This is a genomic window from Citrobacter sp. Cpo030, from assembly GCF_030333005.1.
GTDB classification, from domain to species: Bacteria; Pseudomonadota; Gammaproteobacteria; order Enterobacterales; family Enterobacteriaceae; genus Citrobacter; species Citrobacter portucalensis.
In genome coordinates, this window is record NZ_JAOWGT010000043.1 from 115,344 (window position 1) to 173,014 (window position 57,671).

The following is a 57,671-nucleotide window of genomic DNA, read 5'->3' on the forward strand; positions in this document are numbered from 1 at the left end:
TGGTTTATGCGCTACTGGCGCGACAACTTTTCCGCCGCCTATGATTTAAATCGAGTGTTCCTGATCGGCAGCGACAACCTCTGTATGGCCAATTTCGGTTTGCGTGATATGCCCGTTGAACGTGACGAGGCCCTGAAGGCGCTGCATGAGCGCATTATTAAGTATCGTAATGCTACGCAAGACGAAAATGGCAACAACTTGTTCTGGATCAGCCAGGGGCCACGTCCGGGAGTAGGGTATTTCTATGCGCTGACGCCGGTTTACCTCGCCAATCGCCTCCAGGCACTGTTGGGCGTAGAGCAGCCAATTCGCATGGAGAATTTCTTCACGCCGGGCAGTTTACCGATGGGCGTGACCATCCTCGACGAAAATGGGCATGCGCTAATTTCTCTCACTGGCCCTGAAGGGAATATTAAGGCTGAGCCCCACTGGATGCAGGAACGCTCCTGGTTTGGTTACACACCGGGTTTCCGCGAGCTGGTATTGAAGAAGAATCTGCCTCCGTCCTCCCTGAGCATCGTGTACTCCGTACCGGTCGATCTGGTGCTGGAGCGGATCCGCATGATGATCCTGAACGCTATCTTGTTGAACGTGCTGGTCGGGGCGGCATTGTTTATGCTCACGCGCATGTATGAACGGCGCATTTTTATTCCAGCGGAAAGCGATGCTCAGCGTCTGGAAGAACATGAGCAGTTTAACCGTAAAATCGTAGCTTCTGCGCCGGTGGGTATTTGTATTCTGCGCACGATGGATGGCATTAACATCCTGAGTAACGAACTGGCGCACACCTATCTGAACATGCTGACGCATGAAGACCGTCAGCGGTTAACGCAAATTATTTGCGGCCAACAGGTCAATTTTGTTGATGTGCTGACCAGCAACAATACCAATCTGCAAATCAGCTTTGTGCACTCGCGCTATCGCAATGAAAACGTGGCAATTTGTGTCCTGGTTGATGTCAGTGCGCGCGTTAAAATGGAAGAGTCGTTGCAGGAGATGGCGCAGGCGGCGGAACAGGCCAGCCAGTCCAAATCGATGTTCCTTGCGACGGTGAGCCATGAGCTACGTACACCTCTATATGGCATTATCGGTAACCTTGATTTGTTGCAAACCAAAGAGTTACCGAGTGGGGTGGATCGTCTGGTAACGGCGATGAATAACTCTTCCAGTCTGCTGCTGAAAATTATCAGCGATATTCTCGACTTCTCAAAAATTGAATCTGAACAGCTGAAGATTGAGCCGCGAGAGTTTTCACCGCGTGAAGTCATGAACCATATTACGGCTAACTATTTGCCGCTGGTGGTCCGCAAGCAGTTGGGGTTGTACTGCTTTATCGACCCGGATGTGCCTGTGGCGCTGAATGGCGATCCGATGCGTTTACAACAAGTGATTTCTAATCTGCTGAGTAACGCAATCAAGTTTACCGATACCGGTTGTATTGTGCTGCACGTGCAGTGCAGCGGCGACTACCTGAGCATTCGAGTGCGTGATACCGGTGTAGGGATCCCTGCCAAAGAGGTGGTTCGGTTGTTCGATCCTTTCTTCCAGGTGGGGACTGGCGTACAGCGTAATTTCCAGGGAACGGGACTCGGTTTGGCGATTTGTGAAAAACTGATCAGCATGATGGATGGGGATATTTCCGTCGATTCCGAGCCGGGAATGGGGAGTCAGTTTACGCTGCGTATTCCGCTTTATGGCGCACAGTATCCGCTGAAAAAGGGTGTAGAAGGATTGGCCGGTACGCGTTGCTGGCTGGCAGTACGCAATGCGTCACTGTACCAATTTCTCGAATCCAGCCTGACGCGTAACGGGATGACGGTGCTGCGATATGAGGGACAACAGCCCGATGCGGATGACCTGCTGGTGGCTGACGATGTGCTGGAACAGGCGTGGCAGGGACGGGCTGCGGTGATTTTCTGCCGCCGCCATATTGGCATTCCGCTGGAAAGAGAGCCTGGAGAATGGGTACACAGCGTGGCGTCACCGCACGAACTGCCTGCGCTGTTGGCGCATATATACAGTGTAGAGCTGGGGAGTGAAGATCTCTCCACGGCGCTGCCAGCCCCGGATAAAGCCGGTGCGACGAACGATGACATGATGATCCTGGTTGTTGACGATCACCCTATCAACCGGCGCTTACTGGCCGATCAGCTGGGATCGTTGGGATATCAGTGTAAAACGGCGAATGACGGTGTGGATGCGCTCAATGTACTCAGCAAAAACCATATCGACATTGTGCTGAGTGACGTCAACATGCCAAATATGGATGGTTATCGCCTGACGCAGCGTATCCGCCAGCTAGGGTTAACGCTGCCTGTTGTGGGGGTAACGGCAAACGCGCTTGCCGAAGAGAAGCAGCGTTGTCTGGAATCAGGTATGGATAGCTGTCTGTCCAAGCCGGTGACCTTAGACGTATTGAAGCAAACGCTGGCGGTCTATGCGGAAAGAGTGAGAAAAACGCGGGGATAGGGAATAAAAGAGCCGGATGGCGGCGTTAGTCTTATCCGGCCTACGAAACGTGCATGATGCTGTGTGTTCGTAGGCCTGATAAACGCAGCGCCATCAGGCATTTTGACGTGATAAAGAATTATTCTTTGTCTGACGGACTCAGCGTCACGGAGGAGAGGTAATTCAGCAGTGCGATATCGTTTTCCACACCGAGCTTCATCATTGCCGATTTTTTCTGGCTACTGATGGTTTTAATGCTGCGGTTGAGCTTTTTGGCGATCTCAGTAACCAGGAAACCTTCGGCAAACAAGCGCAGAACTTCACTCTCTTTCGGTGACAGACGTTTGTCGCCATAGCCGCTGGCGCTGATTTTCTCCAGCAGACGAGACACGCTTTCCGGGGTAAATTTCTTACCTTTCTGCAGCGCGGCCAGCGCTTTTGGCAGGTCGGTTGGCGCACCTTGCTTCAGTACGATCCCTTCAATATCGAGATCCAGTACCGCGCTCAGGATAGCCGGATTGTTGTTCATGGTCAGAACGATAATCGACAGGCTCGGGAAATGACGCTTGATATATTTAATTAACGTGATCCCATCACCGTATTTATCTCCCGGCATGGAGAGGTCGGTAATCAACACATGCGCATCCAACTTAGGCAAATTGTTGATCAGTGCAGTGGAGTCTTCAAATTCGCCGACAACATTTACCCACTCGATTTGCTCAAGTGATTTACGAATACCGAACAGTACAATCGGGTGGTCATCGGCAATAATTACGTTCATAGTGTTCATGTATTGGGCTACCTTGCTACAGCAAGCTCTTGACGTAAACGTCAATGTCGCTGATGTATTTTTCTATACCTGGAGCATCTTTCTCTTGAATAAGATGTTCCAGCGCTTCACATAACTGCTTGCCGGGTACCAGATTAAGCATGGCAAACACGCCTTTCAGGCGATGGGCCGTTTGGGCTAATGCAGCGAAATCGCTGATAGCCGCCTCAGTATACAACCTCTTAACATCATCCGGTACTGTGTCTACAAAGAGTGCGTAGTAACCACTGGCATGAAGTTCGGCGTTTTCATCTCCGCCGAGGGGGAGTTCCTGGAACTCTTCTTGTGCCAGCTGCTCTTCAATCAGCTCAAGGACAGCTTCCTGCATAGCATTGCTCATATTAAAGTTGACGCGCAGCTGACCGGGGCCAATTTTCCGTACGCCAGACTCATCATCGCTTAAAAGCAAGCCCGAGGCAGTAAGATTAGACGGATTATCTGTTAAAAAGAGATCATATTCTTGACTATTCAACCGTTCATCGGGCGTGATGCAGGTTGCCCCCCAGTTTTCCAGCTGACGTAATACAATGCTACGTACGTCATTTGAGGTGACATCAACCATTACGCAGACGTCATCCAACAGGCGCTCTTCACTATCAGCATGTTGATCGTGCAGCGGCATTTTAACATGGACGATATAACGTGTTCCAAGTTCTTCCCGCGCTTTAATATTCAGGTGTCCACCCAGCTTGCGGGCGAGCTGATCGCACAACCAGAACGTCAGCGGGTTGGCTTTGCCATACCGATCGCCCTGCGTGTCATTAATGAATGGGAAATGGAGATTATCAACTTCATTTAATGTGACGCCTTCCCCGGTATCCAGAATGCGGAAGGTCAGGCGTTCGGCCTCCGACTCATCCTGGTCGACTTCCAGCGTGATTTTACCTATCTGCGTGGTGGTTACCGCATATTGGATCAACAGCAGCAAAATACGGCGCAAGGCATCGCGATCGCCACGGCGTTCGTCATGGGCGCTTAGGTGATTTTTAATCAGTAGCTGCAGCCCTTTACGCTTAATGGCCGGCAGAACTTCCGGAACCACGTCGTCAATTAATGCCTGCACGGAAAACAGTGTGGATTCACCTTTCCAGGCATCGTTCTCCAGCAGGTTGGCTAGCTGGATTTCGTCCACCATCCGCACCAGAACGTCGGCCTGATTGGCCAGTTTCTGGCTGTCTGGTGTATTGAGCGCGGCGGCATTAGCAGCCAGCGTTTTCGCGGGGTCTTTCAGCGCGCTGCCAATATTCTGCATAAAGGCCGCTCGGGCCTGCTGGTTTTTCTCATACAGCCGCTGCGCTTGTTTCAGCTTCTTATTGACCAGCACCTCGCGGTCCTGGTCACGAATGATAAAGATCTGCGTTCTCGGGGAGATCTGGCTGCGAAACAGTCTGATTTCATACAGTTCATTATTGATGGTGGCCTGAATCACTCCCTGATGCTGCTCTGCCATATTGGTAATATTTTGCAGATTTAAATGCGGCAGCAGGTGGTCGGCAATTTTATTGCTGATAACCGTGCGGTTTGCTTCCTGATCGTGTACCAGTAATCCCAGCGGCAAAAGGGATACAATCTCTTCATTGATTGCGCGCAGAACACGCAACTCATTATTTGCCGCAAGATTTGGCGCCACCTGGGTGGAACGGGCAGGGAGGTGGCGAAAGGTGGTATAGCCAAACAGCGCCAGAGCCAGTAACGCAATGTTCAGCAAAAGCGGTAGCAGAATGCTTTGCAATGTGTCGAGTAGCAATGAGCCAAACGGAACCTGCCACACCAGCCGCATATCCGTTGAGTTTAGCGCCGAAGAGATCTCAATTTTACTGTTGTTGAAATTAATGCTGACGCTGTCAGGCGACTCTTTTTCATTCAGGTGCTCGGTCGTTGAGGTGGCATCAGGTTCCAGATGGAAACTGTCCAGCGGCATACCGGGCGGGATCAAGTCATTAATCGGCAGGTCAAAGGCGACAACCGTTGCCAGATGTCCTGGCTGATTAAAGGTCGTGCGTAGCGTGAAGTAATGCCCATTCTGCCAGGCCAGACGGCGCAGTGAAGAGAAGCTTTCACGTTCATCTAGCGCATTAGCCTGTTGCAGCATCTCAGCGCGCCGGGAATCGACAATATTCCCAATCGTCGATTCTTTAAAACCAGAGGTCAGATCTTTCAGCGGTAACGTTGAGATTAGGATCAGGCTGTTGTCCTGGCCATTCAGGTAATACATTGACCATGGGACATTCTCCGCGCCCCACAACGTGTCCAGATACGTTGAAATGCGCTGGGTCATTTCCAATGTAGAACTGTCATGCGAGCCGAAAATCAGCGCCTCAGTCTTTCTGCGCGGCTTCTCAAGATAATAGACGTCTTGTTTCAGACGTGTTTCCTGCAGCCCTTCTGCACCCGGCGAACTGGTTGAGGCGGCAATATTGTCATAGATTTGCCAGGTCACGTATCGCCAGGTATCGACCCTTTTATGAATGGCATGGGTAATATCAACAATCTGATAGCTCTTATCTTTTAACCAGGTGTTGACGGCGCTCTGGACCATAACACCCATCATCACCAACAGCACAACGATCAGTAATAAGAAGAAACGGGTAATACTTCCTGGTAACAGGGAGAATCGGGTGGAAACCGTTGTGTCAGACTGACTCATTCGTGTTTATGACCTGTTAAACGACGCGAAAGATGAAAGGGCAGTATAAAGGGTAATGTATGAATTACCACACTTACACCACGCCGCCTGGCCTGCATTCTTTGCGCCTGATTTTGTTACAGCCATTACGATGCAAAGGTGTACAGAAGATAAAGGCGGGTACAAATATTCGTACGGAATGTATACATTTAGCATTAAATAACAAGAAATTATTTATCAAACTTATATCTGATCGTGACGCCCGAGATAGTTAATAGTCGTTATAGTTTTGCATCGGTAGCACGGAAAGGTAAGTTTTGTGTAAAGAAGGGTAAAAAAAAACCGAACGCAGAGCATTCGGCTGAAATAGGGGTAAACAGACATTCATAAATGAATGACGGTAATAAATAAAGTTAATGATGATAGCGGGTCTATTTTAGTTGCGAGTGAAGATTTTGTTTTGTCATTCAGTGCTATAAGATTTTTTTGTGTAATGCATTGATTTTAAAGATCATTAAAATGATTCTTGATTATTTGTGCTTATTTTGTCTGTTTTTTGATTTTAAAAAAGTTCCCTCATATTAATATTTTGAAACATCTATACCGATAAATGAAACACCTTAAAAGTTTTAGTATCATATTCGTGTTGGATTATTCTGTGTTTTTGCGGAGAATGAAGTTGCCGACTGGTTAATGACCTTAATCAGTATGCAGTGGCATAAAAAAGCAATAAAGGCATATAACAGAGGGTTAATAACATGAAAGTTAAAGTACTGTCCCTCCTGGTACCAGCACTGCTGGTAGCAGGCGCAGCGAATGCGGCTGAAATTTATAACAAAGACGGCAACAAATTAGATCTGTACGGTAAAGTCGACGGTCTGCACTATTTCTCTGATGACTCTTCTAAAGATGGTGATCAGACCTATATGCGTATCGGCTTCAAAGGCGAAACTCAGGTTAACGACCAACTGACCGGTTACGGCCAGTGGGAATACCAGATTCAGGGTAACGCGCCTGAATCTGAGAACAACTCCTGGACGCGTGTGGCGTTTGCGGGTCTGAAATTCGCTGACGTAGGTTCTTTCGACTACGGTCGTAACTACGGCGTAGTTTACGACGTAACGTCCTGGACCGACGTTCTGCCGGAGTTCGGCGGTGACACCTACGGTTCTGACAACTTCATGCAGCAGCGTGGTAACGGCTTCGCGACCTACCGTAACACCGACTTCTTCGGTCTGGTTGATGGCCTGAACTTTGCCCTGCAGTACCAGGGTAAAAACGGTAGCCCGGAAGGCGAAGGTATGACTGGTGTGACCGGCAACGGTCGTGATGCACTGCGTCAGAATGGCGACGGCGTTGGTGGATCCATCACTTATGATATCGGTGAAGGCTTCGCGCTGGGTACTGCAGTCACCAGCTCTAAACGTACTGACGAGCAGAACAAGCTGAACTTCGGTACCGGCGACCGTGCTGAAACCTACACTGGTGGTCTGAAATACGACGCGAACAACGTGTACCTGGCAGCACAGTACACCCAGACCTACAACGCAACGCGTGCGGGCTCCCTGGGCTGGGCTAACAAAGCACAGAACTTTGAAGCTGTTGCACAGTACCAGTTCGACTTCGGTCTGCGTCCGTCCGTGGCTTACCTGCAGTCCAAAGGCAAAGACCTGAACAATGGCCTCACCAACTACGGCGACCAGGATATCCTGAAATATGTTGATGTTGGCGCAACCTACTACTTCAACAAAAACATGTCCACCTATGTTGATTACAAAATCAACCTGCTGGATGACAACCAGTTCACTCGTGATGCTGGCATCAGCACCGATGACATCGTAGCACTGGGTCTGGTTTACCAGTTCTAATCTGCGCTCATGTCGTTAAAAGGCCCTGCGGGGCCTTTTTTAATGTCGTTTTTCCGCCGTACAAACAACGATTTTTGGTGTACTCTTGCGCCCGTTCGCATGAGGATAATTACGTATGGAAATGAATTTTTATCGCGCAGCACTGCTGGCTGTGACCATCTTTTTTGTCGGGTGCGATGAGGCCTCGAAACCTGCTCAGACCACAATTCCTGCCACGGTTCTGGAAGGTAAAACGATGGGCACTTTCTGGCGGGTCAGTATGGTAGGCGTAGATGCCAAACGCGCAAGGGAACTGCAGGCCAAGATCCAGACTCAGCTTGATGCCGATGATCAACTGCTCTCCACCTATAAAAACGATTCTGCGTTAATGCGCTTTAACCTGTCGAAAAGTCTGTCGCCGTGGCCGGTTAATGACGCCATGGCGGATATCGTGACTTCGGCGCTACGCATTGGTGCAAAAACCGATGGGGCCATGGATATCACCGTGGGGCCGTTAGTCAACCTGTGGGGCTTTGGCCCGGATCAGCAGCCGTTGCATATTCCCACCCAGGGGCAAATTGACGCTGCAAAAGCGCAAACAGGGCTTTCTCATCTGAAAGTCGTGAATGAAGCGCATCAGAACTACCTGCAAAAAGACTTGCCGGATCTGTATGTTGATCTCTCAACCGTTGGCGAAGGGTACGCCGCCGATCATCTGGCTCGATTGATGGAGCAAGAGGGGATCGCCCGTTATCTGGTTTCCGTTGGTGGTGCGCTGAACAGCAGGGGAATGAATGCTGAAGGGCATCCGTGGCGAGTGGCAATCCAGAAACCCACCGATCGTGAAAACGCGGTGCAGGCGATTGTCGACATTAATGGGCATGGCATTAGCACCTCCGGCAGCTACCGGAACTATTATGAGCTGGACGGTAAGCGCCTTTCCCATGTTATCGACCCGCAAACCGGTCGCCCGATCGAACATAATCTGGTATCCGTAACGGTGATTGCGCCAACGGCGCTGGAAGCCGATGGCTGGGATACAGGATTGATGGTGCTCGGCCCGGAAAAGGCCAAAGAAGTCGTGCGTCGTGAAGGGCTGGCGGTCTATATGATTGTGAAAGAGGGTGAGGGGTTTAAAACCTGGATGTCGCCGCAGTTTAATAGCTTTCTGGTCAGCGAAAATAATTAAAAAGCAAGATTGCGGGTTTTTATGCCCGACGATGGGGACACACTGAGGCTAAGCGCTATGCTTAACAAAGGAGTCCGAAATGAAAAATCGTTTACGCATCACTGACGATGACCGTTGGCAGTCCGTTGTGGATCGCGACGTTGACGCCGATGGTCAGTTTGTTTTTGCCGTCCAGACTACCGGTATTTTCTGCCGTCCGTCCTGTCGGGCAAAACATGCGCTGCGCAAAAATGTCCGTTTTTTCGCCGATGCCCAGCAGGCACAGGATGCCGGGTTTCGCCCCTGTAAGCGCTGCCAGCCGGATAAAGACAGCGCGCAACAGCATCGGCTGGATAAAATTGCCCGCGCCTGTCAGTTGTTGGAGCAAGAGTCACCTCTTACGTTGGACGAGCTGGCACAGCAGGTGGCAATGAGCCCGTATCACTTGCATCGTCTGTTCAAAGCCACGACGGGCATGACCCCGAAAGTGTGGCAACAATCATGGCGTGCTCGCCGTCTGCGTGATGCCCTGGCGAAAGGTGTTCCGGTTACACAGGCGATTCTCAATGCCGGATTCCCCGACAGCAGCAGCTACTACCGCAAAGCCGATCAAGCATTAGGCATGACGGCAAAGCAATTTCGTAAAGGTGGCGACAACGTTTCTGTACGCTATACCCTCGCAGATTGCGCTCTGGGCCGTTGTCTGGTGGCGGAAAGCGAGCGGGGTATCTGCGCGATCTTGCTTGGCGATGATGACGCTACGTTGGTTGCGGATCTTCATGCGCTGTTTCCCGCTGCGCAGGATGTTCCTGCAGAGGCCAATTTTCAGCAGCGCGTGCGCGAAGTGATCGTTGCGATCAACTCGCGTGACGCGTCGCTATCGCTACCCCTGGATATCCGGGGCACCGCATTTCAGCAGCAGGTGTGGCAGGCGCTGCGCACAATTCCGTGCGGCGAAACAGTGAGCTACCAACAGCTGGCCAGCGCCATCGGCAAACCGAAGGCGGTGCGCGCGGTGGCCAGTGCCTGTGGGGCCAACAAACTGGCGATTGTTATTCCGTGTCACCGGGTGATCCGTGGCGATGGCGCACTTTCGGGCTACCGATGGGGTATTGCGCGCAAGGCGCAGTTACTGCAACGGGAAACTACTGGCGAGGAAACATAATGCTCGATCTCTTTGCGGATGCGAAACCCTGGCAGGAGCCGCTGGCGTCAGGTGCGGTTATTCTGCGACGTTTCGCTTTTGACTCTGCGCCCTCTTTACTGCAGGCGATAGCGGCTGTCGCCAGACAGTCGCCGTTTCGCCAGATGGTGACGCCCGGCGGCTATACAATGTCGGTGGCGATGACCAACTGCGGCCATCTGGGCTGGACGACGGATCAGCATGGCTATCTTTATTCTCCGTTTGATCCACTCACCGGCACGCACTGGCCGCCGCTGCCGGATGCGTTCGCTGATCTGTGCCAACAGGCGGCGACGGCGGCGGGCTATGCTGATTTTCAACCCGATGCCTGCCTGATTAACCGCTACACGCCAGGGGCAAAACTGTCCTTACATCAGGATAAAGACGAGCCCGACCTGCGGGCGCCGATTGTCTCTGTATCGCTGGGGCTACCAGCCATCTTTCAATTTGGCGGCTTGCGCCGTAATGACCCTTTAAAGCGTTTACTGCTGGAACACGGCGATGTCGTGGTGTGGGGCGGTAATTCGCGGCTGTTTTATCATGGGATCCAGCCGCTTAAAACAGGGTATCACCCATTAACCGGAGACTGTCGTTACAACCTGACGTTTCGTCTGGCGGGTAAAAAAGAATAAAAATAAGAATTATTATTGCTGTCAGCGAAGAGATGTTTAAACTGCGGGCTGTTATTACTTGTCCGGGTTGTGTGCATGGAACTTTTACTTCTTGTCTGGCGGCAGTATCGCTGGCCATTTATCAGCGTGATGGCGCTCAGCCTCGCCAGCGCCGCGTTGGGGATTGGGCTGATTGCGTTTATCAACCAGCGCTTGATCGAAACGGTCGACACCACGCTGATGGTGCTACCGGAGTTTCTTGGCCTGCTGCTGTTGTTGATGGTTGTCACCCTCGGTTCTCAGCTGGCGTTGACCACGCTGGGTCACCACTTTGTCTACCGCCTGCGTAGCGAATTTATCAAACGAATTCTGGATACTCACGTCGAGCGTATTGAACAGCTTGGCAGCGCCTCGTTGCTGGCCGGTTTAACCAGTGATATCCGCAACATCACCATCGCCTTTGTTCGTCTGCCTGAACTGGTACAGGGGATTATCCTGACCATCGGATCGGCGGCGTATCTGGCGATGCTGTCGACCAAAATGCTGCTGGTAACGGCAATCTGGATGGCAATCACCATCTGGGGCGGATTTGTGCTGGTGGCGCGGGTGTATAAACACATGGCCACCTTGCGCGAAACTGAAGACAAGTTGTACAACGATTATCAGACGGTGCTGGAAGGGCGCAAAGAGCTGACGCTTAACCGCGAGCGCGCCGAGCATATCTTTAATCAGATGTACGTCCCGGATGCCAAAGAGTATCGCCACCATATTATCCGTGCCGATACCTTCCACCTGAGCGCGGTTAACTGGTCGAACATTATGATGCTGGGTGCCATTGGCCTGGTGTTCTGGATGGCTAACAGTCTGGGATGGGCTGATACCGCCGTGGCAGCGACCTATTCTCTGACGCTGTTATTCCTGCGAACGCCGCTGCTCTCTGCCGTTGGCGCGCTGCCGACGCTGCTTACCGCGCAGGTGGCGTTCAACAAACTGAATAAATTCGCACTAGCACCTTTTAAGGCCGAATTCCCACGCCCAACCGCGTTTCCCAACTGGCAAACGCTGGAGCTGCGCAACGTGGTTTTCCACTATCAGGATAATGCGTTTTCCGTAGGACCGGTGAATCTGACGATTCATCGCGGTGAACTAATCTTCTTGATTGGCGGCAACGGTAGCGGGAAATCTACGCTGGCGATGTTACTGACCGGTCTATACCAGCCGCAGTCAGGCGAAATATTGCTTGATGGTAAGGCCGTTGCCGTTGAAAAACCGGAAGACTACCGCAAGCTATTCTCTGCCGTATTTACCGACGTCTGGCTGTTCGACAAACTGCTGGGGCCGGAAGGTAAAGAGGCTAATCCGCAGCTGGTCGCGAAGTGGCTGGAACATCTGAAGATGGGTCATAAGCTGGAGCTGAGCGATGGTCGTATCCTCAATCTGAAGCTGTCGAAAGGGCAGAAGAAACGCGTGGCGCTGCTGCTGGCCCTGGCGGAGGAGCGCGACATCATTCTGCTGGATGAATGGGCTGCCGATCAGGACCCCCATTTCCGCCGGGAGTTCTATCAGGTGCTATTGCCTTTGATGCAGGAAATGGGGAAAACCATTTTCGCCATCAGCCACGACGATCACTATTTTATTCACGCCGATCGTCTGCTGGAAATGCGTAACGGACAGTTGAGTGAACTGTTGGGCGATGAACGTGACGCCGCCTCGCGCGACGCGGTGGCTCGCACAGCCTGAACCTTCGTGCCGCCGGTTTTTTAGCCACCCGGCGGCACTGTTTATTGTTATTTACATAAATCGGCATCATGATTAATGATATTTCATATCATGGATTTATGATTAATGTCCGTAATAAACAAAAACAGCGCCAGACTGCGTGATGAAGAGCGTGCGCGCCTCATCTGGCTGCTGACCACTGATAAAGCCATTATTTCAACGCTGTTGGGCAAGCTTACCCTGGCTGAGCAATATGACGTCGGTACGTTAGCCGACGATATTGCTGAGGTAGGGGCGCTGGTGGCTCACCTGCCACCGCCTGACCTTGCCGATACCCTCGAAGCTTTGCCCTCAGAAGAGCGCCACGCCCTGTGGCGACTGGTCGAAAATGAAAAGCGCGGTAACGTCTTGCTTGAGGCGTCTGAAAACGTCTGGGACGACCTGATCGATGAGATGAGCGACCGCGAGCTGCTGGATGCGCTGCAATACCTCGATATCGATGAACAGATTTACCTTGTTCAACATTTGCCTCGTAACCTTACCGGTCGTCTGCTGGCGACGTTACCGGCAGAGGAGAGGACGCGCGTCCGCCAGGTGCTGCACTATGAGAAGAATAGCGTCGGCGCGATCATGGAGTTCGAAGTCATCACCGTGCGTCCGGACGTGACGCTGGAAGTGGTGCAACGCTACCTGCGGCGGCTGGGGAAAATGCCGGAGAACACCGATAAACTTTTCGTGACCGATCGCAATAAAGTGCTGGTTGGCGAACTGACGCTAACCTGCATTTTGCTCAATGATGTGCAGCGAAAAGTCAGCGAGGTGATGGAAAATGACCCGCTCACCTTTTCTCCTGAAGATATCGCCGAAAACGCTGCGCGTACCTTCGAACGCGACAACCTGGTTAGTGCCGCGGTGGTTGACCCTTCCGGTAAACTGATGGGCCGTTTAACCATCGATGAAATCGTCGATGTAGTCTATGAAGAAACCGACACCGATCTGCGTCGAATGGGGGGCTTAAGCGCCGAAGAGGACGTTTTTGCGCCTGTTACCAAAGCGGTAAAAACCCGCTGGGCGTGGTTGGCCGTTAACCTCTGTACCGCCTTTATTGCCTCGCGGGTGATCGACGGTTTTGAACATACGATTTCGCAACTGGTGGCGCTGGCCTCGTTGATGCCGATTGTGGCGGGTATCGGCGGCAATACCGGGAATCAAACTATCACTATGATCGTCCGCGCGCTGGCGCTGCAAAATATTCAGCCGGGGAACCTGACGTTTCTCATCCTGCGCGAGATGGGCGTGGCGCTAATCAATGGCCTCGTGTGGGGCGGGATTATGGGCGGCATTACCTGGTGGCTGTACGATGATATGGCGCTCGGTGGTGTGATGACTCTGGCGATGATGCTCAATCTGCTGATGGCGGCGTTGATGGGGGTTATCATTCCGATGACGATGGTGAAGCTCGGGCGCGACCCGGCGGTCGGCTCGAGCGTCATGATAACCGCTATCACTGATACTGGTGGTTTCTTTATTTTTCTCGGTCTGGCAACGCTGTTTCTGATGTAGTCGCCCGTTTGCGTCTGACGATACGCGGCAGAATGAGCATCGTCATCACCCCGGCAACCACGCCAATCGCCAGGTTGCCGGTTGAGACCGTGGCAGCGACGGTCACCAGCATCACCAGCGTTTCAGTGACGGGGAGATTCCTCAGCGTAGCGGGCTGGATGCTGTGCCAACTGAAGGTTTTTACCGCCACAATCACCATAATACCTGCCAGCACCGACATGGGTATTTCTGCCATCACTTCGCTTAACCCAGTGACTAACAGGAGCAATACCAGTCCGGCGGCAACCGTCGAGACGCGGCTGCGTCCTTTGCCCATCTCGACGTTAACGATGGTTTGACCAATCATCGCGCACCCGGCGATGCCGCCATAAAATCCGGCCAGAATATTGGCTATCCCCAGCCCGGCACTCTCGCGATTCTTATTCGACGACGTCATCGTCAGGTCATCCACCAGACGGGCGGTTAACAGCGACTCCATCAAACCAACAAAAGCGATACTCAGCGCGCAGGGCCAGATAATCGCCAGCGTTTGCAGGTTGAGCGGAACCAACAACTCGGTGAAACCCGGCAGGCCGCCGCTCATTGAACCTTCATCACCGACGGTCGGTAACAGTTGCCCGCTGGTGACAGTGAACACGGTTAGCAGCACGATGGCGATAAGCGGTGCGGGAATTGCTTTAATAAACCGCGGAACCCACAGCACAATCAGCAGCGTCAGGACAAACAGCCCCCAGATGAGCGGGCTTTTGCCCCAGAAATGCGGGACCTGGGCAAAGAAAATCAATATACCCAGCGCGTTAACAAAGCCGGTCATCACGGCCGTAGGGATGAATCGCATCAGACGTGCCATTCCCAATACACCAAACAGGATCTGAATCATCCCGGCCAGCACCACTGCAGGCAGGATGTATTGCACGCCGTGTTGATGCACCATCGGACCAATCACCAGCGCGACCGATCCTGCAGCGGCGGTAACCATTGCTGGACGACCGCCTAAAAAAGACATCGCCAGGCACAGTACGACGGAGGCGATCAGACTGACTTTAGGATCAACGCCTGCGATCACGGAAAACGAGATCACTTCCGGGATCAGCGCCAGGGCGGTTACCACACCGGCCAGCGTTTCGCGAACCAGCAGACGGGGTTGGCGGAGCACGGCACGGGTCGCGTGTTCAGCGACTGCGGCAGAAGAATGTTGAGTTGCAGACATAGTTACACTCAGGTCAAAAATGGCCTGATACAGCAGACCGACAGGCATCCGTGCGGTGAATAGCAAAGCGCAGCATAGTACCCGTCAGATGGACCGGTTTCCAGAAATGATTGTCAATAACCGCATAAACTATCAACGTATTAATAACATTTTTAAAAATTAAATATAATTTATAAACTTTATTTAATTATTTTTACTTAAGTGTTACCGTTGGTGCCGCTCGATTTTCACCTGCATTAAAAGCAAAAAAGCGATACTAAAAGTAAGGCATTAACATTATGAAAAAAGTGACTGCCATGCTCTTCACCATGGCCGTTGGGCTGAATGTTGTCTCAATGGCGGCAAAAGCGAAAGCGGCGGAAGAGCAGGAAACGGATGTACTGTTAATTGGCGGCGGCATCATGAGCGCCACGCTGGGAACCTATTTACAGGAGCTGGAGCCGCAATGGTCAATGACCATGGTTGAGCGACTGGATGGTGTAGCGCAGGAAAGCTCAAACGGCTGGAATAACGCCGGAACCGGCCACTCCGCACTGATGGAGCTGAACTACACGCCTAAAAAGGCCGACGGTAGCATCAGCATTGAAAAGGCAGTCGAAATTAACGAAGCCTTCCAGATTTCCCGCCAGTTTTGGGCCTATCAGGTCAATAATGGCGTAATGCATGAACCACGCTCGTTTATCACCACCGTTCCGCACATGAGTTTTGTCTGGGGTGACGAGAACGTGAACTTCCTGCGTGCCCGTTACACCGCACTGCAGCAGAGCACGCTGTTCCGTGGTATGCGCTATTCCGAAGACCACGCGCAGATCAAAGAGTGGGCGCCGCTGGTCATGGAAGGTCGCGATCCACAGCAGAAAGTCGCAGCAACGCGTACCGAGATTGGTACTGACGTGAACTACGGCGAAATCACCCGCCAACTGATTACCTCATTGCAGAAAAAGCCCAACTTTGCACTGCAGTTGAGCACCGAAGTGCGTGGCTTTAAGCGTAATGCCGACAATAGCTGGACTGTCACAGTCGCCGATCTGAAAAATAACGAAGCGGAACATGATATCAAGGCGAAGTTTGTCTTTATCGGTGCCGGTGGCGCTGCGCTGAAGCTGTTGCAGGAAACCGACATTCCGGAAGCGAAAGGCTATGCCGGATTCCCGGTTGGCGGGCAGTTCCTGGTTGCAGAAAACCCGGATGTGGTCAATCGCCACCTGGCAAAAGTGTACGGCCAGGCCTCCGTTGGCGCGCCGCCGATGTCTGTACCGCATATTGATACCCGTATCCTTGATGGCAAGCGCGTTGTGCTGTTTGGGCCATTCGCGACATTCTCCACCAAGTTCCTGAAAAACGGTTCATTGTGGGATCTGCTCAGCTCGACCACCACCTCAAACTTTATGCCGATGGTCAACGTGGGTCTGGATAACTTCGATCTGGTGAAATATCTGGTGAGCCAGGTGATGCTCAGCGACGACGACCGTTTTGCTGCGCTGCAAGAGTACTATCCGCAGGCGAAAAAAGAAGACTGGCGTTTATGGCAGGCGGGCCAGCGTGTGCAGATCATCAAAAGCGATGCGGAGAAGGGCGGTGTGCTGCGTCTGGGCACTGAAGTCGTTAGCGATAAAGAAGGCACGATTGCTGCGCTGCTGGGAGCTTCTCCGGGCGCATCTACCGCGGCACCGATCATGCTGCATCTGATGGAAAAAGTGTTTAAAGATAAAGTAGCCAGCCCCGAGTGGCAGGCGAAGCTGAAAACCATTATACCGTCTTATGGTACTAAGCTGAACGGTAACGTTGAGGCTACGGAACAAGAGCTGCAGTACACCAGTGAGGTTCTGGGTCTGAAATATGACAAGCCGCAGGTTGCTGATGAAGCGCCGAAACCACAGCTGAAACCTCAGGCACAACCGCAGCCTGAACAGAAAGCCGTCGCGGATATCGCGCTGTAAAATAAAATGCCGGATGGCGCTGCTGCGCTTATCCGGCATGGTTCATGCGTCTGTAGGCCGGATAAGGCGGTATGCCGCCATCCGGCACATTCTCACTTAGCGCGCGACTGCGTCCTGAATTTTATCTTCTGCTTTCCAGATACGGTATTTAACGTCCACGTTTTCCGGGGTATAGACCACAATCGGCAACTTGCTGTTGTAACGCAGCATGCCGTCATCACCCAGATGCGCAGTAATGAATTTCTTCTCTTTCTTACCGTCCGGGCAGGCCATCATGGTTGAAACCGGAGACGTAACTTTGTCAAAGACATAGTAGTCATATCCCCAACCTTCCAGCGTTTTGCTGTCCAGTTCTCCGCCCAGGCGGTGTTGGTTACAGTCAACTTCTAGCGTTTGTCCGATCAGCAGTTCTACTTTCAGAGTAGATTCATCTTTCTCAGGGGTAAGCTGGATAACCTGGCGCTTCATACCCTTTTCCGCCTTAGGATAAGGGGCGACTTTTTCCAGCGGCTGAGCGGCGGTTTCGTTACTGGCAGCCCATGCAGAGGTGCTGGCAAAGGCGGCGAAAAGTACGGCAGGGACAATTGTCTTCATCTTATTGTTCACAGTGTTTCCTTTCTTCTGTCTTATGAACGAGTCTGTAGCAGGTTAACATATTTGGATAATCTATTAATCTGGATTTACTTATATTTAAAGTGTATTAGATAGAGGTTTACTATCAAGGTAGCGATATATTCCAGGAATTATCCTAATATTGAGATCTTTGTCTTTTTAAATAAATCGTTATATACATTGTTATATAACTCATTGAAATGTGAGCAAAAGCGCATTTTTTCCCGCCAACTCAACACTCTTTTGATCCGGCAACAGCATTTACCCCAATTGGGGTATGCACCTCTAACACATCCTGAAATATCTTACGGCTAAAAATAACTACTCATAAATAGTGCAGTTTTTTATGTCGCTCAACCCGCCGAGGGAGGGCGTCATTATGGAAGGACAATGTCATGGTTGATTTATCCCGTCGAGGCATGTTGACAGGCAGTTGGCGAAACGCCAGCGCAGGGATCCGTCCGCCGTGGAGCAAGGAAGACTCTCACTTTCTGGCTCATTGCCTCCGTTGTGACGCCTGCATCCAGGCGTGCGAAACCGACATCCTGCAGCGAGGCCAGGGTGGTTACCCGAGCGTAAATTTCAAACACGGCGAGTGCAGCTTTTGCTATGCCTGCGCAGAAGCCTGTCCCGAATCACTTTTTCTTCCGCGCCACACCAGGGCATGGGATCTGAATTTTACGATTGGGGAAAACTGTCTCGCACATCAGTCCGTTGAATGTCACCGCTGTCAGGATAGCTGTGAGCCCATGGCAATAACCTTTCGCCCCACGCTTTCCGGCATTTATCAGCCGCAGCTCGACAATCAGGACTGTAACGGATGTGGCGCCTGTGTCGCTATCTGCCCGGTATCAGCCATTAACGCGGAGTACAACCATGGACAATAACTGGCAGGTCTGCAGCCTGGTCGTTCAGGCCAAAAGCCAGCATATCAACGATATCGCCACGCAGTTGCGTTCCTTTCCCGGTTGCGAAGTTGCACTCAGCGATGTGGAAAGCGGTCAGCTGATTGTGGTGGTTGAAGCTGAGCAAAGTGAAACGCTAATGAAAACAATTGAGTCAGTGCGCAACGTTGCGGGCGTGCTGGCGGTGTCGCTGGTTTATCACCAGCAGGATGAGCAAGGTGAGGAAACACCATGAAACTCAGTCGTCGTAGCTTTATGAAAGCTAACGCCGTTGCGGCCGCTGCGGCGGCTGCCGGGTTAAGCGTGCCGGGCGTTGCCCGCGCGGTAGTCGGTCAGCAAGAAGCCATCAAATGGGACAAAGCCCCGTGCCGTTTTTGCGGGACGGGCTGTGGCGTATTGGTCGGAACGCAGCAAGGGCGTGTTGTGGCATGCCAGGGCGATCCGGATGCGCCGGTTAACCGTGGGCTTAACTGCATCAAAGGTTACTTCCTGCCGAAAATCATGTACGGAAAAGACCGTTTAACGCAGCCGATGCTGCGCATGAAAGACGGCAAATATCACAAAGAAGGCGAGTTCACCCCGATTAGCTGGGACCAGGCCTTTGACGTGATGGAAGAGAAATTCAAAACGTCGATGAAAGAGAAAGGCCCGGAGTCTATCGGTATGTTCGGCTCTGGTCAGTGGACGATTTGGGAAGGTTATGCCGCTGCCAAATTGTTTAAAGCGGGTTTCCGTTCCAATAACATCGACCCGAACGCACGTCACTGCATGGCGTCAGCGGTAGTCGGCTTTATGCGTACCTTCGGTATGGATGAGCCGATGGGCTGCTACGACGATATTGAGCATGCAGATGCTTTCGTCCTGTGGGGCGCGAATATGGCGGAGATGCACCCGATCCTGTGGTCGCGCATCACCAACCGTCGTCTGTCCGATCCTAATGTTAACGTCGCGGTTCTCTCCACCTTCCAGCACCGCAGCTTTGAGCTGGCGGATAACGGTATGGTCTTCACACCGCAAACCGATCTGGTGATCCTCAACTACATCGCGAACTACATCATTCAAAACAATGCGATTAACCAGGATTTCTTTAGCAAGCACGTTAACCTGCGTAAAGGCGTGACGGACATCGGCTACGGTCTGCGTCCAACCCATCCGCTGGAAAAAGCGGCGAAAAACCCGGGATCCGATGCCTCTGAACCGATGAGTTTTGAGGATTACAAAGCCTTCGTTGCTGAGTACACGCTGGATAAAACGGCCGAAATGACCGGCGTACCGAAAGATCAGCTGGAACAGCTGGCGCAGCTGTATGCCGATCCGAAGAAAAAAGTTATCTCCTACTGGACGATGGGCTTTAACCAGCACACCCGCGGCGTGTGGGCCAACAACCTGGTCTATAACCTGCACCTGCTGACTGGCAAAATCTCCCAGCCAGGCTGCGGCCCGTTCTCTCTGACCGGCCAGCCTTCCGCGTGCGGCACTGCGCGTGAAGTCGGTACGTTCTCTCACCGTCTGCCTGCGGACATGGTGGTGACGAACGAAAAACACCGCGATATCTGCGAGAAGCACTGGAACATTCCGTCAGGGACCATTCCGGCAAAAGTTGGTCTGCACGCCGTGGCGCAAGACCGCGCGCTGAAAGATGGCAAGCTCAATGTCTACTGGGCGATGTGTACCAACAACATGCAAGCTGGTCCGAACATCAACGAAGAGCGTATGCCGGGCTGGCGCGATCCGCGCAACTTCATCATCGTCTCCGATCCGTACCCGACGATCAGCGCCCTGTCGGCTGACCTGATCCTGCCGACCGCGATGTGGGTAGAGAAAGAAGGCGCCTACGGGAACGCGGAACGCCGTACGCAGTTCTGGCGTCAGCAAATTAAAGCGCCGGGCGAATCGAAATCGGATCTGTGGCAACTGGTGCAATTTTCTCGTCGCTTCAAAACAGAAGAAGTGTGGCCGGAAGAGCTGCTGGCACAAAAACCGGAGCTGCGCGGCAAAACGCTGTATGACGTGCTGTTTGCTACGCCAGCAGTGACAAAATTCCCGGTGACTGAACTGGCTGAAGATCAACTGAACGATGAATCCCGCGAGCTGGGCTTTTACCTGCAAAAAGGGTTGTTCGAAGAGTACGCCTGGTTTGGCCGCGGCCACGGGCACGACCTTGCGCCATTTGACGATTACCACAAAGCGCGCGGTTTACGCTGGCCGGTCGTTGAGGGTAAAGAGACCCAGTGGCGCTACAGCGAAGGCAACGACCCTTACGTGAAAGCAGGTGAAAGCTACAAGTTCTACGGTAAACCGGACGGTAAAGCGGTTATCTTCGCGCTGCCATTTGAGCCTGCTGCTGAAGCGCCGGATAAAGAATATGACCTGTGGCTGTCCACCGGACGTGTGCTGGAACACTGGCATACCGGCAGTATGACGCGTCGTGTGCCTGAACTGCACCGTGCTTTCCCGGAAGCCGTGCTGTTTATCCATCCGTTGGATGCAAAAGCTCGTGATCTGCGTCGTGGCGATAAGGTCAAAGTGATTTCCCGTCGTGGCGAAGTGATTTCGATTGTTGAAACACGCGGTCGTAACCGTCCGCCGCAGGGGCTGGTATACATGCCGTTCTTCGACGCCGCACAGCTGGTGAACAACCTGACGCTGGATGCGACGGATCCGCTCTCCAAAGAGACGGATTTCAAGAAGTGCGCCGTGAAACTGGCGAAGGTGTAACGCGTTATGTCCCGGTCAGCAAAACCCCAAAATGGCCGCCGCCGCTTTCTGCGCGATATGGTTCGCGCAGCGGGCGGGCTGGCCGTCGTTGGCGTGGCGCTGGGGTTGCAACAACAAACCGCACGCGCAACCGGCGTGCGGTTGCGCCCGCCAGGTGCACTGAGCGAGGAGGCATTCGCCAGCGCCTGCGTACGTTGCGGTCAGTGCGTTCAGGCGTGTCCGTATGACACGCTGAAACTGGCAACGTTGGCCTCCGGGCTGGCGGCCGGTACGCCATATTTTGTCGCCCGTGATATTCCCTGCGAAATGTGTGAGGACATTCCGTGTGCCAAAGTCTGCCCGAGCGGTGCGTTGGACAGGGAAATTGAATCCATTGACGATTCGCGTATGGGGCTGGCGGTACTGCTGGATCACGAAAACTGCCTCAACTATCAGGGATTACGCTGCGACGTTTGCTATCGCGAGTGCCCGAAAATTGATGAGGCGATCACTCTGGAGCTGGACCGCAACATGCGTACCGGCAAGCATGCGCGGTTTATTCCGACCGTGCACAGCGATGCCTGTACCGGCTGTGGGAAATGCGAAAAAGTCTGCGTACTGGAACAGCCAGCAATAAAAGTGCTGCCGCTGTCGCTGGCGAAAGGGGAGTTAGGACACCATTACCGCTTCGGTTGGCTGGAGGGGAACAATGGCAAATCGTAAACGTGATGCCGGGCGTGAAGCGCAGGCAAAAAAAGGATGGTGGAAGAGTCATCGCTGGCTGCTGCTGCGTCGTTTGAGTCAATTTCTGATACTGGCGATGTTCCTCAGCGGCCCGTGGCTTGGCGTATGGATCCTGCATGGCAACTACAGTAGCAGCCTGTTGCTGGACGCTATCCCGTTCACCGATCCGCTGATTACTCTGCAAAGCCTGGCCAGCGGGCATCTGCCGGCGACGGTGGCATTAACGGGGGCTGCCATCATCACGGTGCTGTATGCCCTGGCCGGTAAGCGACTGTTTTGCAGTTGGGTTTGTCCCATGAACCCGGTTACCGATTTAGCCAGTTGGTTGCGCAGAAGGTTTGACCTGAATCAGTCCGCAACCCTGCCGCGCCATATACGGTACGTCCTGCTGGTGGTTATCCTGGTCGGTTCCGCCCTGACCGGTACGCTGCTGTGGGAGTGGATAAATCCAGTCTCTCTGCTTGGACGGAGCCTGGTAATGGGATTCGGTAGCGGAGCGCTGCTGATCCTCGCGCTGTTTTTATTTGATTTACTGGTCGTTGAGCATGGCTGGTGCGGGCATCTTTGCCCACTGGGTGCGCTGTATAGCGTGGTGGGAAGCAAAGGGGCATTAACCGTTTCGGCAAAAGAACGTAACAGATGTAACCGCTGTATGGATTGTTTTCATGTTTGCCCGGAACCGCATGTGCTACGTGCGCCGGTGCTGGATGAGCAAAGTCCGGTGCAGGTAACCAGCCGCGATTGCATGGCCTGCGGTCGTTGCGTGGATGTCTGTTCTGAGGATGTTTTTACAATAACAACACGATGGAGTTCGGGAGCGAAATCATGAAAAGCCATGACCTGATTAAGACGCTGTGTCAATGGACGGCCCTGCTTGCCCTGGTCGTCAGTGGGGCCGTTTGGGCTGCAAATGGAGTGGATCTGAGCCAGTCACCGGAAGTCTCAGGAACACAGGAAGGGGCGATTCGCATGCCGAAAGAGCAAGAGCGCATGCCGCTGAACTATGTGAATCAGCCGCCGATGGTTCCGCATAGCGTTGAAGGGTATCAGGTGACGACTAACACTAACCGCTGCCTGCAATGCCACGGTGTGGAAAGCTATCGCACCACCGGTGCGCCGCGAATCAGTCCGACGCACTTTATGGACAGCGACGGTAAGGTATTGGCTGAAGTTGCGCCGCGTCGTTATTTCTGCCTGCAATGTCACGTTCCGCAGGCTGACGCCGCGCCGATTGTTGAAAATACCTTCACCCCCTCGAAAGGTTACGGGAAATAAGAGGTCATTATGGAAAATTCTAACCGTAAACCAGGCTGGATTAAGCGCGTCTGGCAATGGTGGCGTCGCCCCAGCCGTCTGGCGCTCGGCACGCTGTTGTTAATCGGCTTTGTGGGCGGCATTATTTTCTGGGGCGGCTTTAATACCGGTATGGAAAAGGCCAATACAGAAGAGTTCTGCATTAGCTGTCACGAAATGCGCAATACGGTATACCAGGAATACATGGAAACCGTACACTACAACAACCGCAGTGGTGTGCGAGCGACTTGCCCTGATTGCCACGTCCCGCATGAGTGGGGCCCGAAAATGATTCGTAAGATCAAGGCCAGTAAAGAGCTGTACGCGAAAGCACTGGGGCTGATAGATACACCGCAGAAATTTGAAGATCATCGTCTGACGATGGCGCAAAATGAGTGGCGGCGTATGAAAGATAATAATTCGCAAGAGTGCCGAAACTGTCACAACTTCGAGTTTATGGATTTAACCGCCCAGAAAGGCGTTGCGGCCAAAATGCACGACCAGGCCGTGAAAGACGGGCAAACCTGTATTGACTGTCATAAAGGGATAGCGCACAAACTGCCTGATATGCGCGAAGTCAAACCGGGCTTTTAACAGGATGTAGATAACCAGGTATGCTTGAAGCCAGAGAATTACTTTGCGAGCGGGATGACAGAATACTGTTCAGCAATCTGTCATTTCGCGTCAACGCAGGGGAATGGGTACAAATTACCGGCAGCAACGGCGCAGGGAAAACTACTCTGCTGCGGTTGCTTACCGGGCTGGCGCGTCCCGATGCAGGGGAGGTTTGCTGGCAAGAGCAGCCGCTGCATCACGTGCGGGACAACTACCATCAGCAACTGCTGTGGATCGGACATCAGCCGGGGATAAAAACCCGGCTTTCGGCGTTGGAGAACCTGCGTTTCTTCCATCATGACGGCGACATTGCACAGTGTCTGGCTGCGCTGGCGCAGGCGGGACTTGCCGGATATGAAGATATCCCGGTGAACCAGCTCTCCGCCGGACAACAGCGGCGTGTGGCGCTGGCCCGTTTGTGGCTGACCCGCGCCCGGCTGTGGATCCTCGATGAACCCTTTACCGCCATTGATGTGAACGGCGTTGAACGACTGACTCAGCGTATGGCGCAGCATACAGAGCAGGGTGGTATTGTTATTCTCACCACCCACCAACCGCTCAATGTCGAAACCGATAAAGTGCGACGTATTGCGCTGACCAGCGAGAGGGTAACGCAATGATGTGGCGAATCTTCCGTTTAGAACTGCGAGTTGCGTTTCGTCATAGTGCGGAAATCGCCAATCCTTTATGGTTCTTCCTGATTGTTATTACGCTGTTCCCCCTGAGCATTGGGCCGGAGCCACAGCTGCTGGCGCGCATTGCGCCGGGCATCATCTGGGTTGCGGCGCTACTGGCGTCATTGCTGGCGCTGGAGCGCCTGTTTCGTGATGATCTGCAGGACGGCAGCCTTGAGCAACTGATGCTGCTGCCGCTGCCGCTGCCGGCCGTGGTGCTGGCAAAAGTGATGGCGCACTGGGTCGTGACCGGCCTGCCGCTGCTGATCCTCTCGCCGCTGGTGGCGCTGCTGCTGGGCATGGATATGTACGGCTGGAAAATTATGGCGCTGACCTTGTTACTTGGTACTCCGACGCTGGGTTTTCTCGGCGCGCCGGGTGTGGGGTTGACGGTGGGATTAAAGCGCGGCGGCGTGCTGTTAAGCGTGCTGGTGCTCCCGCTCACCATACCCTTACTGATTTTTGCGACCGCCGCGATGGATGCGGCTTCCATGCACTTACCGGTTGAAGGGTACATGGCGATTCTGGGCGCGCTGTTGGTCGGTAGCGCTACGTTAAGCCCGTTTGCCACAGCGGCGGCGTTACGGATAAGCGTGCAGTAGCGCAGATGAGATGTGCAGGCCGGGCAAGGTGCTCCGGCATAACGGATTTTAATTTATGGAGTCTGGTGACTGAACTATGTGGAAAACACTTCATCAATTGGCGATGCCCCCTCGGCTCTATCAGATCTGTGGCTGGTTTATCCCGTGGCTGGCGATTGCCAGTGCGGTGGTACTGATAACGGGATGGATCTGGGGCTTTGGTTTCGCGCCTGCGGATTACCAGCAGGGGCAAAGCTATCGCATTATTTATCTGCACGTTCCGGCGGCAATCTGGTCGATGGGCATTTATGCCTCGATGGCTGTTGCCGCGTTTATCGGCCTGGTCTGGCAGATGAAAATGGCCAATCTGGCGCTGGCTGCGATGGCGCCGATTGGTGCAGTGTTTACCTTTATTGCGCTGGTGACCGGCTCCGCATGGGGCAAACCGATGTGGGGAACCTGGTGGGTCTGGGATGCCCGACTCACCTCTGAACTGGTGCTGCTGTTTCTCTACGTTGGCGCCATTGCGCTGTGGCATGCCTTTGACGACCGCCGTCTGGCAGGTCGTGCCGCCGGTATTCTGGTGCTGATTGGCGTAGTCAACTTACCGATTATCCACTACTCGGTTGAGTGGTGGAATACGCTGCATCAGGGGTCTACCCGCATGCAGCAAAGCATCGATCCGGCGATGCGTACGCCGCTGCGTCTGGCGATCGTCGGCTACCTGTTACTGTTTGTCACGCTGGCGCTGATGCGCATGCGTAACCTGATTTTGATGATGGAAAAACGCCGCCCGTGGGTGAGCGAACTGATCTTAAAAAGAGGCCGCCAATGACCCCTGCATTTGCATCATGGAGTGATTTTTTCGCGATGGGCGGCTACGCCTTGTATGTCTGGCTTGCTGTAGCGATGAGCGTAATCCCGCTGGTGGTGCTGGTACTGCATTCCACGTTACAACATCGCGCAATTTTACGCGGTGTGGCGCAGCAGCGGGCGAGAGAAGCGCGTATGCGTGCGGCGCAAGTGCAACGGGAGGCGGCGTGAATATTCGACGTAAAAATCGGTTATGGATAGCCTGTGCGGTACTGGCGGGTCTGGCTTTGACCATTACGCTGGTGCTTTATGCGCTGCGTTCTAATATTGACCTGTTCTATACGCCGGGAGAGATACTCTACGGTAAGCGCGAAACGCAGCAGATGCCCGAAGTCGGTCAGCGCCTGCGCGTGGGCGGAATGGTGATGCCCGGTAGCGTAAAGCGCGATCCGCAGTCGTTGAAGGTGAATTTCAGTATCTATGACGCCGAAGGTGTGGTGGATGTCACCTATGAAGGCATTCTGCCGGATCTGTTCCGCGAAGGGCAGGGCGTCGTTGTTCAGGGCGAGCTGGACGGGGGAAATCATGTGCAGGCTAAAGAAGTGCTTGCTAAACATGATGAGAATTACACCCCGCCGGAAGTCGAAAAAGCGATGCAGGAAAACCACCGTCGCCCGGAAAGTGTTTATAAGGATAAAACGTCATGATGCCTGAAATTGGCAATGCGCTGTTGTGCCTTGCGCTAGGCGTCGCGTTATTGCTGTCGGTCTATCCGCTGTGGGGCGTAGCGCGCGGCGACGTGCGAATGATGGCCTCCGCGCGGCCTTTTGCCTGGGTTCTGTTTATCTGCGTGATGGGGGCGTTCCTGATTCTGGTTAACGCCTTCGTGGTTAATGACTTTACCGTCACCTACGTTGCCAGCAACTCCAATACCCAGCTTCCGGTCTGGTATCGGGTGGCAGCAACCTGGGGGGCCCATGAAGGCTCTCTGCTTCTATGGGTATTGCTGATGAGCGGCTGGACGTTCGCCGTTGCGGCGTTCAGTCAGCGTATGCCGCTGGATATCGTTGCCCGCGTGCTGGCGGTGATGGGGATGGTAAGCGTTGGCTTTCTGCTGTTTATTCTTTTTACCTCCAACCCGTTTGCCCGTACGTTGCCCAACTTCCCTATTGAAGGGCGCGACCTGAACCCGCTGTTGCAGGATCCAGGGCTGATTTTCCATCCGCCGTTGCTGTACATGGGGTATGTCGGCTTCTCGGTAGCCTTCGCGTTTGCGATTGCTGCGCTGATGAGCGGACGACTGGACAGTACTTTCGCCCGTTTTTCGCGTCCGTGGACGCTGGCGGCGTGGGTGTTCCTGACGCTGGGTATTGTGCTCGGTTCGGCATGGGCTTATTACGAGCTGGGCTGGGGCGGTTGGTGGTTCTGGGATCCGGTTGAGAACGCCTCATTTATGCCATGGCTGGTGGGAACGGCGCTGATGCACTCGCTGTCAGTAACCGAACAACGTGCCAGCTTTAAAGCCTGGACGCTGCTGCTGTCAATCTGCGCATTCTCGCTTTGCCTGTTAGGTACTTTCCTGGTGCGCTCCGGCGTACTGGTATCGGTGCATGCTTTCGCCTCCGATCCGTCGCGCGGGATGTTTATTCTGGCCTTTATGGTATTGGTGATTGGCGGCTCCCTGCTGCTGTTTGCCGTGCGTGGTCACAAGGTCCGCTCACGGGTAAACAACGCGCTGTGGTCGCGTGAATCTCTGCTGTTGGGCAACAACGTCCTGCTGATTGCCGCCATGCTGGTGGTGCTCTTGGGCACGCTGCTGCCGCTGGTGCACAAACAGCTGGGGCTGGGCAGCATTTCGATTGGCGAACCATTCTTCAACACCATGTTTACCTGGCTGATGGCGCCGTTCGCATTGCTGCTGGGAATTGGGCCATTAGTGCGCTGGGGCCGTGACCGACCGCGTAAACTGAAAACGTTACTGATTATCGCGTTTGTCACCACGCTTGTTCTGTCGCTGCTGCTGCCGTGGTTGTTTGAGGATCGCATTGCCGCTATGACGGTGGTAGGGCTGGCGATGGCATGCTGGATATTCGTGCTGGCGATGTCCGAAGCATTCCTGCGTGTTTCCCGCGGAACGAAGTTAACACCAAGCTATTGGGGTATGGTGTCGGGCCACGTTGGGCTGGCGATTACTATTGTCGGTATTGCCTTCAGCCAGAACTACAGCGTTGAACGCGATGTCCGCATGAAAGCGGGTGATAGCGTCAGTATCCATAACTATCAGTTCACGTTCCGCGAAGTGAAAGATATTACCGGACCTAACTACCGGGGCGGTGTCGCCATTATTGGCGTTACCAGAGATGGTAAACCGGAAGCCACGCTGCATGCGGAAAAACGCTTCTATAACAGCACCAGTTCGATGATGACCGAAGCGGCAATTGACGGCGGGTTCACGCGCGATCTGTACGCCGCGCTGGGTGAAGAACTGGATAACGGCGCATGGGCTGTGCGTCTGTACTACAAACCGTTTATTCGCTGGATTTGGGCCGGAGGATTGCTGATGGCGCTGGGCGGATTGTTCTGCCTGTTTGATCCACGCTATCGTCAGCGCGCGCGTCCTCGCGCCGCGGTGCAAAAAAATGCGTCGGAGGCTGTATGAAGCGCAACGCACTGTTAATTCCGTTTATTATTTTTCTGATCATTGCGGCGGCGCTGCTGTGGCAGCTGGCGCGTAACGCTCAGGGGGACGATCCCACGAATCTGGAATCGGCGTTGATCGGCAAACCCGTTCCGACATTCCGCCTGGAGTCGCTGGAGAATCCAGGTCAGCATTATCAGGCCGATGTGCTGACCCAGGGCAAACCGGTATTGCTGAACGTCTGGGCGACCTGGTGTCCGACCTGTCGCGCCGAACATCAGTATCTGAACCAGCTGTCTGCACAAGGCGTGCGGGTGGTGGGTCTGAACTATAAAGACGATCGTCAGAAAGCCATTGTCTGGCTGAAAGAGCTGGGCAATCCTTACTCATTAAGCCTGTTTGACGGTGACGGTATGCTCGGTCTGGATCTTGGCGTGTACGGCGCGCCGGAGACGTTCCTGATCGACGGTAAAGGTATTATTCGCTATCGCCATGCCGGTGATTTGAATGCCAGGGTGTGGGAGAGCGAGATCAAACCGTTGTGGGATAAGTACAGTAAGGAGGCTGCGCAATGAGATTTTTACTGGGCCTGCTGATGCTGGTTATCTCGGGATCTGCGCTGGCGACCATCGATGTGATGCAGTTTAAGGATGAAGCGCAGGAGCAGCAGTTCCGTCAGCTTACCGAACAGCTGCGCTGTCCTAAATGTCAGAACAACAGTATCGCCGATTCTAACTCGATGATTGCCACCGACCTGCGCCAGAAAGTGTACGAACTGATGCAGGAAGGAAAAAGTCAGAAAGAGATTGTCGACTACATGGTGGCGCGCTACGGCAACTTCGTCACCTACGATCCGCCGTTGACGCCGCTTACAGTGCTTTTGTGGGTGATGCCGGTAGTAGCGATTGGTTTGGGCGGCTGGATTATTTTTGCCCGTACTCGCCGACGCGTTCGGGTGAAGCTGGAAGAGTTTCCTGATGACGTTATCCCGGATGGCAAGCGCGGTGGATTTGGGTTGTTTGTGCCCGGCATAGTGGTGGCGCTGATCGTTGGCGCGGTGAGCTATTATGAAACCGGCAGCTATAAGCAGGTTCAGGTCTGGCATCAGGCCACTGCTCAGGCTCCGGCGCTGCTGGAACGCGCATTGGATCCGAAAGCTGACCCGCTCAATGAAGAGGATATGACACGTCTGGCGCTGGGGCTGCGCACGCGTTTACAAGCCGATCCTACAAACGTTGAAGGTTGGATCATGCTTGGCCGTATTGGCATGGTACTCGGTAATGCCAGTACGGCCACTGAAGCCTATGCCAATGCATATCGACTGGATCCTAAAAACAGCGATGCGGCGCTGGGTTATGCGGAAGCACTGACCCGTTCATCCGATCCTGACGATAATCGCAGGGGCGGGGAGCTGTTACGCCAGCTGGTGCGCGGCGAGCATGCCAACGTGCGGGTTCTCAGCATGTACGCATTTAACGCTTTTGAACAGCAGCGCTTTGGTGAGGCGGTTGCGGCGTGGGAGATGATGCTGAAATTATTACCGGCCAATGATACCCGTCGGGCGGTGATAGAACGCAGCATTAAGCAGGCGATGGAGCAGCTAACGCCGCAGGAGAAGTAAGAGTCCAGATTACCCGAAGGCGTGCTGCTTTCGGGCCTGTGCGAGCTTTGTAGGCCGGATATGACGCTGCTGCGTCGTCATCCGGCATCTCATTGATTACTGCATGCCGCGCGTTTGCAAAAACAGGATGGTGGCAGCAACGCGAGAACGCACATTGAGTTTGCGCAGCAGGTTGCGAATATGCACCTTCACCGTCTGTTCAGAAATATTCAGCACTGATGCAATCTGTTTGTTCGACAGCCCCTGAGCAAGTTCATGCAATACATCCAGCTCGCGTTCGGTGAGAATGCTGAACGGATCTTCTTGTGCGCCAAACAGGTCACGTTCGCGCAGATATTCGCTAACGCGAGCGCTAAACGCTTTACCCCCCTTGGCGCCGTTACGAATGGCTTCCAGCAAGACTTCAGGATCGCTATCTTTCAGTAAATAACCATCCGCGCCGGCATCAATTAAGGCGTACACATCGCTGGCGGCATCCGATACGGTAAGAATAATAATTTGCGCGGTGACGCCGTCCCGACGCAGCGCATTCAGGGTGTCCAGCCCGCTCATACCTTTCATATTGAGATCCAGCAGGATCACATCAAGGTCCAGACGGTTTGCCAGATCGATAGCACTTGCGCCGTCGCCAGCTTCAGCGACTACGTCAAATGCGGGATCCAGTTGCAATAATTGACTAATTCCCCGCCGCATGAGCGGGTGGTCGTCGACAATCAGCACCCGAAAAGGCGTTACTTCAGGCATACTATTCTCCTGAGCTTTTATTAGTATCATTATTGTTTTCAGCGCATCAATCGTCCAGATTCATCGCGCTGATGAGAAGATAAATTTTACCCCAATTTATGCATGGGTAAGTAGTAAAACCTGTGCTGAAGGTGGTGGTAATACTCAGGAATACAGAATCGCAGGCATAAAAAAACCAACCACAAGGGTTGGTTTTTTCTGGGATTTTTGGTCGGCACGAGAGGATTTGAACCTCCGACCCCCGACACCCCATGACGGTGCGCTACCAGGCTGCGCTACGTGCCGACGCTATGGCTGCTAATACTACTGCTTTCCGCTACGAATGCAAGAGGATGCCTCACTAACTGATTTATAATTAATCAGTTAGCAATAAATCGTTTCTCATCCGTCAGAACCTGTAGCAGCAGGCTGAGCTGCGGTTTCTGATCTTTAATTTTCTCGCCATGTAAATCATAGGTCTGGTAATTACCGTTGTTGTTCAGTACCAGCGTCATCTCTGGTGTGGTCACTGCCATCGTACTGCCGTCAGCGGCGGTCACCCAGTAATGGCGGCGTGTAGCATTGAACAAATCCTGCCCCTGCGAGTATTCGTTAGCCGGCGTGCTGACATGCAGCAGGCGCTGCATCAGCGTCGTCATCAGGTCTGTATGATCGGTCAGGCTATTGATGCGCTGGGCAGGTGTTCCCGGCCAGTGAATAACCAGAGGAACCTGCAGATGACCGCGCGACCAGGCAAAGTTGTTCTCTTCCTGCGCCAGCGGCACGCCTCGACCAGCGGTAATAATCACCACCGTGTTGTCCAGTTTACCCGAGTCGCGCAGGGCGCTAAGAACACGGTTAATATTGGCATCCACATCCTGAGCGGCGCTGGCGTAGCGTTTGGCAAAGTTCTTCTGGTTACTGTCATCAAGGTTTGTCCCGTTAAAGGAGACCCAGGAGAACCAGCGATTATCTTCCTGCGCGTAGCGTCCCAGCCAGTTAATCCATTGGCTTGCGGTTTGTTCGTCTGATTGCGTTTGCACGCTCGGCATGGAGAAATCTGACAGCAGCGCCTGACGATAAAGCGGGCTGGTAAAGCCATCCGAGGAGAATAGCCCTAACTGATAACCCTGCTGGTTCAGTGCAGAGATCAGCGCCGCAGGCGTTCGGGTCGATAAAATGCCGTCCATGTAGCTTGGCGAAACGCCGTAGAACAGGCCAAAGATTCCGTTATCCGTGGTGTTGCCTGAGCTCATGTGACGCGTAAAGGAGATATTCTGCCCGGCGAACTCAGCCAGCGCAGGCATCTGCTTTTCAAAGCGTGAGTAGTTCAGGCCGTCTACGGTGATCAGCAGAACGTTCTGGCCGGTGCCCATATCGCGATAGTGCAGTTCGCTGAGCGGGTACTGCACGGAAACCGCTTCCGGATTGCCCTGTTCGATCAGGCGACGCTGATACTCTTGCGCATCCAGCAGGCCATGTTTTTCCAGAAACTTACGCGCCGTCATCGGGTAAGAGAGTGGCAGGTTTGCGCGCTGCATGGTAATCGGGCGATAGAAATTGGCATCAGCCCAGATATACACCACATGCGAGGCGATAAAAGAAACGAAAAAGAATGCCGCTAACGGTTTGGCGAAATGGCGACGACGCGTCAGGCTGCGCAGCTTTTGCCAGCTCCAGGTCGCAAACAACATTTCTATTAACAGGATAACCGGCACGCTGATAAACAACAGTTGCCAGTCACGCGCCGCTTCGTTCTGGTCAGGGTTAATGACCAGTTCCCAGACGATCGGGTTGAGGTGCAGGTGGAAGCGGGTGAAAACCTCGCTGTCGATTAACAACAGCGTCATGCCAGCCGTCGCCAGAATAGCCGATAAGAATCGCATCAGCCTCTGGGACATGACGATAAACGTCAGGGGAAACAGGATTAGCAGATAGGTGGCAAACACCAGAAAGCTAAAATGCCCGACAACGCTCAGGTAGGAATATACACGACCTGCAAGGGTTGTCGGCCAGTCGGCGACAAACAGGTAACGGCTACCGAGAACCATGGCCAACAGAATGTTGAACAAGGCAAACCAGTGCCCCCAGCTAACCATCTGGGAGACTTTCTCACGGTAGCGCTGACGATGAGTTACCATAAACTGTTGTTCGTTTCCCCGGAGCAGGCTCTTAATGCGCTTGGTCGTCGTTTACCGAAGACTGCAATGCGCGGGCAAAAGAGTTGGCAATCGCCTGGCGCTGGGCCGGTGCGATGCTTGTATTGATAAGGTTAGTCACCATATTTCCCAGTACCATCAGGGAAAGGTCGGTCGGCGCCTTATGTTTTTCCAGTACGTTGAGCATCTCATTCAGCAGTTGTTCAACGTGTTCGTCACTATAGCGGGAAATTTGTGGCATAAATCGAAATCAGTCTGTTCATGAAAGGGCAACATATTACCGTACAGACAGTTTTTTTTCTGCTTTTTTATCTTCTATTGCGTCACTGCCCGGCAGGTGGTTGAATACCGCCCGGTCTAAAAGGAGAGTTTATCATGAGTCTGGATATCAACCAGATTGCCCTGCACCAGCTTATCAAACGTGACGAGCAGAACCTTGAGCTGGTCTTGCGCGATTCATTACTGGAACCGACAGCGACGGTTGTCGATATGATGGCTGAGTTGCATCGGGTGTATAGCGCCAAGAATAAAGCCTATGGCCTGTTTAGCGAAGAGAGTGAACTGGCGCAAACGCTGCGTTTACAGCGTCAGGGTGAAGAGGATTTTCTGGCATTTAGTCGTGCCGCGACCGGACGCTTGCGGGACGAACTGGCGAAATATCCTTTTGCCGACGGTGGTATTGTCCTGTTCTGTCATTACCGCTATCTGGCGGTAGAGTATTTGTTGGTCGCCGTGCTGAACAATTTAAGCAGCATGCGCGTCAATGAAAATCTGGATATCAATCCGACGCACTATCTGGATATCAATCATGCGGACATCGTGGCGCGCATTGATTTAACCGAGTGGGAAACCAACCCGGAGTCCACGCGCTATCTGACGTTCCTGAAAGGGCGGGTAGGGCGCAAAGTCGCCGATTTCTTTATGGACTTCCTCGGTGCCAGCGAAGGTCTGAATGCCAAAGCGCAAAACCGTGGCCTGCTGCAGGCGGTCGATGACTTTACTGCCGAGGCGCAACTCGATAAAGCCGAACGCCAGAACGTGCGTCAGCAGGTGTATAGCTACTGTAACGAGCAGCTGCAGGCTGGTGAAGAGATCGAACTGGAGTCGCTGTCTAAAGAGCTTTCCGGCGTCAGTGAAGTTAGCTTCAGCGAATTTACCGCTGATAAAGGTTACGAGCTGGAAGAGAGCTTCCCTGCGGATCGCAGTACGCTGCGTCAGTTAACCAAATTTGCCGGCAGCGGCGGTGGGTTAACCATTAACTTCGACGCTATGTTATTGGGTGAGCGTATTTTCTGGGATCCGGCTACAGATACGTTGACCATCAAAGGTACGCCGCCGAACCTGCGCGACCAGCTGCAGCGCCGCACGTCGGGCGGGAAATAAAACCGTTTGCTGGATGGAGCGGAAACGCCTTATCCGGCAAGCGTGCTTCATCTTTACCGCCAAAAAAATCCCATAAAAAAACCCCGCCAAGGCGGGGTTTTTCTTCAACTTGTTGGCGATTACGCGCGAACGAAGTCGATGTGAGACAGCTTCGGCTTGAACGGGTGACGCTGTACAGCCTGAGCTTTAACTTTAACTTCTTTACCGTCAACAACGATGGTCAGAACTTCGCTGTAGAATTCAGCTTTAGCTTGCATGTTCATAACTGCATCGTGATCCAGTTCGATAGCAATCGGGGCTTCTGCGCCACCGTAGATGATTGCCGGGAACTTGTTAGCGGCACGCAGGCGGCGGCTCGCACCCTTACCCTGCTCTTTACGTACTTCAGCGTTGATAGTAAACATTTAAATCTCTCTTTAATAATTCCTGCTACAGGCGACCCAGCAACAGGTAAGTGATCTGCTTTGCGTATGCAAAAGCGGGCGAGATTCTATACTCAAACGGCTGGTACATCAATCAAAAGTACGATTAACCGCGTAATTCATGTGCCCGACGAAAGCGTCCTTCATAATTGAAGACCTTTTCACGGACCTGCCAGTACTGACCTTTCATACGCGCCACCACGAAATCAGGATGCCGTAACAACGCCTGCTGATTGAGGATATCGGCGGCGGTTATCCAGCGTAAGGGTATACCGGGTGTTCGGGTGTGCGGGCGAATAAACAGTTGTTCGAAGGCCGTACGCTGCGCGGGAGTGTGCAGGCGAAAGCGTTCGCTGACGTCAGCGCCATCTTCATCGTAATAGGTGATTTTCAGCCATTCGCCTTTATCATCCTGCCCGTTTTGTAACACCATACCGCTACAGCGCAGGACCAGCGCATCTTTGAGCCTGAGCGCGGCTTTCAGCATGTCATCCGGGTCAACCAGCACCGCGTCGCACTCCCGACAACGGCGGGCGGCGATGTCATTTTCCGCGTTGCACTGTGGGCAGTTTTTAAAACGGAAACGAAAATCGCACTGTTCGCGATGGCCGTCATCATCTTCAAACCATCCCTGGCAGCGGCGGCCAAAATGTTCAATCAGCGTGCCGTCTGCCGTGGTTTTGCCCCAGAAGGTGTTTGCAAATCCGCAGGCAGGACAGAACACCTGTACCGGAACGTTGTCGCTTTTTCCTTTCGGAGCACCCACTTCCGGTGCGTACAAATCGTGCGGGTTGCCGGCATAATCGAGGATCAGACAGTCGGTTTTACCCGGTGCAAGGCGCAACCCACGACCGACAATTTGTTGGTAAAGGCTAACTGACTCTGTTGGGCGCAGAATAGCGATAAGGTCGACGTGCGGGGCATCGAAGCCGGTGGTCAGGACCGACACATTCACCAGATAGCGAAAGCGCTGGGCTTTGAACTCTTCAATCAGCACGTCTCGCTCAGCGCCTGGCGTATCTCCAGTGATTAGCGCGGCGTCGTCAGCGGGCAGCAGGCCCAGAATTTCTTTGGCGTGCTCAACGGTGGCGGCGAAAATCATCACCCCTTTGCGGGTTTGGGCAAACTCGATAATCTGGCTGATGATATGCGGCGTTATTCGCTGCTGCTTTTTCAGCTCCTGATTCAGATCCGCTTCGCTAAACAGGCCGTTACTCTGTGCCTGCAGGCGGCTAAAGTCATACTGCACGACCGGCATGTCGAGGCGTTCTGGCGGCGTCAGGTAGCCGTGTTTAATCATGTAGCGCAGCGGTAATTCATAAATGCAGTCGCGAAACAGCGCTTTTTCATCGCCGCGCACCATACCATGATAATGAAAATGATAAATCCAGCCCTTACCCAAACGAAAAGGTGTGGCGGTAAGCCCGAGCAGACGTAAGTGGGGATTTACTTTAGTCAGGTGAGTGAGGATTTGCTGATACTGACTCTCTTCATCATCGCCAATACGATGACATTCATCGACGATCAGCAGGGAGAATTCACCCTGAAAGGCGTCCAGATTACGCGCTACCGACTGTACGCTGCCAAAGACTACTTTCCCGTGGCTCTCTTTACGCTTCAGGCCTGCGGCAAAAATATCGGCTTCCAGCCCCAGTGCACAATATTTGGCATGGTTTTGTGCGACCAGTTCTTTGACGTGCGCCAGTACCAGTACGCGACCACGTGCTACGCGGGCCAGTTCTGCAATCACCAGACTTTTGCCCGCGCCGGTTGGCAGGACGATAACCGCTGGCGTGCGGTGGTGGCGAAAATGGTTGAGCGTGGCGTCCACGGCTTCTTTTTGGTACGGGCGAAGAGTAAAAATCATGAGCTCATTAAGGTAAACAGCAACAATGTATAGTATGCCATGAATCATTTCCCTTGAGGGATGGTGTAACACCGCTATACTGGGCGGATAACAGTCCCACTTTTCGGGCGTAAACCCGCTTCTCGTATTTTTACAGGCAAAAATCACACTCATGCGACTTGATAAATTTATCGCTCAGCAACTCGGCGTCAGCCGCGCTATTGCCGGGCGTGAGATCCGTGCTAACCGCGTTACCGTTGACGGTGAAATCGTTAAAAACAGTGCCTTTAAGCTGCTACCAGAACACGACGTCGAATATGACGGTAATTCCCTGGTTCAACAAAATGGCCCGCGCTATTTTATGCTGAATAAGCCTCAGGGTTATGTTTGCTCAACGGATGACCCGGATCATCCGACGGTGCTCTATTTCCTTGATGAACCGGTTGCCTACAAACTGCATGCGGCAGGGCGTCTGGATATCGACACCACCGGACTGGTACTGATGACCGATGACGGACAGTGGTCGCATCGTATCACCTCTCCTCGTCACCATTGTGAGAAAACCTATCTGGTGACGCTGGAGTCGCCAGTGGCAGACGATACCGCCGAGCAGTTTGCCCGTGGCGTACAGTTACATAATGAAAAAGACCTGACCAAACCGGCTGTTCTGGAGGTCATTACGTCAACTCAGGTGCGATTGACCATCAGCGAAGGGCGCTATCATCAGGTAAAACGTATGTTTGCCGCGGTGGGTAACCACGTTGTGGAACTGCACCGTGAACGAATTGGTGACATCAGGCTTGATGACGATCTGGAGCCGGGTGAATACCGTCCATTGACCGAAGAAGAAATCGCCAGCGTTAACTTAACCCCGCGTTAATTTCAGGAGCTAAATGTGACCACCCGGCAGAACTCGTCAATTGCCATAGTCTTTATCCTTGGCTTGTTAGCCATGCTGATGCCGTTGTCGATTGATATGTATCTTCCGGCGCTACCTGTTATCTCAGAACAGTTTGGTGTGCCTGCGGGTAGCGCGCAGATGACCCTCAGTACCTATATTCTGGGGTTTGCAGTGGGGCAGTTGCTCTATGGCCCAATGGCTGACAGCATTGGGCGCAAGCCGGTGATTCTGGGCGGAACGCTGGTGTTTGCGGCGGCGGCAGTGGCCTGCGCCCTGGCGCAAACTATCGATCAACTGATCGTGATGCGTTTCTTCCACGGTCTGGCTGCCGCGGCGGCGAGCGTGGTTATCAACGCCCTGATGCGCGATATCTATCCGAAGGAAGAGTTCTCGCGCATGATGTCATTCGTCATGTTGGTGACCACAATTGCGCCTTTGTTGGCACCTATCGTGGGTGGTTGGGTGCTGGTATGGCTGAGCTGGCACTATATCTTTTGGATCCTCGCCATGGCGGCTGTTCTGGCGTCGGTGATGATCTTTACGCTAATCAAAGAGACCCTGCCTGTAGAGCGTCGCCAGCCGTTTCGCCTGCGTACCACTATTGGCAACTTTGCCTCGCTGTTTCGTCATAAACGAGTGCTGAGCTATATGCTGGCCAGCGGGTTCAGCTTTGCCGGGATGTTCTCGTTTCTGAGCGCCGGACCCTTTGTTTACATTGAGATTAACCACGTCTCACCGCAGCATTTCGGTTATTACTTCGCACTTAACATCGTATTCCTGTTCGTGATGACTATCATCAACAGCCGCTTTGTGCGTCGGGTTGGGGCATTGAATATGTTCCGTACTGGTCTGTGGATCCAGTTCGTGATGGCGGGATGGATGGTCTTTAGTGCACTGTTTGGGCTGGGGTTCTGGGCTCTGGTCGTTGGCGTTGCGGCGTTTGTTGGCTGTGTATCGATGGTGTCATCAAACGCCATGGCGGTTATCCTGGATGAATTTCCGCATATGGCGGGAACGGCGTCATCGCTGGCTGGGACATTCCGCTTCGGCATTGGCGCCATTGTCGGGGCCCTGTTGTCTCTGGCGACCTTTAACTCGGCCTGGCCAATGATATGGTCGATCGCATTTTGCGCTACCTGCTCAATTCTCTTCTATCTTTACGCCAGTCGCGCTCAAAAACGGTGATCTATTACACAACCTGGGGGCCATAAGGTCTCCAGAGTTGATGTACATCAACCGCAAATCTATCATTTCCCCTGCTTATGTTTATTTTATGTAAAATCAATTTATGTAAAAAGTCACATCATTGTAGTTAAAAAGGTTGAGTTAGATCGCAGAAACGAGTACATATAGCCCGGAAATATGCCAGAACCGTTGAATAAATTTAATTACTGGGTTCTGTAAGCAGCATAAGTACTGGATGTAAACGTTTACCAACTGTCTAAAGACGTATTGTCAATGATGTGTTAATATTGATGTAAAATAATTGTGAAGTGATTGTGCTTCCAGGGAAAGAAAGTGATGACATTACAACTCTCAATCGTTCATCGTCTGCCGCAGAGCTATCGTTGGTCGGTGGGTTTCGCAGGTTCGAAAGTTGAACCGATTCCGCAAAACGGTCAGAGTAATGAGAACAGCCTGGTGGCACTCAAATTGCTCAGCCCTGATGGTGACAGCGCGTGGTCAGTCATGCATAAGCTCAGCCAGGCCCTCAGTGATATCGAGGTTCCTTGTTCCGTACTGGAATGTGAAGGGGAGCCGTGCCTGTTTGTGAATCGCCAGGACGAATTTGCCGCGACCTGCAGACTGAAAAACTTCGGCGTGGCTATCGCAGAACCGTTTTCAAACAACAATCCTTTTTGAGCGTCAGCTTAGCGCGAGCAGCTGACGCGTATAGGCCTGCTGTGGCGCGTTAAATACGTGCTCGCATTGCCCTTGCTCCACGACCTCTCCCTGACGTAGCACAATAACCTGATGGCATAACGCGCGTACTACGTGCAAATCATGGCTGATAAAAATATAAGCTAGCCGATGCTTTTCCTGTAAGGACTTTAACAACGTCAGGATTTGCGCCTGTACGGTCCTGTCGAGCGACGATGTTGGTTCATCCAGAATGATCAGGGAAGGTTTAAGAATCAATGCCCTGGCAATAGCAATGCGTTGGCGTTGCCCGCCAGAAAACTCCGCAGGATAACGATGCCGTGTTTCGCTATCCAGTCCCACTTCCGCCATCACCGCTTTCACCTGTGCCTCGCGCTGTTCAGCTGACAGGGTAGGCTGATGAACGCGCAACCCCTCCTCGATAATCTGTAGCACGCTCAGGCGTGGGTTTAGCGAGGAGTTGGGATCCTGAAATACCACCTGAATACGGTGACGGACCGGCAACAGCTGGCGTCGATTTAAGGTATGCAGTGCCAGACCATCGAACACAATGCTTCCCTGCGAGGTGATTAGCCGCAGAAGCGCCAGTCCGGTAGTGCTTTTTCCGGAGCCTGACTCTCCAACCAGCCCCAGCGTTTCACCGGGCCGGAGGGAAAAACTGACGTCGTTAACGACGACGTTGTGGTCCACCACGCGTTTCAGGATGCCTTTGCGGATAGGAAAGGCGACGCGGAGTTTTTCTACCTCCAGCAGCGGAGCTTGCCCAGCAGGTACAAGCACCGGATCGCCGGAAGGTTCGCTGTTTAACAATTTCTGCGTGTAGGGATGCGTTGGAGCAGCGAGCAGTTGTACCGCTTTATTTTGCTCTACACACTGACCGTTTTGCATGACCGCCACGGTATCGGCTAGCTTTTTCACAATGCTCAGGTTGTGGGTGATGAACAGTAATCCCATGTTCAGCTCACGCTGTAACTCCCGCAACAGCTGCAGGATCTGCGCCTGTACGGAAACGTCCAGCGCGGTAGTCGGTTCATCAGCAATAAGCAGCTCTGGTCGTGTCAGCAACGCCATGGCGATCATCACACGCTGGCGTTCACCGCCGGAAAGCTGGTGCGGGTAGTCTGCGAGACGTTTGGCTGCCTGACGGATGCCAACGCGATCCAGGCAGGTCAGGATTTCTGCCCGCGCCGCCTCCCGACGCATTCCCCTATGCAGCGACAGCACTTCATAAAGCTGTTTTTCCAGATTGTGGAGCGGGTTCAGTGACACCATCGGCTCCTGGAAAATCATGGCGATTTTATTCCCCCGTACGCCGCGAAGCGTCTGCTCGTTGGCGTGAAGTAATGATTCACCATGAAAACGGATGTCCCCGGAAGGGTAAACTACCGGAGGGGACGGTAACAACCGTAGGATAGAAAGCGCGGTCACGCTTTTACCCGAGCCAGATTCACCCACCAGCGCCAGCGTTTGTCCGGCATCAACCCGTAGTGAGAGGGCATTGACTACGGTGCGCACGGTCTCTTGTTGACGAAAACCTACCGATAAATTCTCAATGGCTAACAGAGGTTGTGTCATTTTAAATCGCCTTGTTGGGATCAAACGCATCGCGTACCGCTTCACCAATAAAGATCAGTAGCGATAGTAGCAGGGCAACGGAGATGAACGCGGTGATGCCAAGCCACGGTGCCTGCAGGTTGTTTTTACCCTGCAACAGGAGTTCTCCCAGTGATGGCGAGCCAAGCGGTAAACCGAACCCAAGAAAATCCAGTGAGGTCAGAGTAGTTATCGAGGCGCATAAAATAAACGGTAAAAAAGTCAGGGCCGCGACCATCGCGTTGGGCAGCATATGACGCAGAATAATACTGCGATCGCTTACGCCGAGCGCCTGAGCGGCTCGAATGTAATCAAAGTTTCGGGTACGTAAAAATTCCGCGCGCACCACGCCAACCAGACTCATCCAGCCAAACAGTACGGTAATGCCCAGCAGCCACCAGAAGTTAGGCTGGACCACGCTCGATAGCAGAATGATGAGAAACAGCGTTGGCATTCCTGACCAAACTTCAATGAATCGTTGCCCCCACAGATCCACCTTGCCGCCATAATAGCCCTGAATTGCGCCAGCCATAATGCCCATCACGCTCGAACAGAGGGTGAGCATTAGACCAAACAAGACAGATATACGTGTGCCGTAGAGGATGCGTGCCAGTACATCACCGCCGTTAGCGTCTGTTCCCAACCAGTTTTGTGCGGAAGGCGGGGAAGGGAAGGGCTTATCGGTGGCAAAGTTAATGCTGGTGGCCCCAAAGCGTATTGGTGCCCACAGGATCCAGCCCTGGTTTTCCAGGCGCTGTTGTAGCCACGGGTCCTGATAATCAGCCTGAGTCGCCAGCGGTCCGCCGAAGTCGCTTTCACTGTAGTTTTTGAACAGGGGGAAATACCAGCTATTGTCGTAGCGCACCAGTAGCGGCTTATCATTGGCAATCAGTTCTGAACACAGGCTAAGGCCGAACAGCACCAGAAAAATCCACAGCGACCAGTAGCCGCGACGGTTGTGGCGAAAGCGCGCCCAGCGGGCCTGATTGACGGGGCTTAATCGCGACATTAGCGTCCCTCAAAATCAATACGAGGATCGACCAGCGTATAGCTGATGTCGCTGAGGATATTCAGCAGCAGACCGATCAGGGTGAAGATATAAAGCGTGCCAAACATTACCGGGTAGTCGCGTGATACGGTAGATTCATAACCCAGCAATCCCAGGCCGTTAAGTGAGAACATCACTTCAATCAGCAGTGAGCCGGTAAAAAACATGCTGATAAACGTTGCCGGGAAGCCGGCGATCACCAGCAACATGGCATTGCGAAACACATGTTTCCACAGAATATTTTTCTCGCTGACCCCTTTAGCGCGTGCGGTGACGACATACTGTTTGCGCACCTCATCCAGAAATGAGTTCTTGGTCAGCATAGTCAGCGCGGCAAACCCACCAACCACCGTCGCAAGCACCGGCAGGGTAATATGCCACAGATAGTCGGTCACTTTCTGATACCAGGGCAGGGAGTCAAAATTGGCGGAAACCAGCCCGCGAAGCGGGAACAGGTCGTAGTAGCTTCCCCCGGCAAAAAAGACGATCAGCAAAATGGCAAACAGAAAGGCCGGTATGGCATAGCCGATAATAATAAATGCGCTGCTCCAGACATCAAACCGGCTGCCGTTGTGCACAGCTTTGCGGATCCCAAGCGGTATCGACACCAGGTAGATGATGAGCGTACTCCACAGCCCCAGCGTGACGGAAACAGGCAGGCTGTCTTTGATAAGCGTCAGCACCGAGGCGCTACGAAACAGGCTGTCACCGAAATCGAAACGAATGTAATCCCAGAGCATTTTGAAGTAACGCTCATGAATGGGCTTATCGAACCCATAGCGGCGAGTGATTTCGGCGATCACTTCCGGGTCCAGACCCCGGCCGCCTCGATAATTACTGTCGCTGATGTTACCCACGCCGGTTTGCGCGTGGCTGGCACGAACGCCTTCGCTACCTGCGCCGGGTAATGCTCCGCTTTGCCCGAACTCAATGGCGGCGACGGCCTGTTCAACTGGACCGCCGGGGGCTATCTGCACGATAAAAAAGTTGATGGTGATGATGGCCCAAAGCGTTGGGATCACCAGCAGCAGACGTCGAATCAGATAAGCGCCCATTTATTCTCCCTGCCGCCTGGCTGCGGGCAGCTTCGCCGCTTTGTTGACGTCATACCACCAGTTGTCGAGGCCAATAGTATAAATTGGGCGAATAGCAGGATGTGAAAATTTATCCCACCATGCAATGCGATCCTCTGCCATAAACCACATAGGCAACATGTAGTAGTTCCAGGTTAATACCCTGTCCAGCACCCGGCCCAGTGGGATCAATTTGGCTTTATCGCCTTGCGCCGCGATGATTTGGTCGATCAGTTTATCAATCACCGGGCTTTGTACGCCGGGGGCGTTGTAGCTGGAATCAATATATTGAGAGGCCCACAGAATTTGCAGGTCCGAACTCGGCCACGGCATCGCACGATACAACCTCGGCATCATGTCATAGTCGCGACTGCGCAGGCGGTTCGTGATTTGTGAGTTATCCACCTGGCGGATATTCATGGTAATACCTAAGCGTTGCAGGTTGTGCTGGAACGGCAGCACCCATTGACTGTTGCTGCCTGCCGGGAGCAACAGTTCAAAGCTCAGGGGCTTACCGTTGGCGCTATTTACGCGCTGCTGACCCTTTAGTACCCACCCGGCCTGTTCCAGTAGGGTATCGGCTTTCAACAGATTGTCGCGATCGTAGCCATCGCCTTTTGATTTTGGCGGCTGATAGATTTGGCTAAAGACCTCAGGGGGGATATCCTTTTTCAAGGGCGCGAGTATCACCAACTCATCCGCGTCGGGGTATTTTGTCGCGGCATATTCGGTATTCTGAAAATAGCTGTTGGTCCGGCTCCAGGCGTTATAGAACAGCGCTTTATTCATCCATTCAAAATCAAAGGCCAGCGTGATGGCTTCCCGCACCCGTCGGTCGCTGAATACCGGACGCTGAATATTAAATGCCAGCCAGCGGGTATCCTGCGCGGACTCGTTTTTTTGCTCATCTTTGATGATGTAATGATTCGCGAAATTTTTCCCGGTATAACGCGTCGCCCAGTTTTTGGCATCATTTTCAAGACGCAGATCAAACGCACCGGCCTTAAACGCTTCAAAGGCGACGTTATCATCCAGATAGTAGTCGTAGCGGATGGTATCAAAGTTCCAGCGTCCACGATTGACGGGCAGATTAGCGGCCCAATAATCTTTGACGCGCGAATAGACAATATACTGGCCCATCTTCCATTTGGTAATGCGATAAGGGCCGCTGGCGAGCGGTGGCGATGATAAGGGATCGCTGAGCTTATGATCTTTCCAGTACTTCTCTGGCATCACGGGTAATGAAAACAGGCTGAGCATGTCCTCTTTACCCGGTTTGGCTAATTCAATGCGTACGGTTAATGGCGCGATGGCTTTTACCGTTGTTCCCTTGTAGACCAGACGAAACTGCGGCACGCCTTCAGTCATAAATTTGTGGAAGGTGAATGCGACGTCGCGGGCGGTAATGGGTGAGCCATCGTGAAAACGCGCGCGTGGATTAATGGCAATTTCTACCCAAGAATAGTCGTCAGCATAGCGTGCGCTGTCGGCAATGAGTGGGTAATAGCTACCAGGTTCATCGTCAGAGGTGGTAAACAGCGTATCGTAAAGCGTTTCGGTACGTGCGCCGGGGTTACCGCGCATCGCATAGCGGTTGAAGTTGTCAAATGTGCCAATGGCGGACAGGGTGATTTGACCACCTTTAGGGGCTGCGGGATTAACATAATCGAAGTGATTAAAGTTAAATGCGTACTTCGGCTCACCCAGTACGGCAAAAGCATAGCTTTCTTTGATGGATTGCGCCTGGGCGCTAAACCCGATGAGGGTAATAAACAGTAGCAGTACGCGAGGGATCATATAAAAGCGCTTTCCTTTTCCTGCCACAACCCGACGGGCATCATGCCTGAAAGATAAGGGATGTAGCGGCGAGTGAGAGTATATGAATCGCATACTGCGATCACCACGTCGGCTTATTGGGCTGTGCCATCCAACGCACAAAATCAGCAAGCTGTAATGGTCGGCTAATCCAGTACCCCTGGAAAAAATGCACCCCACGATCGCGCAGCCAACGGGCTTGCTCAGGAGTTTCTACCCCTTCCGCAACCGTCAGCATATTAAGACGTTTAGAAAGTGTCAACACGGCGTCCAGTACCGGAGAAGTCAGTGTTTCCGTCCCAATGGCGTTAATAAATCCGCGATCGATTTTCAGGTAGTCAACGGTAAAGCGTTCCAGATAAATAAGCGCGCTATGGCCGGTGCCAAAATCATCAATCGCAATTTCAAAACCTGCGGAATGCAGCCATTCAAATAGCTTTGTGGCCTCGTGCTGATTGAGCATATCTCGTTCTGTGATTTCCAGTACTATCTGAAAATAGTTTGCGGGAAGCGAGGCCTGTAGGTGGCGAATGTCGTCTTTAAACGTCTCGCCATGCAGATGCGATGGCGCGATATTGATCCCTAATTTTGCCCCAGCGGGTAACACTTTTTGCAGTGTCGGGGCATCCTGGGCGATCAACTTAAAGAGATGTTGAGTCAGTGGGACGATCATTTTCTGTGATTCAGCGTAATGAATAAAGGCATCCGGTGGGATCTCGCCCGTTGTTGGGTGATTCCAACGTAACAGGACCTCGACGCCTTTCACTTCCAGCGTTTGCATCTCTACGACGGGCTGGTACACCACATAAAACTGGTTATGTTTGATGGCGTTGAGGATATCTTTGCCTGGGCGTAAACGGATGCTGTAGATGTAGTACCAGAGGAGAAGGGCGGCAATAATCCCGGCCATACATCCCAACAAAATAGAATACCAGACGTCGGTATAGTTCCACTCTTGTGCGTATAAGCGAATTTTAAGCGGGATCCCTTCAAGAGTGGCCTGCCGCCAGGAAGTATGAGGAAGAGCGGAGACATCGATGATTCGCGATGAGAATGTCGAAATTGCGGTATTACCGACGATAATAGCAATACCGTCAAAATCATCCTGCCGGGCGGTATAGAGTAGGTAAGGCGCCAGATTGATATTCAGTGAGGTAAATACGCCGCTATCATTGAACGACGCGTTTCGGTGCCAAATCATGATCGCTGGTTTGTCCGGCATCATGGGCGTACCGGGAAGTAATTCCACATCAATATTTCTGCTGATATCGAGGTTCGGGATCAAATCTAAAATCGGAGTGAACATGGAACCTGTTGCGGAAGAGCAGAAAGCGATGCCGTCTTTTACCAGTAAAAAAGCGCGAACGTTCAGGCTAAAGGCTGCACTGGAGGTCAGTTTAGCGCTGACTTGTTGGCAACTGTTGGCAACCAGCGGCTGAAGGGCATCGGTGGTGGTTTTGAGGTCGGTGAAGTAGCTGCTGACGTAATTCTGGATATCGGCAAGGAGCGTGTCGTACTTAACTTCTCGTTTATGCCAGGTGACGAAAAACTGCAGGGTACTCACGAGTATTGCGACGATAAGCCCCGTTAACATACAGGAAAGCAGGATTTTCCGACCGGATGAAGAAGAGCGTCTGAACATAGATCCTTATTTTACCTGATTTAACCGCTTACTCTGTATGAATATAACCTGAAATGACTCATGTTGTGAGATTTTTCTTAGTCGCAGGGTGAAACAAAAAAGCACCGCCGAAGCAGTGCTTTTGGAATGTCTCATCAGGATAGCCAAGGGATAGCTGCCAAACGAAACTAACTGCGGCTCAGAACCCGGCGAGCTTCGTTGTAGCGTTTTTTCCAGTAAGGCTCGTTCATGCTGGAAATGATAACGCCACTGCTGGTCGAGGCATGTACAAACTGGTTGTTACCGATATAAATACCGACGTGACGGCCGGTAGAGCCAGCACGGAACAGAACCAGATCGCCTGTGCGCAGATTAGTGCGCGAAACGGATTTTCCCGTTTCCTGTTGTTCATAGGTTGAGCGCGGAAGCTCTAAACCAAATTGCTCGCGGAATGTACGCTGCACGAAGCTTGAGCAATCAATACCTTTTTTGGTGCTGCCGCCAAGGCGGTAACGCACGCCTTTCCAGTCAGCATACTGGTCCATAATACGTGATTTAACATCGATATTACGTACCATATTTTCAAATTCATCCTGAGAGGCTTGCAGTGAAGAGTTATCTCCATTGCCCACAGCATGCGTCTCAGAATGCATATTCTTGGCGGTGTTCGTTGTGCTACATGCAGAAAGCAGAACCGCAACTGCTATCGCGGGTATGCCCCGCAAGATATATCTCAAAATCGGTTGAGATTTGACCATTTTGTTTGTTTTCCCTTGAAGTCCTTAACGATAAATATCGTTATAAAAAATGCCAAACGTGACGAGACTAATTACCATCGCACGATGAGACAATTCCTTAAGGTCAAATCTGTGGCAGAACGCACAAATTTATTCTGAAAGGGAATAATTATCCCGCGAGGCAAAACGAGTTCGAGATTACCCGATCGTTCCGGTCAATGCGAGTGATTTTACGTGATTTCTTATAAGAAAAATTGATACAGAAAGTGAATAAACGGCATTGTCTAAATTAAGAACAATCAGGGTAAAAAATACGCAACCTACTCATTTTAAACATGAATAAGATGACAGGGGAATGACAATCAGAATGATGAAATATTGCCCGGCATCATCAGGGAATCAGAAGTATCCCTGATGATGTTAATTACTCTGCGTTATTTGTTTAAAAATTGTTTGTTTTTGCCGGGGAGATAATTCACGAACAGAGTGACTAATCGGTCACTTAATGGCGTCATTAGCCACCAGGGAAGGCCAATCAAGACCACCGTCATGGAACCAACCACGATATCAGTGAGCCAGTGAGCGCCAATCATTACGCGTGGAAAGGCAAAAACCACAGCAATAATAAGGCCGATTATTCCTGCGACTTTTCCGAAATAACGCAGCATAAATGCGGAAAAAATAAGCAGCATCATGCCGTGATCGCCAGGAAAACTGTCTCTCGACGCATCTTTGGTCGGAATATGCAGCAGTTCGCTGACGCGATAAATATTATCCAGCATCAGGGTCGGGCTGGCGCGTTTAACGGGAATAAGCGCCTGGCCCAGCTGATTTAATACCACTGCGGTGAGCAGCATAACCAAACCGATAGCTACAATACGTCGGCGACCTTCCGACGTCTCTTTGAGCCAAAAGTGCAGCATCAATGCGCCCATAGCTAGCAATGAGCAGCCATCAAATGCCCGATTATTGGTAATAGCAACAACCCATAAGAACAGTGGGCTTTCCACCAGTTTATGATTAAAGAAGCGGAAAACGCCCGTATCAAGTGAAGACCAGAACCCATGCCCGGCTGGAATATACCAGGACATAAACAGTGCCAGGCCCGCAATATTTAGCAGGAGGATTGAAGGGTATCGGGTTTTCATCGTCGTTTACCATTGCTAAAAACGAAGGCAACCTTACGCGCTAGCGTCTAAACGAAGTCTCAACAACGCGCTCTGTAACGCATTCCAGTCGGTCTCGGTATCGGCGATGAGTTCAATACGGCTATCGGGTGGTGCGACGTTTTGCGTCTCTATATGCCAGTCGTCTCCCTGGCGATTAATGCGTACCAGTCCTTCTTTAATACGCATTACCCCCTTCACGCGTCCAACAGGAGCAAGACGCGACCATTCCAGCAGACCGATGGTATCGAACACTGTATCGGCGTCAAAAATCCAACCACAGGCCTGATGGCCCTGACCGCTGTTCAGGCTACGACGCCAGCGCTGCTGTGCGGGTAAGCTTAACGCTGCCAGCCCCTTTTTGTTGGCATGGCTATGGGCGTGCTCCGCGCTTGCAGGAAGCTCCGCCAGGTTTAGTCGGGGTAAATCCAGTAGCTGTCCGTCAATTTGCCCATGGTCGGCATGAACTAACTGGCGATTACCGCCGTAGTGTTGCCACCAGCTTTGCAGGGCGTTTTCGCTTTCCGTCGTGGCACGGTCGGTTTTGTTGGCAACAATGATATCAGCGGCGGCCAGCTGATCGCGGAAATTGTCATTGGCGACGCTTTTCTCATCCAGTAACAGGCGAGGATCAAGGATACAGAGGGTTGCGCGCAGATCGATCCACGGCTCATAAACCGGTGCAGTGAGTAAATCCAGAATCTGTTTGGGATGCCCGAGGCCGGTGGGCTCAATCAGCAGACGGTCGGGTTTTCCCTGACGCAGCAGCGCATTGAGGCCAACCTGCATTGGCAGGCCGTTAACACAGCACATACAGCCGCCGGGGATCTCTTTTAGCAGCGCACCGCTGTCGGCCAGCAACGCGCCATCAATGCCAACTTCGCCAAACTCATTAACCAGCACGGCCCACTTCTCAGCAGGATCTTTGTTTGCCAATAAATGAAGAATAGAGGTGGTTTTGCCACTGCCGAGAAAACCGGTGATGAGATTGGTTTTAGTCACATTTACTCCAGAATCATAAATTACCGTAATGGCATTTAACAATCCTGGCGAAAAACGGGGAAAAAGAGAAGGGGGGAGAGGACGAAGAGGCGCTTCGTCCTGCTTAATGGCAGAAATCGTTAACTTTTTAACGTCTCAATGACAGCCTGATGCGCACCGTATTGGGCAATGCGTTGCCAGGCCTGCTGAATGGCCGCGACAAACTGCGGATTCTGTACGAGATCGGTGGCGAAAATCTCGCGCAGCGAAAGTAGGGCGTTGACGCGTTCTGACTCTGTGCTCTGTTTAACCAGAGCGGCAATTTTCTCACTCAACGGGTCACGAACATCAATAGCGGTGCCTGAATCATCCACGCCGCTCACATAACGCATCCAGCCTGCGACGCCGAGCGCCAGCAGTGGCCACTCACTTTGGCGGGCTAAATGTACGCGGATCCCTTCCAACATGCGCTGGGGTAATTTCTGGCTACCGTCCATCGCGATTTGCCAGGTTTTATGTTTCAACGCTGGGTTGGCAAAACGCTCCAACAGGCTTAGGGCATACTGGTCTAAATCCACATCGGTAATTTGCAGCGTGGGTGCCTGTTCGTTGAGCATCAGGCGGTAAGCAGCTTCACGAAAAGCGCTGTCCTGCATACAGTCGCTGATGTGCTGGAACCCGGCCAGATAGCCGAGATAAGCAAGAAACGAATGACTGCCGTTCAGCATCCGCAGTTTCATTTGTTCCCACGGCAACACATTTTCGACCATCTGGACGCCGGCCGTTTCCCATTGTGGGCGGCCACACACAAAATTATCTTCAATCACCCACTGGATAAACGGTTCGCAGCTGATTGCGCAAGGATCGGCAACCCCCAGCTCGCGGGCAATTTCGGCCAGTGACTCTTCAGTGGCGGCAGGGACAATGCGGTCGACCATGGTGCCTGGGAAACTGACATGTTCCTGAATCCAGGTTGCCAGTTCTGGTGAACGTTTCTCCGCCATTCCAAGGACGGCGTTTTTTACCACATGACCATTGTCCGGGATGTTATCGCAAGAGAGGACGGTAAACGGCTGTAGCCCGCGTTCACGTCGGCGGTGTAGGGCTTCAACAATAATTCCGGGGGCAGAGTGCGGTTCAGTCGGTGTTTGCAGATCGTGAGCAATACGTGGATTACTGAGGTCTAACGAGCCTGTCGCCGGATCGATGCAGTAGCCTTTTTCTGTGATGGTTAGCGAGACAATAGCCACCTGAGGTTCGCAGAATTTTTCGATAATGGCCGCCAGCGAATCCAGCCTGGCGTTGAGACATTCGTTGACGGCGCCGATAACAATTGGCTGGTTACCGTTGGCCCCTTTTTCCAGCACGGTAAATAAATGATCCTGTTCGCGCAGTTGGCTCATCAGTCGATCGCCGCTGAACAGACTGATCTCACAAATACCCCAGTCTCCACCCTGCGCATTCAGCACCCTGTCGGTTAGTAACGCCTGATGGGCGCGGTGAAAAGCACCGAAACCAAAATGCACAATCCGCGTTTTTAATTGCTGGCGGTCGTATTGCGGAATCATGACATTTTCCGCCAGTGGCGCTGAGGCAATAGTTTTCATTTAATACACCTGATTAACCATAAATTAACAATGGCAGTATAAAGTTATATGACAACAAATTGAATTGGTGTGCCTCATTTATCCGGGGAATGTGAGCTTGATCAACCAATCATCGGCAATGTGTTGATCGGTTGACGGATGCCTGTATGGTAGTCGTCATTAAGATGATTTAATTTGGTATAACAACTTGTGAGGTGAAACAATGGAACAAACCTGGCGTTGGTACGGACCTAACGATCCGGTATCGCTTGATGATGTGCGTCAGGCTGGCGCAACGGGTGTTGTGACCGCCTTGCACCATATTCCTAACGGTGAAGTGTGGCCGGTAGAAGAAATTCAACAGCGTCAGGCCATTCTGGCTGAAAAAGGGCTGACCTGGTCGGTGGTGGAAAGTATCCCTGTCCACGAAGATATCAAAACGCGTTCAGGTCAATTTCAAACGTGGATTGCCAACTATCAGCAGAGTATCCGTAATCTGGCGAACTGTGGTATCGATACGGTGTGCTATAACTTCATGCCGATCCTCGACTGGACGCGTACCGACCTCGAATATCAGCTGCCGGATGGTTCCAAAGCGCTGCGTTTTGACCAGATTGCTTTTGCGGCCTTCGAACTTCACATTCTGCAACGCCCGGGAGCTGAAGCGGATTATACCGCCGAAGAACAACGCCAGGCGCTGGACTACTTCAATGCCATGAGTGATGCAGAAATTGAAAAGCTGACCCGCAATATCATTGCTGGGCTGCCAGGTGCAGAAGAGGGCTATACGCTGGATCAGTTCCGTGCGCGTCTCGCTGAATATGACGGCATCAGCAAGGACGATCTGCGCGATAATATGGCGGTATTCCTGCGGGCGATTGTGCCAGTGGCAGAAGAAGTCGGCGTGCGTCTGGCCGTGCATCCTGACGATCCGCCGCGCCCGATCCTCGGCCTGCCACGTATCGTTTCGACTATCGAAGATATGCAGTGGCTGAAAGAAACGGTCGATAGCATTAATAACGGTTTTACCATGTGCACCGGTTCTTACGGCGTGCGCGCTGATAACGATCTGGTGAAAATGATCGAAACCTTTGGCGATCGTATCCACTTCACGCACCTGCGCTCGACCTGTCGTGAAGATAACCCGAAAACCTTCCACGAAGGTGCGCACCTGCAGGGCGATGTGGATATGGTATCGGTGGTGGCTGCCATTTTGAGCGAAGAGCAGCGGCGTAAAAAGGCGGGCGACCTGCGTCCTATCCCGATGCGCCCGGATCATGGACACCAGATGCTTGACGATCTGCATAAGAAAACCAACCCAGGCTACTCTGCGATTGGTCGCCTGAAAGGCCTGGCAGAAGTCCGCGGCGTTGAGCTGGCGCTGAAACAAACGCAGTTCCGCGACCTGCTGTAAGTCTAACCACAGGGATTGCGCGACAGGCGCGATCCCTGTTATTCATCAAGGCTGCGCAAGCGCCTGCTCCAGCACTGTCAGCACTTTATTGATCTGCTGTATCTGCAATCCACCAAATCCAAAAAACATAACAGCATCGCTGTTCTCTTTGCGCCAGGCGGCTTCTGATCCATTTTCTATATCCGGCAGAGTGTCGAAACGGATCCCGGCTAACAGGCAGCTTTGTTGCAGCCTGGCGATGAATTCGCTATGTCTGGCAATGCGTAACGAGAGGTGCAGACCTGCCGTTGCGCCAGCGATTTTCCCTTCGGGAAACAGAGTGGAAAGGCCATCGCGTAACAGGGCGAGGCGCGTCGCATAGCTGCAGGCCAGCTTGCTGATATGCGTATAAAACACCTGATTTTGCATCAGCTCGGCTAAAAATTGCTGCAACAACCACTGACTGCCGTTGTTATTGAGCGCTTTCATATTCTGTACCGCCGGAAGCAGTTCATCAGGGCAAATAAGATAGCCAAGCCGTGCGCCTGGCCCCAGCGTTTTAGAAAATGTCCCCATGTAGATAACCCGGTTGTGATAATCCATGGCTTTCAGCGCGGGAAGGGGATTTTCCCCATAGGTAAAAACGGCATCGTAATCATCTTCAATGATGTAAGCGCCGACGCGTTGCGCCCACGTTAATAATGACTGACGGCGCTCCAGCGAAAGTACATTTCCCATCGGATACTGATGCGCTGGAGTAACATAACAAAGCTGGGTTTCATACTCGGGTAAATTATCTGTTTGCAGCCCGAGGTTATCTACGGCGATTGACGTAATGTCTGCACCGTAATAATTGAAAAGATGCCATGCGCCAGAATAACAAGGGGATTCGGTCACAATATGGCACTTTTTTTGCTGACTGACAGCATGGTGAATAATAAATATTTGGCTGAGCAGTGATAATCCTTCCTGAATCCCGTTGGTAATGATGATGTTCTCTGCTCGGGTATTAATTCCGCGGGATAAATTAAGGTATCTGACCAATTGCTCACGCAATGAAAATAATCCATTTGGTGAATGATATCGGGTAAATAATTGTTCTTTAAGTATGCTTGGAGCATTATTCCATTTCCGCCAGCTTGACCAGGGAAAAGCGTTGGGATCGGGGACGCCCATCCGGCAGTAGCACTCTCGTCCAGGCTCGGCGTAAACATCGGTAGAGACCCCGGCAGCTTTAGGTTTTGTGGGCGGAGAACCCTGGGTAACGGGCACAAGTGTTGGTGTTATACGTACAGGCGTTGTGAATATCACTTCATAGCCAATACCGTGTCGGCTCTTGATTAACCCTGCAGCCATAAGCTTATCATAGGCCATCACTACCGTTATTTTGGCTACGTTCAATACCTGAGCCTGCTCGCGAATAGAGGGAAGCTTATCGCCACAAAGCAAATCTCCCCGCTGAATAGCCTGGAAATAAAATTGAAAAATTTGCAATTGCAGCGGAGTGCGGAGTTCTCTATTGAGCGTTAATGTAAGCATGAGGAATTCCTTATTAATATATGGCCACTATATTACGAATTTCTCGTTTTTACTATTTGATACACCTCATGGAGTAGTGGCTGTTCCTATAACTTGCTATCGCTGTCTCTATTTTTGGTTTTTATTATCCCTTAGCGTGTCGCTATTAAAAAAATGGAGGCAAGCATGTCGTGGATAAGAAAGAACGCATTGTGGTGCGTATTGGCTGGGGCGGTGGCAATGGCCCTGGCTATTTGGGGAACGTGGCAAGGCGTTCATTACACCAGTACCACCGAATTTTGTTTATCGTGTCACTCGATGCGCACGGCTGGAGAGGAATATAAAACCAGCGTGCATTTTCGCAACGCATCTGGCGTGCGGGCTGAGTGTAAGGATTGTCATATTCCACCGGGCGTTATTCCAACGCTTATTCGTAAAACTGAAGCCTTAAACGACCTCTATCACACCTTTATTTCTCCTTCTATCGATACTCCTGAAAAGTTTGCTGCCAAACGCCCGGAGCTGGCCCAGCGGGAGTGGGCGCGCATGAGCGCGAATAATTCAGCGGCGTGTAAATCCTGCCATAGCTATGAGGCAATGGATCATGGCAAGCAATCGGCAAATGCGGCGGCGCAAATGACCGCAGCGGCAGCAAAAGACAGTAACTGTATCGATTGTCACAAAGGAATTGCCCATCACAAACCCGATATGAGCAGCGGTTTTCGCGATCGCTATAAGCAACTACAGCGTCAAGGAGATACGCCAACGGATGCGACCACGCTGTTCTCATTAAGCGAAAAATCACTGGCGGCAACGGCAGAGAGTCCGGCCGGGAAGGCGCTGTTATTTCCCGCCACCGAGGTCAAGGTGCTGAAAAAAGAAGGCCGTAACGTGCAGCTCGAAATCACGGGCTGGCGTGAAAGCAAAGGACGCGGACGGGTGATCACCCAGTATATGGGGAAACGCGTTTTCTCCGCCGTTCTCGATGAGCCCCTGATGGCGAACGTAAAAGTGCTACAAACCCAGGTCGATCCTGACTCACATCAGGAATGGCAGCAGGTGAGCGTCACCGCCTGGACCACCGATCAGGACTTTATCAACACGCTCGCGCCAATCTGGGAGTACTCAGATCAAATGCTGCAATCCACCTGTAGCGCCTGTCATAGCACTCCTCCTACAACCCGATATACCGCTAACGGCTGGATCGCCGGACTGAAAGCCATGTCGACCTATTACCGGCTTAATCCGGTGGAGGAACGTACGTTGTTGAAATACCTCCAGACCCACGCCAGCGATGTGTCTGAAACCAACAAAAAGTAAGGATAATGTATGGATATTCATGACTTTAATCCGTCCCGCCGCCGTTTTCTTAGCGGTATGTTGGCGGTGGGTGCTGCCAGCGCACTGGCGCCTAATCCGCTGATATCAAAAGTGTGGGCGGCGGGGGAAAATCCCGAACAGTGGATCCAATCTGGTTCGCACTATGGCGCTTTTGAAGCCAAAGTGGTCAACGGTGAGTGGACCGAAACCCGTCCGTTCAAACATGACAAATACCCCTGCGATATGCTGAACGCGGTGCGTGAAGTGGTTTACAACCCGTCGCGGGTGCGCTACCCAATGGTGCGTCTGGACTGGTTGCGTAAGCGTGAGAAGTCGGATCGCAGCCAGCGCGGAGATAACCGTTTTGTACGGGTTAGTTGGGATCAGGCGCTGGATTTGTTTTACGAAGAGCTGGAGCGGGTGCAAAAAACCTATGGCTCATCAGGCGTATTTACCGGGCTTGCCGACTGGCAGATGGTGGGCAAATACCATAAAGCGGGCGGGGCGATGGACCGGGGACTTGGCCTGCATGGTAGCTATGTGACAACCGTCGGCGACTATTCTGCGGCAGCGGCACAAGTCATTTTACCGCATGTGATTGGTTCGCTGGAAGTTTATGAGCAGCAGACGTCGCTTCCGCTGGTGATTCAAAACAGCAATACCATCGTGTTGTGGGGCTGCGATCCGATCAAGAACTTGCAGATCGAGTTTTTGGTTCCCGATCACGATGCGTTTGGCTACTGGCAGCAGATTAAAGAGGCGGTAGCGCAGGGTAAGATGCGCGTTATCAGCGTTGATCCAGTGCGTAGCAAATCGCAAAACTATCTTGGCTGCGAGCAGTTGGCGTTACGGCCACAAACCGATGTCGCGTTAATGCTGGCGCTGGCGCATACCCTGTACGAAGAAAAACTGTACGACACGGCGTTTATTACCGATTACACCGTCGGCTTTGAACAGTTTTTACCGTACCTGCTGGGCGAGAGCGATAAACAGCCGAAAAATGCCGAATGGGCTGCAGAAATCTGCGGGCTGACGGCAGAGCAGATCCGAGACTTCGCCCGCCTGTTGGTGAAAGGCCGGACACAGTTTATGGGCGGTTGGTGCGTACAACGCATGCACCATGGTGAGCAGTATCCGTGGATGCTGGTGGTACTGGCCAGCATGGTCGGTCAAATTGGTTTGCCCGGCGGCGGGGTAGGATTTGGCTGGCACTACAACGGCGGTGGCACGGTGACATCCGCCGGCCCCGTACTCTCCGGGCTGGGGAGCATTGCTAATCCGCCACCGGCGAAATATAAAGCGGATTTTCGCGGCGCATCGGAGCATATCCCCACTTCGCGTATCGTTGACTGCCTGCTTGAGCCGGGTAAAAAGGTTGCCTTTAACGGCGAGACGTTAACCTGGCCTGACATCAAAATGGCGATCTACAGCGCGGCAAATCCATTTCATGCGCAGCAGGACAGGAACCGCATGATCGACGCGTGGAAGAAGCTGGAAACCGTGGTGGTGTTGGATCACCAATGGACCGCGTCGTGCCGATTTGCCGATATCGTCCTGCCCGTTACTACCCGCTTTGAACGTAACGATATTGAGCAGTTCGGCACACATTCGAATAAAGGGTTGATGGCGTTGCATCAGATCGTCAAACCGCAATATGAAGCGCGACATGATTTTGATGTGTTTGCCGGGCTGTGTAAGCGCTTTGACAAGGAAGCGGTGTACCGTGAAAACCGTGATGAAATGCAGTGGATACAGGCGCTTTATGACGAAGGCGTGAAGATGGGGGCATCGCTCGGCGTCTCATTACCGGATTTCACAACGTTCTGGCAGGGTGACGGATATATTGAATATCCGCCGGGTCAGCCGTGGGTCCGTCACGGCGAGTTTCGTGATCAGCCAGACCTGAATCCGCTGGGAACGCCGTCAGGTCTGATTGAAATCTACAGCAAAACCATCGCGGGCTTTGCCTATGAGGACTGTCCGGGGCATCCGGTATGGATGGAACCCTTTGAGCGTACCCATAGCGGCAAAAAAGATAAATACCCTCTGCATCTGCAATCCTGCCATCCGGATAAACGTCTGCATTCCCAGCTGTGCTCTAGCGAGGCGTTTCGCAACACCTATGCGGTTGCCGGAAGAGAGCCGCTTTATATCAGTGAACAGGATGC

At 52.6% G+C, this 57,671-nt stretch carries 49 protein-coding genes and 1 tRNA gene (2 of these 50 cut by a window edge); 30 read left to right on the forward strand and 20 right to left on the reverse strand.

Annotated features, from left to right (window positions below; translation table 11 throughout):
• A protein-coding gene (gene rcsC / locus OGY37_RS03010) for a two-component system sensor histidine kinase RcsC (protein WP_008785313.1) crosses the window boundary here: on the forward strand, positions 1–2,469 show its 3' portion. The gene continues 378 nt to the left of window position 1, outside the view; only the last 2,469 of its 2,847 coding nucleotides appear in the window; its start codon lies off the left edge, out of view; its stop codon occupies positions 2,467–2,469.
• 118 nt (positions 2,470–2,587) lie between these two features.
• Here rcsC and rcsB read toward each other — a convergent pair whose 3' ends face one another.
• Both rcsB and rcsD read right to left on the reverse strand, forming a co-directional pair.
• Positions 2,588–3,238, reverse strand: a complete 651-nt coding sequence (rcsB, locus tag OGY37_RS03015; RefSeq protein ID WP_003027592.1) for a response regulator transcription factor RcsB — start codon at positions 3,236–3,238, stop codon at positions 2,588–2,590.
• Positions 3,239–3,254: 16 nt separating this feature from the next.
• On the reverse strand, positions 3,255–5,924 hold the full coding sequence (gene rcsD / locus OGY37_RS03020) for a phosphotransferase RcsD (RefSeq protein WP_148361718.1): 2,670 nt from the start codon (positions 5,922–5,924) through the stop codon (positions 3,255–3,257).
• Between the two features lie 737 nt (positions 5,925–6,661).
• On the opposite strand from rcsD, the gene OGY37_RS03025 reads away from it, so the two are divergent.
• The 6 genes from OGY37_RS03025 (at position 6,662) to mgtE (ending at position 13,994) form a co-directional block, all read left to right on the forward strand.
• Positions 6,662–7,771: a porin OmpC gene (locus OGY37_RS03025; protein ID WP_020996678.1), complete on the forward strand. Its 1,110-nt coding sequence runs from the start codon at positions 6,662–6,664 to the stop codon at positions 7,769–7,771.
• A 115-nt stretch (positions 7,772–7,886) separates the two neighbouring features.
• Complete coding sequence (gene apbE / locus OGY37_RS03030; RefSeq protein WP_155848034.1) at positions 7,887–8,939, forward strand: FAD:protein FMN transferase ApbE; 1,053 nt, start codon at positions 7,887–7,889, stop codon at positions 8,937–8,939.
• 79 nt (positions 8,940–9,018) lie between these two features.
• Complete coding sequence (gene ada / locus OGY37_RS03035; protein ID WP_063940546.1) at positions 9,019–10,083, forward strand: bifunctional DNA-binding transcriptional regulator/O6-methylguanine-DNA methyltransferase Ada; 1,065 nt, start codon at positions 9,019–9,021, stop codon at positions 10,081–10,083.
• Positions 10,083–10,733, forward strand: coding sequence for a DNA oxidative demethylase AlkB (gene alkB, locus OGY37_RS03040; RefSeq protein WP_003834647.1), 651 nt, complete (start codon positions 10,083–10,085; stop codon positions 10,731–10,733). The genes ada and alkB overlap by 1 nt, the downstream gene beginning before the upstream one ends.
• 75 nt (positions 10,734–10,808) lie before the next feature.
• Positions 10,809–12,452: a multidrug ABC transporter permease/ATP-binding protein gene (locus OGY37_RS03045; protein WP_003834645.1), complete on the forward strand. Its 1,644-nt coding sequence runs from the start codon at positions 10,809–10,811 to the stop codon at positions 12,450–12,452.
• A 105-nt stretch (positions 12,453–12,557) separates the two neighbouring features.
• Entirely contained in the window at positions 12,558–13,994 is a 1,437-nt protein-coding gene (gene mgtE, locus OGY37_RS03050; protein WP_125112618.1) for a magnesium transporter, read from the forward strand.
• On the opposite strand, the gene OGY37_RS03055 is transcribed toward mgtE, so the two are convergent.
• A complete protein-coding gene (locus OGY37_RS03055; RefSeq protein WP_286620042.1) occupies positions 13,957–15,204 on the reverse strand; it encodes a SulP family inorganic anion transporter in 1,248 nt (415 codons plus the stop codon). The two genes, mgtE and OGY37_RS03055, sit on opposite strands and share 38 nt — an antisense overlap.
• 278 nt (positions 15,205–15,482) lie before the next feature.
• Between OGY37_RS03055 and mqo the strand changes: the two genes are divergently transcribed.
• The gene (gene mqo / locus OGY37_RS03060; RefSeq protein WP_003834639.1) at positions 15,483–17,144 is read left to right on the forward strand and encodes a malate dehydrogenase (quinone); all 1,662 of its coding nucleotides are present in this window, start codon (positions 15,483–15,485) and stop codon (positions 17,142–17,144) included.
• A gap of 96 nt (positions 17,145–17,240) precedes the next feature.
• On the opposite strand, the gene eco is transcribed toward mqo, so the two are convergent.
• Entirely contained in the window at positions 17,241–17,738 is a 498-nt protein-coding gene (eco, locus tag OGY37_RS03065) for a serine protease inhibitor ecotin (RefSeq protein WP_032934607.1), read from the reverse strand.
• Between the two features lie 413 nt (positions 17,739–18,151).
• Here eco and napF point away from each other — a divergent pair, with 413 nt between their 5' ends.
• The 15 genes from napF to OGY37_RS03140 all read left to right on the forward strand — a co-directional run bounded on the left by napF (position 18,152) and on the right by OGY37_RS03140 (position 30,337).
• Positions 18,152–18,643, forward strand: coding sequence for a ferredoxin-type protein NapF (gene napF, locus OGY37_RS03070; RefSeq protein ID WP_003027564.1), 492 nt, complete (start codon positions 18,152–18,154; stop codon positions 18,641–18,643).
• Positions 18,633–18,896: a chaperone NapD gene (gene napD / locus OGY37_RS03075; RefSeq protein ID WP_003027560.1), complete on the forward strand. Its 264-nt coding sequence runs from the start codon at positions 18,633–18,635 to the stop codon at positions 18,894–18,896. Before napF ends, napD begins: the two co-directional genes overlap by 11 nt.
• Complete coding sequence (napA, locus tag OGY37_RS03080) at positions 18,893–21,379, forward strand: nitrate reductase catalytic subunit NapA (protein ID WP_008785300.1); 2,487 nt, start codon at positions 18,893–18,895, stop codon at positions 21,377–21,379. The genes napD and napA overlap by 4 nt, the downstream gene beginning before the upstream one ends.
• 6 nt (positions 21,380–21,385) lie before the next feature.
• Positions 21,386–22,081 (forward strand): ferredoxin-type protein NapG, encoded by a 696-nt coding sequence (gene napG / locus OGY37_RS03085; RefSeq protein WP_003834629.1) that lies wholly within the window; start codon positions 21,386–21,388, stop codon positions 22,079–22,081.
• Complete coding sequence (napH, locus tag OGY37_RS03090; RefSeq protein WP_003027552.1) at positions 22,068–22,931, forward strand: quinol dehydrogenase ferredoxin subunit NapH; 864 nt, start codon at positions 22,068–22,070, stop codon at positions 22,929–22,931. The genes napG and napH overlap by 14 nt, the downstream gene beginning before the upstream one ends.
• Complete coding sequence (gene napB, locus OGY37_RS03095) at positions 22,928–23,377, forward strand: nitrate reductase cytochrome c-type subunit (protein ID WP_003834627.1); 450 nt, start codon at positions 22,928–22,930, stop codon at positions 23,375–23,377. Before napH ends, napB begins: the two co-directional genes overlap by 4 nt.
• Before the next feature lie 9 nt (positions 23,378–23,386).
• On the forward strand, positions 23,387–23,989 hold the full coding sequence (napC, locus tag OGY37_RS03100) for a cytochrome c-type protein NapC (RefSeq protein WP_003027548.1): 603 nt from the start codon (positions 23,387–23,389) through the stop codon (positions 23,987–23,989).
• A 20-nt stretch (positions 23,990–24,009) separates the two neighbouring features.
• Positions 24,010–24,630, forward strand: a complete 621-nt coding sequence (gene ccmA, locus OGY37_RS03105; protein WP_003834625.1) for a cytochrome c biogenesis heme-transporting ATPase CcmA — start codon at positions 24,010–24,012, stop codon at positions 24,628–24,630.
• Positions 24,627–25,286, forward strand: coding sequence for a heme exporter protein CcmB (gene ccmB, locus OGY37_RS03110; RefSeq protein WP_003027542.1), 660 nt, complete (start codon positions 24,627–24,629; stop codon positions 25,284–25,286). The genes ccmA and ccmB overlap by 4 nt, the downstream gene beginning before the upstream one ends.
• Positions 25,287–25,362: 76 nt before the next feature.
• The gene (locus OGY37_RS03115; protein WP_032949675.1) at positions 25,363–26,100 is read left to right on the forward strand and encodes a heme ABC transporter permease; all 738 of its coding nucleotides are present in this window, start codon (positions 25,363–25,365) and stop codon (positions 26,098–26,100) included.
• Positions 26,097–26,309 (forward strand): heme exporter protein CcmD, encoded by a 213-nt coding sequence (gene ccmD / locus OGY37_RS03120; RefSeq protein WP_048215892.1) that lies wholly within the window; start codon positions 26,097–26,099, stop codon positions 26,307–26,309. The genes OGY37_RS03115 and ccmD overlap by 4 nt, the downstream gene beginning before the upstream one ends.
• A complete protein-coding gene (ccmE, locus tag OGY37_RS03125; protein WP_032949674.1) occupies positions 26,306–26,785 on the forward strand; it encodes a cytochrome c maturation protein CcmE in 480 nt (159 codons plus the stop codon). Before ccmD ends, ccmE begins: the two co-directional genes overlap by 4 nt.
• On the forward strand, positions 26,782–28,737 hold the full coding sequence (locus OGY37_RS03130) for a heme lyase CcmF/NrfE family subunit (RefSeq protein ID WP_008785295.1): 1,956 nt from the start codon (positions 26,782–26,784) through the stop codon (positions 28,735–28,737). Before ccmE ends, OGY37_RS03130 begins: the two co-directional genes overlap by 4 nt.
• Positions 28,734–29,291: a thiol:disulfide interchange protein DsbE gene (gene dsbE / locus OGY37_RS03135; RefSeq protein WP_003834613.1), complete on the forward strand. Its 558-nt coding sequence runs from the start codon at positions 28,734–28,736 to the stop codon at positions 29,289–29,291. Before OGY37_RS03130 ends, dsbE begins: the two co-directional genes overlap by 4 nt.
• On the forward strand, positions 29,288–30,337 hold the full coding sequence (locus OGY37_RS03140) for a cytochrome c-type biogenesis protein CcmH (RefSeq protein WP_125112613.1): 1,050 nt from the start codon (positions 29,288–29,290) through the stop codon (positions 30,335–30,337). Before dsbE ends, OGY37_RS03140 begins: the two co-directional genes overlap by 4 nt.
• Positions 30,338–30,433: 96 nt before the next feature.
• Here the strand turns inward: OGY37_RS03140 and narP are convergent, their stop codons facing one another.
• From narP to OGY37_RS03160, 4 genes are all read right to left on the reverse strand, one after another.
• On the reverse strand, positions 30,434–31,081 hold the full coding sequence (gene narP / locus OGY37_RS03145) for a nitrate/nitrite response regulator protein NarP (protein WP_003834605.1): 648 nt from the start codon (positions 31,079–31,081) through the stop codon (positions 30,434–30,436).
• Between the two features lie 208 nt (positions 31,082–31,289).
• Positions 31,290–31,366 (reverse strand) — tRNA-Pro (locus OGY37_RS03150).
• A gap of 74 nt (positions 31,367–31,440) precedes the next feature.
• Positions 31,441–33,201 carry an LPS biosynthesis-modulating metalloenzyme YejM gene (gene yejM / locus OGY37_RS03155; RefSeq protein WP_286620045.1) on the reverse strand — a complete coding sequence of 587 codons (1,761 nt, stop codon included), beginning with the start codon at positions 33,199–33,201 and terminating at the stop codon, positions 31,441–31,443.
• A 31-nt stretch (positions 33,202–33,232) separates the two neighbouring features.
• Positions 33,233–33,460: a YejL family protein gene (locus OGY37_RS03160; RefSeq protein ID WP_003027506.1), complete on the reverse strand. Its 228-nt coding sequence runs from the start codon at positions 33,458–33,460 to the stop codon at positions 33,233–33,235.
• A gap of 134 nt (positions 33,461–33,594) precedes the next feature.
• Between OGY37_RS03160 and yejK the strand changes: the two genes are divergently transcribed.
• Positions 33,595–34,602, forward strand: coding sequence for a nucleoid-associated protein YejK (yejK, locus tag OGY37_RS03165; RefSeq protein WP_003027504.1), 1,008 nt, complete (start codon positions 33,595–33,597; stop codon positions 34,600–34,602).
• 119 nt (positions 34,603–34,721) lie between these two features.
• On the opposite strand, the gene rplY is transcribed toward yejK, so the two are convergent.
• Together rplY and radD are read right to left on the reverse strand one after the other, a co-directional pair.
• Positions 34,722–35,006, reverse strand: coding sequence for a 50S ribosomal protein L25 (gene rplY, locus OGY37_RS03170; RefSeq protein ID WP_003027502.1), 285 nt, complete (start codon positions 35,004–35,006; stop codon positions 34,722–34,724).
• A 124-nt stretch (positions 35,007–35,130) separates the two neighbouring features.
• Complete coding sequence (gene radD, locus OGY37_RS03175) at positions 35,131–36,891, reverse strand: DNA repair helicase RadD (RefSeq protein WP_286620046.1); 1,761 nt, start codon at positions 36,889–36,891, stop codon at positions 35,131–35,133.
• Positions 36,892–37,042: 151 nt separating this feature from the next.
• Between radD and rsuA the strand changes: the two genes are divergently transcribed.
• The 3 genes from rsuA to OGY37_RS03190 all read left to right on the forward strand — a co-directional run bounded on the left by rsuA (position 37,043) and on the right by OGY37_RS03190 (position 39,634).
• Complete coding sequence (gene rsuA / locus OGY37_RS03180) at positions 37,043–37,750, forward strand: 16S rRNA pseudouridine(516) synthase RsuA (protein WP_286620048.1); 708 nt, start codon at positions 37,043–37,045, stop codon at positions 37,748–37,750.
• Between the two features lie 15 nt (positions 37,751–37,765).
• Positions 37,766–38,956 carry a Bcr/CflA family multidrug efflux MFS transporter gene (locus OGY37_RS03185; RefSeq protein ID WP_003834584.1) on the forward strand — a complete coding sequence of 397 codons (1,191 nt, stop codon included), beginning with the start codon at positions 37,766–37,768 and terminating at the stop codon, positions 38,954–38,956.
• Between the two features lie 333 nt (positions 38,957–39,289).
• A complete protein-coding gene (locus OGY37_RS03190) occupies positions 39,290–39,634 on the forward strand; it encodes a YejG family protein (protein WP_085951589.1) in 345 nt (114 codons plus the stop codon).
• A gap of 3 nt (positions 39,635–39,637) precedes the next feature.
• Here OGY37_RS03190 and yejF read toward each other — a convergent pair whose 3' ends face one another.
• From yejF to OGY37_RS03235, 9 genes are all read right to left on the reverse strand, one after another.
• Positions 39,638–41,227: a microcin C ABC transporter ATP-binding protein YejF gene (yejF, locus tag OGY37_RS03195; protein ID WP_286620050.1), complete on the reverse strand. Its 1,590-nt coding sequence runs from the start codon at positions 41,225–41,227 to the stop codon at positions 39,638–39,640.
• A 1-nt stretch (position 41,228) separates the two neighbouring features.
• Positions 41,229–42,254 (reverse strand): ABC transporter permease, encoded by a 1,026-nt coding sequence (locus tag OGY37_RS03200; RefSeq protein ID WP_003834577.1) that lies wholly within the window; start codon positions 42,252–42,254, stop codon positions 41,229–41,231.
• Complete coding sequence (locus OGY37_RS03205) at positions 42,254–43,348, reverse strand: microcin C ABC transporter permease YejB (protein ID WP_003834575.1); 1,095 nt, start codon at positions 43,346–43,348, stop codon at positions 42,254–42,256. The genes OGY37_RS03200 and OGY37_RS03205 overlap by 1 nt, the downstream gene beginning before the upstream one ends.
• A complete protein-coding gene (locus OGY37_RS03210; RefSeq protein WP_149281482.1) occupies positions 43,349–45,163 on the reverse strand; it encodes an extracellular solute-binding protein in 1,815 nt (604 codons plus the stop codon).
• Positions 45,164–45,263: 100 nt separating this feature from the next.
• A complete protein-coding gene (locus OGY37_RS03215; RefSeq protein WP_126317671.1) occupies positions 45,264–46,823 on the reverse strand; it encodes a cyclic di-GMP phosphodiesterase in 1,560 nt (519 codons plus the stop codon).
• 167 nt (positions 46,824–46,990) lie between these two features.
• A complete protein-coding gene (gene mepS / locus OGY37_RS03220) occupies positions 46,991–47,560 on the reverse strand; it encodes a bifunctional murein DD-endopeptidase/murein LD-carboxypeptidase (protein WP_003834567.1) in 570 nt (189 codons plus the stop codon).
• Between the two features lie 413 nt (positions 47,561–47,973).
• Positions 47,974–48,687, reverse strand: coding sequence for a phosphatase PAP2 family protein (locus OGY37_RS03225; protein WP_003834565.1), 714 nt, complete (start codon positions 48,685–48,687; stop codon positions 47,974–47,976).
• A gap of 33 nt (positions 48,688–48,720) precedes the next feature.
• Positions 48,721–49,707: a CobW family GTP-binding protein gene (locus OGY37_RS03230; protein WP_286620053.1), complete on the reverse strand. Its 987-nt coding sequence runs from the start codon at positions 49,705–49,707 to the stop codon at positions 48,721–48,723.
• A gap of 119 nt (positions 49,708–49,826) precedes the next feature.
• The gene (locus OGY37_RS03235) at positions 49,827–51,293 is read right to left on the reverse strand and encodes a mannitol dehydrogenase family protein (RefSeq protein ID WP_003834561.1); all 1,467 of its coding nucleotides are present in this window, start codon (positions 51,291–51,293) and stop codon (positions 49,827–49,829) included.
• A 202-nt stretch (positions 51,294–51,495) separates the two neighbouring features.
• On the opposite strand from OGY37_RS03235, the gene uxuA reads away from it, so the two are divergent.
• Positions 51,496–52,686, forward strand: coding sequence for a mannonate dehydratase (gene uxuA / locus OGY37_RS03240; RefSeq protein ID WP_279275689.1), 1,191 nt, complete (start codon positions 51,496–51,498; stop codon positions 52,684–52,686).
• A gap of 45 nt (positions 52,687–52,731) precedes the next feature.
• Here the strand turns inward: uxuA and pdxR are convergent, their stop codons facing one another.
• Complete coding sequence (gene pdxR, locus OGY37_RS03245) at positions 52,732–54,204, reverse strand: MocR-like pyridoxine biosynthesis transcription factor PdxR (protein ID WP_286620055.1); 1,473 nt, start codon at positions 54,202–54,204, stop codon at positions 52,732–52,734.
• 165 nt (positions 54,205–54,369) lie between these two features.
• On the opposite strand from pdxR, the gene torC reads away from it, so the two are divergent.
• Positions 54,370–55,503, forward strand: a complete 1,134-nt coding sequence (gene torC, locus OGY37_RS03250) for a pentaheme c-type cytochrome TorC (protein ID WP_286620057.1) — start codon at positions 54,370–54,372, stop codon at positions 55,501–55,503.
• A 9-nt stretch (positions 55,504–55,512) separates the two neighbouring features.
• Positions 55,513–57,671, forward strand: partial view of a trimethylamine-N-oxide reductase TorA gene (torA, locus tag OGY37_RS03255; protein WP_286620059.1) — the 5' portion only. It continues 340 nt past the right edge of the window; only the first 2,159 of its 2,499 coding nucleotides appear in the window; the start codon lies at positions 55,513–55,515; its stop codon lies off the right edge, out of view.

Coding starts and splice junctions, on each gene's coding strand:
- OGY37_RS03140 (WP_125112613.1), top strand. CDS start 29,288: ATGAGATTTTTACTGGGCCTGCTGATGCTGGTTATCTCGGGATCTGCG.
- OGY37_RS03215 (WP_126317671.1), bottom strand. CDS start 46,823: ATGTTCAGACGCTCTTCTTCATCCGGTCGGAAAATCCTGCTTTCCTGT.
- OGY37_RS03200 (WP_003834577.1), bottom strand. CDS start 42,254: ATGTCGCGATTAAGCCCCGTCAATCAGGCCCGCTGGGCGCGCTTTCGC.
- OGY37_RS03025 (WP_020996678.1), top strand. CDS start 6,662: ATGAAAGTTAAAGTACTGTCCCTCCTGGTACCAGCACTGCTGGTAGCA.
- radD (WP_286620046.1), bottom strand. CDS start 36,891: ATGATTTTTACTCTTCGCCCGTACCAAAAAGAAGCCGTGGACGCCACG.
- mgtE (WP_125112618.1), top strand. CDS start 12,558: ATGTCCGTAATAAACAAAAACAGCGCCAGACTGCGTGATGAAGAGCGT.
- OGY37_RS03055 (WP_286620042.1), bottom strand. CDS start 15,204: ATGTCTGCAACTCAACATTCTTCTGCCGCAGTCGCTGAACACGCGACC.
- OGY37_RS03225 (WP_003834565.1), bottom strand. CDS start 48,687: ATGAAAACCCGATACCCTTCAATCCTCCTGCTAAATATTGCGGGCCTG.
- OGY37_RS03210 (WP_149281482.1), bottom strand. CDS start 45,163: ATGATCCCTCGCGTACTGCTACTGTTTATTACCCTCATCGGGTTTAGC.
- pdxR (WP_286620055.1), bottom strand. CDS start 54,204: ATGCTTACATTAACGCTCAATAGAGAACTCCGCACTCCGCTGCAATTG.
- ccmD (WP_048215892.1), top strand. CDS start 26,097: ATGACCCCTGCATTTGCATCATGGAGTGATTTTTTCGCGATGGGCGGC.
- ccmA (WP_003834625.1), top strand. CDS start 24,010: ATGCTTGAAGCCAGAGAATTACTTTGCGAGCGGGATGACAGAATACTG.
- mqo (WP_003834639.1), top strand. CDS start 15,483: ATGAAAAAAGTGACTGCCATGCTCTTCACCATGGCCGTTGGGCTGAAT.
- rcsD (WP_148361718.1), bottom strand. CDS start 5,924: ATGAGTCAGTCTGACACAACGGTTTCCACCCGATTCTCCCTGTTACCA.
- OGY37_RS03235 (WP_003834561.1), bottom strand. CDS start 51,293: ATGAAAACTATTGCCTCAGCGCCACTGGCGGAAAATGTCATGATTCCG.
- OGY37_RS03160 (WP_003027506.1), bottom strand. CDS start 33,460: ATGCCACAAATTTCCCGCTATAGTGACGAACACGTTGAACAACTGCTG.
- OGY37_RS03045 (WP_003834645.1), top strand. CDS start 10,809: ATGGAACTTTTACTTCTTGTCTGGCGGCAGTATCGCTGGCCATTTATC.
- apbE (WP_155848034.1), top strand. CDS start 7,887: ATGGAAATGAATTTTTATCGCGCAGCACTGCTGGCTGTGACCATCTTT.
- rplY (WP_003027502.1), bottom strand. CDS start 35,006: ATGTTTACTATCAACGCTGAAGTACGTAAAGAGCAGGGTAAGGGTGCG.
- alkB (WP_003834647.1), top strand. CDS start 10,083: ATGCTCGATCTCTTTGCGGATGCGAAACCCTGGCAGGAGCCGCTGGCG.
- napD (WP_003027560.1), top strand. CDS start 18,633: ATGGACAATAACTGGCAGGTCTGCAGCCTGGTCGTTCAGGCCAAAAGC.
- dsbE (WP_003834613.1), top strand. CDS start 28,734: ATGAAGCGCAACGCACTGTTAATTCCGTTTATTATTTTTCTGATCATT.
- napG (WP_003834629.1), top strand. CDS start 21,386: ATGTCCCGGTCAGCAAAACCCCAAAATGGCCGCCGCCGCTTTCTGCGC.
- napF (WP_003027564.1), top strand. CDS start 18,152: ATGGTTGATTTATCCCGTCGAGGCATGTTGACAGGCAGTTGGCGAAAC.
- napB (WP_003834627.1), top strand. CDS start 22,928: ATGAAAAGCCATGACCTGATTAAGACGCTGTGTCAATGGACGGCCCTG.
- yejK (WP_003027504.1), top strand. CDS start 33,595: ATGAGTCTGGATATCAACCAGATTGCCCTGCACCAGCTTATCAAACGT.
- narP (WP_003834605.1), bottom strand. CDS start 31,081: ATGCCTGAAGTAACGCCTTTTCGGGTGCTGATTGTCGACGACCACCCG.
- OGY37_RS03130 (WP_008785295.1), top strand. CDS start 26,782: ATGATGCCTGAAATTGGCAATGCGCTGTTGTGCCTTGCGCTAGGCGTC.
- napH (WP_003027552.1), top strand. CDS start 22,068: ATGGCAAATCGTAAACGTGATGCCGGGCGTGAAGCGCAGGCAAAAAAA.
- yejM (WP_286620045.1), bottom strand. CDS start 33,201: ATGGTAACTCATCGTCAGCGCTACCGTGAGAAAGTCTCCCAGATGGTT.
- uxuA (WP_279275689.1), top strand. CDS start 51,496: ATGGAACAAACCTGGCGTTGGTACGGACCTAACGATCCGGTATCGCTT.
- napC (WP_003027548.1), top strand. CDS start 23,387: ATGGAAAATTCTAACCGTAAACCAGGCTGGATTAAGCGCGTCTGGCAA.
- ada (WP_063940546.1), top strand. CDS start 9,019: ATGAAAAATCGTTTACGCATCACTGACGATGACCGTTGGCAGTCCGTT.
- rsuA (WP_286620048.1), top strand. CDS start 37,043: ATGCGACTTGATAAATTTATCGCTCAGCAACTCGGCGTCAGCCGCGCT.
- eco (WP_032934607.1), bottom strand. CDS start 17,738: ATGAAGACAATTGTCCCTGCCGTACTTTTCGCCGCCTTTGCCAGCACC.
- napA (WP_008785300.1), top strand. CDS start 18,893: ATGAAACTCAGTCGTCGTAGCTTTATGAAAGCTAACGCCGTTGCGGCC.
- ccmB (WP_003027542.1), top strand. CDS start 24,627: ATGATGTGGCGAATCTTCCGTTTAGAACTGCGAGTTGCGTTTCGTCAT.
- torC (WP_286620057.1), top strand. CDS start 54,370: ATGTCGTGGATAAGAAAGAACGCATTGTGGTGCGTATTGGCTGGGGCG.
- yejF (WP_286620050.1), bottom strand. CDS start 41,227: ATGACACAACCTCTGTTAGCCATTGAGAATTTATCGGTAGGTTTTCGT.
- rcsB (WP_003027592.1), bottom strand. CDS start 3,238: ATGAACACTATGAACGTAATTATTGCCGATGACCACCCGATTGTACTG.
- OGY37_RS03205 (WP_003834575.1), bottom strand. CDS start 43,348: ATGGGCGCTTATCTGATTCGACGTCTGCTGCTGGTGATCCCAACGCTT.
- mepS (WP_003834567.1), bottom strand. CDS start 47,560: ATGGTCAAATCTCAACCGATTTTGAGATATATCTTGCGGGGCATACCC.
- OGY37_RS03115 (WP_032949675.1), top strand. CDS start 25,363: ATGTGGAAAACACTTCATCAATTGGCGATGCCCCCTCGGCTCTATCAG.